55 protein-coding genes and 3 tRNA genes (2 of these 58 running past the window's edge) are annotated in these 57,028 nt (G+C 56.7%); 23 read left to right on the top strand and 35 right to left on the bottom strand.

Annotation, left to right across the window (positions count from 1 at the left end):
- The 7 genes from GH722_02465 to GH722_02435 form a co-directional block, all read right to left on the bottom strand.
- Positions 1–496 carry the 5' portion of a LysR family transcriptional regulator gene (locus GH722_02465; protein MRG70618.1) on the bottom strand. Its footprint begins 389 nt before the window's first position, so the window shows 496 of its 885 coding nt (coding positions 1–496); it begins with the start codon at positions 494–496; the stop codon falls past the left edge of the window.
- A 28-nt stretch (positions 497–524) separates the two neighbouring features.
- The gene (gene trxB, locus GH722_02460) at positions 525–1,490 is read right to left on the bottom strand and encodes a thioredoxin-disulfide reductase (GenBank protein ID MRG70617.1); all 966 of its coding nucleotides are present in this window, start codon (positions 1,488–1,490) and stop codon (positions 525–527) included.
- A gap of 79 nt (positions 1,491–1,569) precedes the next feature.
- Positions 1,570–2,199, bottom strand: coding sequence for a redoxin domain-containing protein (locus GH722_02455; GenBank protein MRG70616.1), 630 nt, complete (start codon positions 2,197–2,199; stop codon positions 1,570–1,572).
- Positions 2,200–2,331: 132 nt separating this feature from the next.
- Positions 2,332–2,697: an MmcQ/YjbR family DNA-binding protein gene (locus GH722_02450; GenBank protein MRG70615.1), complete on the bottom strand. Its 366-nt coding sequence runs from the start codon at positions 2,695–2,697 to the stop codon at positions 2,332–2,334.
- A 32-nt stretch (positions 2,698–2,729) separates the two neighbouring features.
- A complete protein-coding gene (folD, locus tag GH722_02445) occupies positions 2,730–3,620 on the bottom strand; it encodes a bifunctional methylenetetrahydrofolate dehydrogenase/methenyltetrahydrofolate cyclohydrolase FolD (GenBank protein ID MRG70614.1) in 891 nt (296 codons plus the stop codon).
- Entirely contained in the window at positions 3,617–3,955 is a 339-nt protein-coding gene (locus tag GH722_02440) for a DUF167 domain-containing protein (protein ID MRG70613.1), read from the bottom strand. The genes folD and GH722_02440 overlap by 4 nt, the downstream gene beginning before the upstream one ends.
- A gap of 6 nt (positions 3,956–3,961) precedes the next feature.
- Positions 3,962–4,264 carry a YggT family protein gene (locus tag GH722_02435; protein MRG70612.1) on the bottom strand — a complete coding sequence of 101 codons (303 nt, stop codon included), beginning with the start codon at positions 4,262–4,264 and terminating at the stop codon, positions 3,962–3,964.
- Positions 4,265–4,405: 141 nt separating this feature from the next.
- Here GH722_02435 and GH722_02430 point away from each other — a divergent pair.
- Positions 4,406–4,481: transfer RNA gene (locus tag GH722_02430), tRNA-Ala, on the top strand.
- Positions 4,482–4,568: 87 nt separating this feature from the next.
- Here the strand turns inward: GH722_02430 and GH722_02425 are convergent.
- Genes GH722_02425 through GH722_02415 form a run of 3 tightly spaced genes read right to left on the bottom strand, consistent with a single transcriptional unit; the run spans position 4,569 to position 6,810 of the window.
- The gene (locus GH722_02425; GenBank protein MRG70611.1) at positions 4,569–5,729 is read right to left on the bottom strand and encodes an AI-2E family transporter; all 1,161 of its coding nucleotides are present in this window, start codon (positions 5,727–5,729) and stop codon (positions 4,569–4,571) included.
- A gap of 43 nt (positions 5,730–5,772) precedes the next feature.
- Positions 5,773–6,204 (bottom strand): hypothetical protein, encoded by a 432-nt coding sequence (locus GH722_02420; GenBank protein MRG70610.1) that lies wholly within the window; start codon positions 6,202–6,204, stop codon positions 5,773–5,775.
- Positions 6,205–6,222: 18 nt separating this feature from the next.
- Positions 6,223–6,810 (bottom strand): DUF883 family protein, encoded by a 588-nt coding sequence (locus tag GH722_02415; GenBank protein ID MRG70609.1) that lies wholly within the window; start codon positions 6,808–6,810, stop codon positions 6,223–6,225.
- Here GH722_02415 and GH722_02410 point away from each other — a divergent pair.
- A complete protein-coding gene (locus GH722_02410) occupies positions 6,809–7,342 on the top strand; it encodes a hypothetical protein (GenBank protein ID MRG70608.1) in 534 nt (177 codons plus the stop codon). The two genes, GH722_02415 and GH722_02410, sit on opposite strands and share 2 nt — an antisense overlap.
- 36 nt (positions 7,343–7,378) lie before the next feature.
- On the opposite strand, the gene GH722_02405 is transcribed toward GH722_02410, so the two are convergent.
- From GH722_02405 to GH722_02385, 5 genes are all read right to left on the bottom strand, one after another.
- The gene (locus GH722_02405; protein MRG70607.1) at positions 7,379–10,192 is read right to left on the bottom strand and encodes an EAL domain-containing protein; all 2,814 of its coding nucleotides are present in this window, start codon (positions 10,190–10,192) and stop codon (positions 7,379–7,381) included.
- Between the two features lie 76 nt (positions 10,193–10,268).
- Positions 10,269–11,027: an ABC transporter permease subunit gene (locus GH722_02400; GenBank protein ID MRG70606.1), complete on the bottom strand. Its 759-nt coding sequence runs from the start codon at positions 11,025–11,027 to the stop codon at positions 10,269–10,271.
- Between the two features lies 1 nt (position 11,028).
- Positions 11,029–11,736: an ABC transporter permease subunit gene (locus GH722_02395; GenBank protein ID MRG70605.1), complete on the bottom strand. Its 708-nt coding sequence runs from the start codon at positions 11,734–11,736 to the stop codon at positions 11,029–11,031.
- Between the two features lie 61 nt (positions 11,737–11,797).
- Positions 11,798–12,637, bottom strand: coding sequence for a transporter substrate-binding domain-containing protein (locus GH722_02390; GenBank protein MRG70604.1), 840 nt, complete (start codon positions 12,635–12,637; stop codon positions 11,798–11,800).
- Positions 12,638–12,729: 92 nt separating this feature from the next.
- Positions 12,730–13,503, bottom strand: coding sequence for an ATP-binding cassette domain-containing protein (locus GH722_02385; protein MRG70603.1), 774 nt, complete (start codon positions 13,501–13,503; stop codon positions 12,730–12,732).
- Positions 13,504–13,808: 305 nt separating this feature from the next.
- Here GH722_02385 and rpsD point away from each other — a divergent pair, with 305 nt between their 5' ends.
- The 3 genes from rpsD to GH722_02370 all read left to right on the top strand — a co-directional run bounded on the left by rpsD (position 13,809) and on the right by GH722_02370 (position 15,871).
- Positions 13,809–14,423, top strand: coding sequence for a 30S ribosomal protein S4 (gene rpsD, locus GH722_02380; GenBank protein ID MRG70602.1), 615 nt, complete (start codon positions 13,809–13,811; stop codon positions 14,421–14,423).
- A gap of 159 nt (positions 14,424–14,582) precedes the next feature.
- Positions 14,583–15,278, top strand: coding sequence for a tetratricopeptide repeat protein (locus tag GH722_02375; GenBank protein MRG70601.1), 696 nt, complete (start codon positions 14,583–14,585; stop codon positions 15,276–15,278).
- Complete coding sequence (locus GH722_02370; protein ID MRG70600.1) at positions 15,275–15,871, top strand: 2-hydroxychromene-2-carboxylate isomerase; 597 nt, start codon at positions 15,275–15,277, stop codon at positions 15,869–15,871. Before GH722_02375 ends, GH722_02370 begins: the two co-directional genes overlap by 4 nt.
- Before the next feature lie 51 nt (positions 15,872–15,922).
- Here GH722_02370 and grxD read toward each other — a convergent pair whose 3' ends face one another.
- From grxD to GH722_02330, 8 genes are all read right to left on the bottom strand, one after another.
- A complete protein-coding gene (grxD, locus tag GH722_02365) occupies positions 15,923–16,258 on the bottom strand; it encodes a Grx4 family monothiol glutaredoxin (protein ID MRG70599.1) in 336 nt (111 codons plus the stop codon).
- Between the two features lie 22 nt (positions 16,259–16,280).
- On the bottom strand, positions 16,281–16,514 hold the full coding sequence (locus GH722_02360; GenBank protein ID MRG70598.1) for a BolA/IbaG family iron-sulfur metabolism protein: 234 nt from the start codon (positions 16,512–16,514) through the stop codon (positions 16,281–16,283).
- Positions 16,515–16,590: 76 nt separating this feature from the next.
- Positions 16,591–18,591, bottom strand: coding sequence for a PAS domain S-box protein (locus GH722_02355; protein MRG70597.1), 2,001 nt, complete (start codon positions 18,589–18,591; stop codon positions 16,591–16,593).
- Between the two features lie 114 nt (positions 18,592–18,705).
- Positions 18,706–20,898 (bottom strand): phosphoribosylformylglycinamidine synthase subunit PurL, encoded by a 2,193-nt coding sequence (purL, locus tag GH722_02350; protein ID MRG70596.1) that lies wholly within the window; start codon positions 20,896–20,898, stop codon positions 18,706–18,708.
- Positions 20,899–20,936: 38 nt separating this feature from the next.
- Complete coding sequence (purQ, locus tag GH722_02345) at positions 20,937–21,623, bottom strand: phosphoribosylformylglycinamidine synthase subunit PurQ (GenBank protein ID MRG70595.1); 687 nt, start codon at positions 21,621–21,623, stop codon at positions 20,937–20,939.
- 62 nt (positions 21,624–21,685) lie between these two features.
- Positions 21,686–21,928: a phosphoribosylformylglycinamidine synthase subunit PurS gene (gene purS, locus GH722_02340; protein ID MRG70594.1), complete on the bottom strand. Its 243-nt coding sequence runs from the start codon at positions 21,926–21,928 to the stop codon at positions 21,686–21,688.
- Between the two features lie 27 nt (positions 21,929–21,955).
- Positions 21,956–22,720: a phosphoribosylaminoimidazolesuccinocarboxamide synthase gene (locus GH722_02335; protein MRG70593.1), complete on the bottom strand. Its 765-nt coding sequence runs from the start codon at positions 22,718–22,720 to the stop codon at positions 21,956–21,958.
- 117 nt (positions 22,721–22,837) lie between these two features.
- Complete coding sequence (locus GH722_02330) at positions 22,838–23,593, bottom strand: hypothetical protein (protein ID MRG70592.1); 756 nt, start codon at positions 23,591–23,593, stop codon at positions 22,838–22,840.
- A gap of 144 nt (positions 23,594–23,737) precedes the next feature.
- Here GH722_02330 and GH722_02325 point away from each other — a divergent pair, with 144 nt between their 5' ends.
- Together GH722_02325 and GH722_02320 are read left to right on the top strand one after the other, a co-directional pair.
- On the top strand, positions 23,738–24,052 hold the full coding sequence (locus tag GH722_02325) for a DUF1476 family protein (protein ID MRG70591.1): 315 nt from the start codon (positions 23,738–23,740) through the stop codon (positions 24,050–24,052).
- Positions 24,053–24,139: 87 nt separating this feature from the next.
- Positions 24,140–26,302: a hypothetical protein gene (locus GH722_02320; protein ID MRG70590.1), complete on the top strand. Its 2,163-nt coding sequence runs from the start codon at positions 24,140–24,142 to the stop codon at positions 26,300–26,302.
- 17 nt (positions 26,303–26,319) lie between these two features.
- Here the strand turns inward: GH722_02320 and GH722_02315 are convergent, their stop codons facing one another.
- On the bottom strand, positions 26,320–27,615 hold the full coding sequence (locus GH722_02315; protein ID MRG70589.1) for an adenylosuccinate lyase: 1,296 nt from the start codon (positions 27,613–27,615) through the stop codon (positions 26,320–26,322).
- A gap of 180 nt (positions 27,616–27,795) precedes the next feature.
- On the opposite strand from GH722_02315, the gene GH722_02310 reads away from it, so the two are divergent.
- The gene (locus tag GH722_02310; protein MRG70588.1) at positions 27,796–28,779 is read left to right on the top strand and encodes a hypothetical protein; all 984 of its coding nucleotides are present in this window, start codon (positions 27,796–27,798) and stop codon (positions 28,777–28,779) included.
- 80 nt (positions 28,780–28,859) lie between these two features.
- On the opposite strand, the gene GH722_02305 is transcribed toward GH722_02310, so the two are convergent.
- Entirely contained in the window at positions 28,860–29,378 is a 519-nt protein-coding gene (locus GH722_02305; protein ID MRG70587.1) for a winged helix DNA-binding protein, read from the bottom strand.
- 461 nt (positions 29,379–29,839) lie between these two features.
- Here GH722_02305 and GH722_02300 point away from each other — a divergent pair, with 461 nt between their 5' ends.
- The 6 genes from GH722_02300 to GH722_02275 all read left to right on the top strand — a co-directional run bounded on the left by GH722_02300 (position 29,840) and on the right by GH722_02275 (position 39,128).
- On the top strand, positions 29,840–31,882 hold the full coding sequence (locus tag GH722_02300) for a molybdopterin-dependent oxidoreductase (GenBank protein MRG70586.1): 2,043 nt from the start codon (positions 29,840–29,842) through the stop codon (positions 31,880–31,882).
- A gap of 132 nt (positions 31,883–32,014) precedes the next feature.
- On the top strand, positions 32,015–32,302 hold the full coding sequence (gene gatC, locus GH722_02295; GenBank protein ID MRG70585.1) for an Asp-tRNA(Asn)/Glu-tRNA(Gln) amidotransferase subunit GatC: 288 nt from the start codon (positions 32,015–32,017) through the stop codon (positions 32,300–32,302).
- Positions 32,302–33,771, top strand: a complete 1,470-nt coding sequence (gene gatA, locus GH722_02290; GenBank protein ID MRG70584.1) for an Asp-tRNA(Asn)/Glu-tRNA(Gln) amidotransferase subunit GatA — start codon at positions 32,302–32,304, stop codon at positions 33,769–33,771. The genes gatC and gatA overlap by 1 nt, the downstream gene beginning before the upstream one ends.
- Positions 33,772–33,775: 4 nt before the next feature.
- A complete protein-coding gene (gene gatB / locus GH722_02285; protein ID MRG70583.1) occupies positions 33,776–35,239 on the top strand; it encodes an Asp-tRNA(Asn)/Glu-tRNA(Gln) amidotransferase subunit GatB in 1,464 nt (487 codons plus the stop codon).
- Between the two features lie 369 nt (positions 35,240–35,608).
- Positions 35,609–38,014 carry a PAS domain S-box protein gene (locus tag GH722_02280; protein ID MRG70582.1) on the top strand — a complete coding sequence of 802 codons (2,406 nt, stop codon included), beginning with the start codon at positions 35,609–35,611 and terminating at the stop codon, positions 38,012–38,014.
- Positions 38,015–38,162: 148 nt separating this feature from the next.
- Positions 38,163–39,128 carry an MBL fold metallo-hydrolase gene (locus tag GH722_02275; protein MRG70581.1) on the top strand — a complete coding sequence of 322 codons (966 nt, stop codon included), beginning with the start codon at positions 38,163–38,165 and terminating at the stop codon, positions 39,126–39,128.
- A gap of 212 nt (positions 39,129–39,340) precedes the next feature.
- Here the strand turns inward: GH722_02275 and GH722_02270 are convergent, their stop codons facing one another.
- The gene (locus GH722_02270; protein ID MRG70580.1) at positions 39,341–40,060 is read right to left on the bottom strand and encodes a DUF533 domain-containing protein; all 720 of its coding nucleotides are present in this window, start codon (positions 40,058–40,060) and stop codon (positions 39,341–39,343) included.
- 182 nt (positions 40,061–40,242) lie between these two features.
- Here GH722_02270 and GH722_02265 point away from each other — a divergent pair.
- Positions 40,243–40,335, top strand: a tRNA-Ser gene (locus GH722_02265).
- Between the two features lie 341 nt (positions 40,336–40,676).
- Here the strand turns inward: GH722_02265 and dgt are convergent.
- The 3 genes from dgt to GH722_02250 are packed head-to-tail and all read right to left on the bottom strand — an operon-like array spanning position 40,677 to position 43,466.
- Positions 40,677–42,011, bottom strand: coding sequence for a dNTP triphosphohydrolase (gene dgt, locus GH722_02260; protein ID MRG70579.1), 1,335 nt, complete (start codon positions 42,009–42,011; stop codon positions 40,677–40,679).
- Entirely contained in the window at positions 42,008–43,084 is a 1,077-nt protein-coding gene (locus GH722_02255; GenBank protein MRG70578.1) for a DUF4917 family protein, read from the bottom strand. Before GH722_02255 ends, dgt begins: the two co-directional genes overlap by 4 nt.
- A complete protein-coding gene (locus GH722_02250; protein ID MRG70577.1) occupies positions 43,077–43,466 on the bottom strand; it encodes a hypothetical protein in 390 nt (129 codons plus the stop codon). Before GH722_02250 ends, GH722_02255 begins: the two co-directional genes overlap by 8 nt.
- 205 nt (positions 43,467–43,671) lie before the next feature.
- On the opposite strand from GH722_02250, the gene GH722_02245 reads away from it, so the two are divergent.
- Positions 43,672–44,106 carry a PACE efflux transporter gene (locus tag GH722_02245; protein MRG70576.1) on the top strand — a complete coding sequence of 145 codons (435 nt, stop codon included), beginning with the start codon at positions 43,672–43,674 and terminating at the stop codon, positions 44,104–44,106.
- 31 nt (positions 44,107–44,137) lie between these two features.
- On the opposite strand, the gene GH722_02240 is transcribed toward GH722_02245, so the two are convergent.
- Entirely contained in the window at positions 44,138–44,731 is a 594-nt protein-coding gene (locus tag GH722_02240) for a GNAT family N-acetyltransferase (protein ID MRG70575.1), read from the bottom strand.
- Between the two features lie 120 nt (positions 44,732–44,851).
- Here GH722_02240 and GH722_02235 point away from each other — a divergent pair, with 120 nt between their 5' ends.
- Positions 44,852–45,550 carry a methyltransferase domain-containing protein gene (locus tag GH722_02235; protein MRG70574.1) on the top strand — a complete coding sequence of 233 codons (699 nt, stop codon included), beginning with the start codon at positions 44,852–44,854 and terminating at the stop codon, positions 45,548–45,550.
- A complete protein-coding gene (locus GH722_02230) occupies positions 45,547–46,401 on the top strand; it encodes a ChbG/HpnK family deacetylase (GenBank protein MRG70573.1) in 855 nt (284 codons plus the stop codon). The genes GH722_02235 and GH722_02230 overlap by 4 nt, the downstream gene beginning before the upstream one ends.
- Here the strand turns inward: GH722_02230 and GH722_02225 are convergent.
- The 4 genes from GH722_02225 to GH722_02210 all read right to left on the bottom strand — a co-directional run bounded on the left by GH722_02225 (position 46,373) and on the right by GH722_02210 (position 50,654).
- Complete coding sequence (locus GH722_02225; protein MRG70572.1) at positions 46,373–46,795, bottom strand: hypothetical protein; 423 nt, start codon at positions 46,793–46,795, stop codon at positions 46,373–46,375. The two genes, GH722_02230 and GH722_02225, sit on opposite strands and share 29 nt — an antisense overlap.
- Positions 46,796–46,797: 2 nt before the next feature.
- Positions 46,798–47,955 (bottom strand): hypothetical protein, encoded by a 1,158-nt coding sequence (locus tag GH722_02220; GenBank protein MRG70571.1) that lies wholly within the window; start codon positions 47,953–47,955, stop codon positions 46,798–46,800.
- Positions 47,886–48,521, bottom strand: a complete 636-nt coding sequence (locus GH722_02215; GenBank protein MRG70570.1) for a methyltransferase domain-containing protein — start codon at positions 48,519–48,521, stop codon at positions 47,886–47,888. Before GH722_02215 ends, GH722_02220 begins: the two co-directional genes overlap by 70 nt.
- 66 nt (positions 48,522–48,587) lie before the next feature.
- Positions 48,588–50,654 (bottom strand): hypothetical protein, encoded by a 2,067-nt coding sequence (locus tag GH722_02210; GenBank protein ID MRG70569.1) that lies wholly within the window; start codon positions 50,652–50,654, stop codon positions 48,588–48,590.
- A gap of 240 nt (positions 50,655–50,894) precedes the next feature.
- Between GH722_02210 and GH722_02205 the strand changes: the two genes are divergently transcribed.
- The gene (locus GH722_02205) at positions 50,895–52,985 is read left to right on the top strand and encodes a hypothetical protein (protein MRG70568.1); all 2,091 of its coding nucleotides are present in this window, start codon (positions 50,895–50,897) and stop codon (positions 52,983–52,985) included.
- A 61-nt stretch (positions 52,986–53,046) separates the two neighbouring features.
- On the opposite strand, the gene GH722_02200 is transcribed toward GH722_02205, so the two are convergent.
- A tRNA-Gln gene (locus GH722_02200) sits at positions 53,047–53,120 on the bottom strand.
- Between the two features lie 365 nt (positions 53,121–53,485).
- Here GH722_02200 and GH722_02195 point away from each other — a divergent pair.
- From GH722_02195 to GH722_02180, 4 genes are all read left to right on the top strand, one after another.
- Positions 53,486–54,409 carry a Ppx/GppA family phosphatase gene (locus tag GH722_02195; protein MRG70567.1) on the top strand — a complete coding sequence of 308 codons (924 nt, stop codon included), beginning with the start codon at positions 53,486–53,488 and terminating at the stop codon, positions 54,407–54,409.
- Positions 54,396–55,103: a methyltransferase domain-containing protein gene (locus GH722_02190; GenBank protein MRG70566.1), complete on the top strand. Its 708-nt coding sequence runs from the start codon at positions 54,396–54,398 to the stop codon at positions 55,101–55,103. The genes GH722_02195 and GH722_02190 overlap by 14 nt, the downstream gene beginning before the upstream one ends.
- Before the next feature lie 71 nt (positions 55,104–55,174).
- Entirely contained in the window at positions 55,175–56,638 is a 1,464-nt protein-coding gene (gene guaB / locus GH722_02185; protein ID MRG70565.1) for an IMP dehydrogenase, read from the top strand.
- Between the two features lie 21 nt (positions 56,639–56,659).
- Positions 56,660–57,028, top strand: partial view of an rRNA cytosine-C5-methylase gene (locus tag GH722_02180; protein MRG70564.1) — the 5' end (the start) only. The gene runs 930 nt beyond the window's last position; only the first 369 of its 1,299 coding nucleotides appear in the window; the start codon lies at positions 56,660–56,662; the stop codon falls past the right edge of the window.

The following is a 57,028-nucleotide window of genomic DNA, read 5'->3' as shown; positions in this document are numbered from 1 at the left end:
CATAGACATGATACCGCGTCGTCATGATGTGACGCTGAATCAGGTCGGGCTGGCGCGGCGGCGACATGCGGATGGCCGCATCCGCCAGACGCATGCCGAGATCCAGTTCGCTGTCATCCAGAATGATGGTGACGTCGATATCCGGATAGATCGAGATGAATTCCTTGATCCGCGGGGTCAGCCAGACCGAGCCGAAGGCAACCGTAGTGGTTATCTTCAACGGGCCTTCCGGCACATCGCGGCTTTCACGAATCTGCTTCTCGGCGATGGAGAGTTTTTCAAATATGTCGTGCGCCGTCTTGTAGAGGCGTTCGCCCTGTTCCGTCAGGATCAGTCCACGGGCATGCCGGTGGAACAGCGGCACATGGAGGCTTTCCTCCAGGCCGGAAATCTGCCGGCTGACAGCGGACTGACTGAGGTTCAGGGTTTCTCCGGCATGGGTAAAGCTGCCCGCATCCGCGACTGCGTGAAAGACGCGCAGCTTGTCCCAGTCCAGCGACCCCAGTTGGCGCAACGGCATGGCGTTATTCGGCTGCCTGTGCAGCACTCTCCAATGTTGCAATGTATTTCTCGGCTTCGAGGGCCGCCATGCATCCCATGCCGGCTGCCGTGATCGCCTGACGGAAAATCTTGTCCTTCACGTCACCGGCGGCAAAGACACCTTCAATTTCCGTCGATGTGGAATCCGGTTTGGTGATCAGATAGCCCTCGTCATCCATCGGTAGCTTGCCTTTGAAGATGCCAGTCGTCGGCGTGTGGCCGATCGCCACGAAGACACCGTCGACGGCCAGTTCGCTTTTCTCACCGGTTTTGGTGTTTTTCAGGCGGACTGAGGTGACACCCGGCGGGTTGCTGTCGCCCAGAACTTCATCCAGTTCGGTATCCCAGATAACATCAACTTTCGGATGACGGAACAGGCGCTCCTGCATGATCTTCTCGGCCCGCAATTCGTCACGGCGATGGATCAGGGTGACCTTTTCAGCGTGATTGGTCAGGTACAGGGCTTCTTCGACAGCTGTATTGCCGCCGCCGATGACAAGAACCTTCTTGCCGCGATAAAAGAATCCATCGCAGGTGGCGCAGGCCGAGACACCAAAGCCCATGAACTTCTGTTCGCTTTCAAGGCCAAGCCAGCGTGCCTGTGCGCCGGTTGCGACGATAACTGAGTCGCCAATATAGGTATCACCGCCATCACCCTTCGCAACAAACGGCCGCTTCGAGAAGTCGATCTCCGTAATCAGGTCAGAAATGATCTTCGCACCGACATGTTCAGCCTGTGCCTGCATCTGTTCCATCAGCCAGGGGCCCTGGATAACGTCAGCAAAACCGGGGAAATTTTCAACATCGGTGGTGATGGTCATCTGTCCGCCCGGCTGCATGCCAGCGACAACGATCGGCTCCAGACTGGCGCGCGCTGCATAAATCGCAGCGGTATAGCCGGCGGCACCGGATCCGATGATGAGTACTTTTGTGTGGTGAGTCTGGGGCATGTAGAAATCCTTATCTGAACGCCTGCAACATAAGGCGGTATGGGGGCGCGGACAACTCTCCTCGCCCCCATATTATCAATCAGAGCTTGCTGGCATGTTCGCTCAGGTAGCTGGCGACGCCGTTGCTGTCGGCTGTCATGCCTTTGTCGCCCTTGTTCCAGCCAGCGGGGCAAACCTCGCCATGTTCTTCATGGAACTGCAGGGCATCAATCATCCGCAGGGCTTCATCAACATTACGGCCAAGCGGCAGATCATTGATGACCTGATGGCGAACTACACCGGCCTGATCGATCAGGAAGGTGCCGCGCAGGGCAACGCCGGCATCGGTAAGGACGCCATAATCGCGGGCAATATTCTTGGTCAGATCAGCGACCAGCGGGAATCCGACTTCGCCCAGACCACCGTCATTTACCGGTGTACGGCGCCAGGCGGCGTGGGTATGAACGCTGTCCACGGAAACACCGATCAGCTTGGTGCCGACTTCGGCGAAACGGCTGACCCGGTTATTGTGGGCGAGAATTTCCGACGGACATACAAATGTAAAATCCAGCGGATAGAAGAACAGGAGACCATAGCTGCCATCAAGCCAGCTGGTCAGGTTGAAAGCTTCGTCAATCTCGCCATTTGCCAGCACGGCAGCGGCCGTGAAATCAGGCGCTTTTGAGCCGACAAGGGCGTGGGGCTGGCGGTCGTTGGATGGGGTCGTCATAAACATCTCCTTTTTGGTATTAAGAATTATTCTTATTCTAAATAGATAAAATTACCGGTGATGCAAGACCCGATCTGTGTCTTTCCCTGATTATAAATTTTGCGGTGAGAACATTGGCCGGAAACGGCTTTTTCAGGCGGGGTCGAAACCGATTTCCTGCCGCTTCTTGCGGGTGAGGCCGAGGGCGACAAGGCGGTGCGATTCGGTCAGATATGCCTTCAGGTCCTCATCGGACAGGCCCGGCTCGTCATAATTCTGGACCCAGCTCATCCCCCGTGAGGCAAGATAGGGTGCCGGTCGCACCCCTGGCTGCCCGGTCAGGATTTCATAGGTGAGACGGGATACCTTGAAGGTAATGCCGGGATAAGACTTGTCGCTCCAGCCGGCGATGGCGAACACCTTGCCGCCAACTTTCCAGACATCGGACCCGCCCCACTGCACGACATGGGTTGTGGCAGGCAGGTTCTCACAGAAAGCGTTATATTCGTCCCGGGTCATCATGCTCGAAGACTCTCGAAATAGCCGGCGGATCAGATTTCCGGCGGGGTAATGTCATGCTGCCGGCAGGCGGCGGTCAGGGTATTGGCCAGCAGGCAGGCGATGGTCATGGGGCCGACACCGCCGGGCACCGGGGTAATCGCACCCGCCCGGGTTGCCGCGCTGGCATAATCGACATCACCGACCAGTCGCGTCTTCCCCGGCTCACTGCCGGGTACCCGGTTGATGCCGACATCAATCACGGTCGCACCGGGCTTCACCCAGTCACCGTCGATCATTTCGGCCCGGCCGACAGCGGCAACCAGAATATCTGCCGTGCGGCAGAGTGCCGGCAGGTCACGGGTCCGGGAATGAGCAACAGTTACCGTGCAGCTTTCGCGCAGCAACAAAGCCGCCATCGGCTTCCCGACAATATTGGAACGACCGACGACCACGGCGTTCAGGCCGGACAGATCACCCAGCCTGTCTTTCAAAAGCATGATGCAGCCGAGCGGGGTGCAGGGCACCATGCCATCCCCGCCGGTTGCCAGCAGCCCGACATTGATGACGTGAAAGCCGTCGACATCTTTTTCCGGCCGAATTGCCGCGAGAACCTTTTCCTCGGAAATCTGCTCTGGCAAAGGCAGCTGAACCAGAATGCCATGCACCTCAGGATCGTTATTCAGCCGGTCGATCAGGGTGAGCAGTTCAGCCTCTGGCGTTGATGCATCGAGCCTGTGCTCAAACGAGGCCATTCCGGCTTCCACGGTCTGTTTACCCTTGGACCGCACATAGACCTGACTGGCCGGGTCTTCACCGACCAGAACGACAGCCAGCCCCGGTGTCAGTCCGTGATCGGCTTTCAGTCTGCTGACATGCCGGGCAATACGGGTGCGGAGGTCGGCCGCGAAGGCTTTACCGTCAATCCGGTTTTCATCGGTCATTCGGTCTGTGTTCCCCATTCGGTTATCCGTTCCAGTTCAGCCGGATCCGTCACGTCCAGCATCAGCATCTTGTTCCGGGAGGTTTCTCCTGATGTGATGCTGATCCGGGATTTCGCCAGCTTCAGGGACCGGGACAATAATTTTATCAGTGCCGCATTCGCCTTGCCACCTTCCGGCGGCGCCGTGACGGCAACACGCAGGCAGGGTAATCCACCGGCATCAGCAATCACGCCCAGAATTCTGTTCGATCCGCCCCGCGGCGTTAGCCGGACTGCGACACGTAGTCCGCCCGGAACGACAGTGACTGGAGAGACTGTTGCTGACGCTTCCGGAATGGCGGATCAGCCGACGAGAATCTGGAAGATGGTCGGCAGAAGGCCGTCGCGGACCAGAATGATCGCGATAATGGCAAATACCGGGGTGATGTCGATCCCGCCGAGATCCGGCAGTATCCGCCGGATTGGCTGTAACAGGGGCTCTGTGATCCGGTGCAGAAAGTCACCGACCATATAAACGAATTTGTTCTGGGTATTGATGATGTTGAAAGCCACCAGCCAGGACAGGATCGCCATGATGATGAAGGCGAACATATACAGTGTCAGCAGCGACTGTATGATGCCGAAAAGAGTTGTAATCAGCGGCATGGCAGGCAGATCCGTTCAGTTCTCATTCAGGAAAGAAACCTAGTTGCGGGACCGCAGTTTCGCAAGCGTGCAACCGAGAATAACCGGCCTATCACGCGCTTGACAGGATCACCAGCCGTCACCATTATCCCGCGCATCGGCGGGGCCGTAGCTCAGATGGGAGAGCGTCGCGTTCGCAATGCGAAGGTCAGGAGTTCGATCCTCCTCGGCTCCACCACCACAGTTTCATACGATGAAGCGATGAAATTACATCCATAATTTGTTAGATGCCCGTTGTTGGCAGAACGATGAATGCGTTTCTCGTTCAGGACTCCTGAGCGGCTGCGCTGGTGCTTTCGTCTTCTTTGCGGAGGACGGGCTGGTCTCTGGCGATCAGGATCAGGTGTCGCAGGGCGGTCAGGAGGACGACCAGAATGGGAACCGAGAGCAGGGCGCCGGGGATGCCCCATACCCATGTCCAGACCAGCATCGACAGGAAGATGGCAATCGGGCTGATCGTCAGTTGCCTGCCAAGGATTGCCGGCGTGATGAAAGAACCCTCGATGATGGTCAGCAGACCATAGGCCAGTGGCGGTGCGCCGATCTGCCACCAGCTGTCGAAAGTCACGAGTGACACAACTGAAATGCAGCAGAAGACAATCATCGGCCCGACATAGGGAATGAAGCCCAGCAGGGCAGCCAGTGCGCCCCACAATACCGGGTTCGGCATATTCAGCAGATAGAGCAGGATTGCGGTAACGACGCCGAGGCTCAGATAGATCAGGGCGCTGATCTGAAGATAACGTGTCACGGTCTGCTGCACGGCATCGATCAGGTCTTCAACCGAGCGCTGATGGGCCCGCCAGGGGATGCGGCTGATGGCCCGGCGCGTCTGGGTGCCGTCCTGTGACAGGAAGAAGAAGGTCAGGGGAATGACAATGAGGATCTGGACAAAGGTCAGCCAGGTTGAGGCAAAGGCCTTGTCCAGCAGGCTTGGTCCTTTCACGACCACTTCCGACTTCGGCGGCTTGCCGTCTTCGACCTCGGCGATTTTCTGAATTTTCTCTGTCGCCTGTTTTGCCTGTTCGATTGATTCTGCAACCTGCCAGAGCTTGCTTCTGATTTCCCGTTCGAGACTGGGCAGGCGGTTGACCCATTCGGTCGCCGGTTGTGACAGATTGACCGTCGCACTGACAGAAGTGCCGATGACGGCGGTCAGAACCAGTGCCGCCGCAAGCGACGCCGGAAGCCCGGTCCTGCAGAGTTGACGGACAAGTGGCCGCAGGATGGTGCTCAGAAAAAGCGCGATGAAGATCGGCAGAAACAGGTCTGTCGCAAAATATAATGTATAGAGGATGGCCAGCAGGGCGAGGCTGATGACTGCGTAGGGCATGGCGCCGCTGATCAGTTCGGTCAGTTCGGTTTGCGTGATCGGGCGCAGACGGCTCCGGGAAGCCGGCGGAGCCTGCCGGTGATCATCAGTCATCCTGCAGTTCTTTCAGTGGAGGCGACGGGCGCGGGTGCGTCCGTCAGTCTTTTGGCTTCAGCAGCCCGATAATAGCACCGGCGGCCAGTGCGGTCATGAGTGTCGATGCCGGGTTGCGACGAACAACATCTGACGCGGCCCGGGTGCAATCATCAATGGCGGATTGCGCAGCCAGAGCGGATGGCGGCGTCTGTGCGACATATTCCCCTGCCGGGGCGGAACTCCGGCGGAGCGTGAAGAACAGTATCAGGAACCCGATACCGAACAAACCGGCGGCAATGTATCCCGCAGCCTCATGGGCCGGCAGGAATGTGACGAGGTGAAGATAGAGGGCGGCAAGACCAAAGCCTGCGGCAATGGTCAAGATGACGGCGGATAACAGAACCAGAGCGGCGCATCTGGCCGTCTGACGCGCGGTCGCCCGTATCTGGCTCATTGAGCCGGAAATAATGTCCCCAATTGCAGCGATGGTCATGCCATGTCCCCCTGGTGATCAGCGCTTGCGAAGAATCTGGGACAGGATAAGTCCGGCACCGAAGGCAACCATGAGGCTTTGAAACGGACGTTCCCGGACAGTGCCTTCAATCGCAGCGGCAGATTCACGGCCCTTTTCAACGGCGGCCTGTGAGCCTGCCTGTACACCGGCCTTCAGTTCAGCGGCTTTCTTTTCGCCCTGTGACTTCAGGTTTGTTGCCGTGGCCTTGCTCAGGTCAGAGACATCGCTGGTCAGCTGGTTGAGAACGGCCCGAAGCTCGTCGATGTCTTTCTTGATCGCATCATTACTGGTCGACATGGGTAACTTCCCCGTATGTAGTGAACAGAATGCCCTCTGCCGGCCCGGTGGGCAGCAGCTGGCTTGCACAACATCAACGGGCGGCAGGCAAAACTGTTCCCTGCCAATTTCCGCCACCCCATAGCCATTGCTGAGGAATGGCGGATTTCTCTGACCGGTTGCGCGGTGCCCTTGTTTCCCGTAAGAGGCTGAAAACAGGGGCGAAGTTTCGTCTGCGAATTTTCCTTCCATCGACCAGTTAAAATCGGCACAATTCAAGGCGATTCGATTCGCTGGGAAAAAAATCATGCAACTGCGTCAATACGGCACGTTAGCCAGGTTTTCTGGAGCATTGGCGCTGCTGGCCGTGGCCGGGTGCACGATCCTGCCTGACAGTACCCGCCGGCTTTCCGAGCTTGAAGCGGGTGAGGTTCATGATCTTGATGATCTGAAAACCGCCTACAAGCTTTGTGTTGTCTATGGTGCAATCAGTATTGACCGGGAACAGTCTCCGGGCAGTACATCGCCGTCTGATGCCGAAGCGACAAGTGCGGCGCTGGAAGCGACGTCGCGTTGCCAGCGTAATTACGAGATGATCGGGGATTATGCTTTTGAGCACCGGCTGGATTATCATGCCCGCAAGCAGGTGACTGAGGGTCTGACCAGCGAAGCAATTACCCTGGCTGAAACCTCGGTCAATGAAGCACGTGTCGGAGACAAGCCGTCTTATGTGGTTCAGGTCTATGATGATGTTGCTGCATCGCCGTCAATTCTGAAATTGCCGGGTCGTCTCTGGGACAAGTTTGAAGCCAACTGGAAAACCCTGACGCCACCACAGTAGACATTTCGCCGAACCGGCGGGGCTGTCGATTGACACTCAGTCGGTGATGTTGACGACTGACGGGCGTGACTGCTTTCTTGCATAGTCAGCAAAATCATCGGCACTCATCGGGCGGTTGAACAGATAGCCCTGCCCGTAATCGCAATGCATTTTTCGCAACTCGTCGCATTGCATCTGATCTTCGATACCTTCAGCGACGACCCGGAAGTCGAGACCGTGCGCCAGCGACAAGATTGAACTGACCACGGCCAGATCACGTTCATCGTTCAGCATGTTGGAGACGAACTCGCGATCGATCTTGATGGTGTCCGCGGGCAGGCGTTTCAGATAGGCGAGTGAGGAATAGCCGGTGCCGAAATCATCGATGGCGACGCGGATTCCACGGGACCGCAGATCACTGAGCCAGTTGATGGCGGCATCCATGTCATCGACCAGAATTGATTCCGTTACTTCCAGAATCAGGGCAGAGGGCGGCAGACCGGCGGTTTTGACGGAATCGACAATGGCGTCAACGGTCAGGCCACGTTCAAGCTGGCGCCCGGACAGGTTGACGGAAATGGATATCTTGCCACAACCGGCTTCACGCCAGCGCCGGGCGTCGGTTGCCGCGGTTTCCAGTACCCAGCGTCCGATCAGCCCGATCAGACCGATATCCTCGATGATCGGTATGATGCTCTGGGTCGAGACCAGTCCCCGGTCGGGATGACGCCACTGGATCAATGCCTCGGCAGCAATAATGGCATTGCTTTGCAGATCAATGATCGGCTGATACACGACGGAAAATTCCCGCCGTTCCCAACTGCGACGCAGGTCATTCTCAAGACCGGTGCGGACCCGGGAATCTTCCCGCATCTTGTCGGTGAAGAAGCGAAGCGCATTGCGGCCATCACGTTTGGCGCGATGCATGGCGGTTTCGGCATTTTGCAGAAGGTCGGCGGGAGTGTTGGCATCTGTCGGATAGAGGGCGACCCCGATACTGGCCCCGATGAAGCTTTCCTTGCCCTCCAGACGATAGGGGCGGGACAGGCTGTCCATGATCTGATGGGTCAGGGTTTCGAGTTCTTCGACGCTCTCAGTATCCTTTACCAGAACGGTGAATTCATCAGAGCCGAGGCGGGCAACATCTTCAAACCGGCGAATTTCCAGCAGACGTCGCCCGGCTTCTTTCAGCAGGGCATCCCCGGCCACTGCACCGCGCAGGTCGTTGACCGTCTTGAAGCCGTCGAGATCAATGAAGATCAGAGCGAAGGAGGAATTGTCCGCTGCGGCCAGTTCCACGGAATCCCGCAGGCGCTTGTGGAACAGATTGCGGTTTGCCAGATTTGTGACCGCATCGAAATTGGCCTGTTTGAACAGAACCTCTTCGTTCTGCTTCCGGTCGGTGATGTCGTAAAGTGTGCCGATCATCTTGGCATCGCCGGTCTCATCGTCAAAACGTACATCGCCGGATTGTTCGACATAGCGGATGGAACCGTCTTTGGCGATAATCCGGTGATCGAGCGAAAACCGTCCCCCCTCATCCACCGCATTGGCGACGGCCCTGGCTACACGCTGCCGGTCTTCCGGATGGACAAAGCGACCCAGGGTTTCTGCGGTTGGCGGTCCCTGCTTCGGATCAATACCAAGAATTCCGTAAATGGCCTTCGACCACCACATCTCACGGGTTGCAAGATTCCAGCGCCAGTTGCCAATGCCCGCCAGTTGCTGTGCTTCATCCAGTCGCTCACCGGCTTCTATCGCCTGGCTTTCACGATTGATGATCATCTCGACCATGCCGTTATAGGCGGTGATCATCTCTCCGACCTCACGGGGGCCGGTGTTCCTGTTGGTCTCTACCGGTTCAACCTGGCCATGTTCGGCAGCATTCTGGGCTGCACTGCGCAATCGCAGAATGGGGCGTGCAATGATGCCGGAGAGTATCCAGCTCAGTACTGCCGCAATTGTCATGCCCAGCAGGCTGACGCCAAGCGCTGCCATACGGTCATCCATAGAGGCTTCTTTAAGTTCTGAAACCGGCTGCGGTATCATAACTCCCCAGCCGCTGCGGGGCTCCGTGGTATAGCCCGCGATCATGTCGGCTTTTATCGCGGGCGAATAAAACTGTGCGACTCCGGTTTCGCCGCGCATCATTGCGGCAACGGGCTTTATTTTTGATATGTCCTTATGGGTGCGTTCCCATTCCTTGTCCGGATGGGCAATGACCTGCCCGGTGGCATCAACAATGGCTGCATGGCCAAGCTGGCCGAAGGATATTCGCTTCTGTAACGCCCGGTGATAATCAAGGCGCAGCGCACCGATGGAAAAGGTTGTCTCGGTAAGGGCACGGATAATGTAGATCCGGGCCTGCCCGGCTTTGTTCGAGGTAACAGGTGTATAAAGTATCCGTTCCCGGTTGGCGGCAGCCTGTCGCCAGTATGGGGCCAGGCGTTTCCAGGTACCGTCGGACAGGGGGACGGCTTTTTCATCGACGATCACGGCATTGATGACTTTGCCGTCCTGATCCAGTACGCAGAAATGGTCGAAGCCGAGTTCCCGCAGCAGGCCGGTGAAAGAGGGATCAAAAGTACCTGAATTCACCCGGTATGAGGTCAGTCCAAATGCCGCATCGACATCCTTTGAATAGCGGGCGAGGGCATCTGTCAGGTTTTTGGCCAGCAGCAGATGTTTTTCTTCAACCGCTTCGATTTCCCGGTCAAAGGTCGATCGCTGGATCCAGACGGTCAGCGTGATGACCGGAATGACCGCAATCAGCGTAAAGCAGCAAAAGAGCAGCTGCCGCAAACTGAATCGCGATAGCACGCCGCGCCGCTGTCTGTCGTCAGCCACAGGAACCTGCCCGGTTGCCGGCATTATGATGATCTGTAAATACCATGGTGATTGTCTATCATATCAACGGGGGGACGACGATGCAGATATCACCTGTCCTTCAGGGCCTTTCTGGTGGTTGTACGGGAGATCCGAAGAAGCTCCGGAGGCGACTGTACAGGCTGCGGCGGTTTCGATGTAGTTGCGGCGACAGCCGGATCTCCAGCGTCTGAACGGCGATGACAACAATGAAGTTGATGGTGAGATAAATGATCCCGGCGATCAGGAAGACGGACATCGGCTCGAAGGTGGCCGAAATGATTTTCTTGGCGACACCGGTGATTTCAAGAATCGTGATCGTACTGGCCAGCGATGATGATTTGACCATCAGGATGATTTCGTTGCCATAGGCAGGCAGCGCCTGCCGGGCGGCCTGCGGCAGGATAATCCTCCGGAACAGCAGGAAGGTCGACATCCCGCAGGCGCGTCCTGCTTCGATCTGGCCATAGCCCACAGACTGGATGCCGCCACGGATGATTTCGGATGTATAGGCTGCCGTGTTCAGCATCAATGTGAAGACGGCACAGAACCAGGGTTCCCTGAAGAAGGTCCAGAGACCGTACTCCTGCAATTCCGGCCGGAACTGACCCGAGCCATAATAGATCAGGAAGAATTGTACGAGCAGGGGGGTTGAACGAAAAATATCCACGAAAACCAGAGAGGGCAGTCGTAGTACAGCATGAGATGACAGGCGCATCAGCGCGATGATCAGGGCAAGCACCAGCCCGAGCAGCAGGGCGGAGCCTGTCAGTTGCAGGGTGACGGGGATTGCCGCGAGCAATTGCGGCCAGGCCTCGGACATGACTTTCAGATTGAACATGTCAGGCGCGCCTCACGCCCTTGTTTGCCCGTCTTTCGGCAAAGATGAAGCCGCGTCCCGATATCTTTGTGATCACATAAAAGATTATGAGGGCGGTGAAATAGAAGGTGAACGGCTCCTTGGTGGAACCGGAGGCTTCTGATGCCTTGCGCATGACATCAGCCAGACCGATAACCGAGATCAGGGCCGTTTCTTTCAGCGTGACCTGCCAGATATTACCCAGTCCGGGCAGGGCAAAACGGGCTGCCTGGGGTACCAGTATGCGCCAGAACATCAGCCATTTATCCATCCCAATTGCCTTGCCTGCTTCCAGCTGTCCTCTGGGGATGGCCAGAACGGCGCCGCGGATGACTTCTGTCGAATAAGCGCCGGAACTGGCGCCGATGCAGATCATCCCGGTGACGAAAATAGGGAGGTCGAAATATTCCGTATAGCCGAACAGGGTGGCGACGCTGCGCATCAGTTGCCCGGCCCCAAAGAAGACAAGATAAATGATCAGCAATTCGGGTATGCCCCGGATTACGGTCGTGTAGATCGCGGCCAGTCCTCTGAAGAGAATGCTCTGTGATAATTTTGCAGCAGCTGCGGCGACGGCAAAGACAATGCCAAGCAGAAACGAACAGGTTGCGATGGCAATGGTCATCAGCCCGCCAACCAGCATTTCGTCGCCCCAGCCGGTATCACCGTAGACGAGGAGGCTGAAATCCATCTGTGCTTATCCGCTGAACCGGTGGTGACCTGCTAGCAGGTCACCACCTGATCCTGTCTGCTTATTTCGCAGCGGCGTCGAAACCAAACCACTTTTCGGCCAGCGGCTTCAGTGTGCCGTCAGCGATTGCTGAATTGATTGCTGCCGTGAACATGTCTGCTAGTTTCTGGTCTTCCTTGCGGATGCCGGCACCGACACCGGCACCAAACGGGCCGCGGGTCATGCCCGGACCAATCAGCTTCATGTCACTGCCCTTGTCTGAAGCGAGCAGAGGCACCCAGTAGCTCATCGAGGCAAGAGCTGCATCAACCCGGCCCGCCTGAAGATCAAGGTCGAGATTTTCCTGAGTGTCGTAGGTGCGGATGTCGACATTGTCGCCCATGATCTCACGCAGGAAGTTTTCATGTGTTGTGGACGTCTGGACGCCAATCGTCTTGCCCTTGAAGGTGGCAATCATCTTGTCCAGATCTGCCCGTTCTTCAGCCGAGACATCATCCAGGGTCAGGGCTGACAGGCTGGTGCTGAAATCGGCGAAGGGGCTGTCTTTGGTCACGACGAAGCTGCCGGGTGTCGCGGCATAATCCCGTGAGAAGGTAATGGTTTCCATCCGTTTTGCCGTGATCGACATGCCGGCCATGATGACATCGTATTTCTTGGCCTGCAGGGAGGGGATAATGCCGTCCCAGGCCTGCTCGACGATGGTGCATTCGATCTTCATGCGGGCGCAGAGATCTTTCGCCAGGTCGAGCTCAAAACCGACGAGGTTGCCGGCAGAGTCCTTGAAGTTCCACGGCGCATAGGCTCCTTCGGTCGCGATGGTGATCTTCTTGTAATCCTGTGCCAGGGCCTGGGCGCTGAAAGTAAGCGCAGCGGCGGCGGCAATAAGTGCAATTCTTTTCATAGTCAGTCTCCCAGTTGCCTTTTTGGCGGTTTGAACCAGCCCGGAGGCCGGCAGGTAAAGTCCGGACCCTGTTCTGTCCGGGGTGTATGACGCTACAGGCTGCTCGCGAGGAACTGCCTGCACCGTTCCGACCGGGGGTTATCGAAAACCTCCGCCGGTGTTCCTTCTTCTTCTATGCGCCCTTCATGCAGGAAGACTACCCGTTTTGAGACTTCCCGGGCAAAGCCCATCTCGTGGGTGACAACCAGCATGGTGCGGCCTTCAGCGGCAAGATCCTTCATGACCCGCAGCACCTCACCGACCAGTTCCGGGTCCAGTGCGGATGTCGGCTCATCAAACAGCAGAACGCGGGGCTGCATGCAAAGCGCACGGGCAATGGCGACCCGTTGCTGCTGACCGCCGGACAGTTCTGACGGATAGGCACCATGCTTCTCGGCGATGCCGACTTTCTGGAGCATGGCCATCGCCTCGTCCCGGACCTCGCCTTTCGGGCGCTTCAGCACATGCAGGGGGCCTTCCATGACATTCTGCAGAACGGTCATGTGTGACCAGAGGTTAAAGCTCTGAAAGACCATCCCCAGACGGGTCCGCAGCGCATCGATCTGCTTGCTGTCGACGCCGGTCGGGTTGCCGTGACGATCTGTCTGAATGACGACTTCCTCGCCGCCGACAACGACCCGGCCCTTGTCCGGCGTTTCCAGAAAATTGATGCAGCGCAGGAAGGTGCTTTTGCCCGACCCGGATGATCCGATGATCGAGATCACGTCGCCATCCTCGGCGGACACGGTTATTCCCTTCAGGACCTCAAGTGTCCCGAAGCTTTTATGTATATCCTCGGCAAGTAAGGCCGCGGCGCGGTTTGTCATGCGCCCGGTCTCCCCCAGTTTCCCTGTCTGTCATGAAGGTTAGGACAGTTGAGCGGATGCGCAAACCGTTTTCATGACCGGAATACCGGCCTGTGCTGGGGGGCTGTGACGGGTGGTTGTCTCCGGAAGTCAGCATTTCTGCGGTGTTTGGGGGATCAGTCTTTGACAGCAGGAGCAGAATGCATATAGTGCGCGCTCTTTCCGATAACGCGGGCTGTAGTGCCACGCTCGATATGAGCTGTTCGGAACATAAACCGGCGGAAAAATCCGCCAGATAACAACCGGTTAACGAGTGAGTGTGACCTATGGGCAAACGCCTTCAATCCAAGTACAAGATCAACCGCCGCCTCGGCGTCAATCTCTGGGGCCGTCCGAAAAGCCCGATCAACAAGCGCGAATATGCGCCGGGCCAGCACGGGCAGCGCCGCCGCAAGCCGTCAGATTTCGGTCTGCAGCTCATGGCGAAGCAGAAGCTGAAGGGCTATTACGGCAATATCGGTGAGAAGCAGTTCCGCCGTTACTATGCCGAAGCCGTTCGTCGTCGCGGTGATACGTCTGAAAATCTGGTGGGCATTCTGGAGCGTCGTCTTGATGCCGTTGTCTACCGTATGAAATTCGTACCGACTGTGTTCGCGTCACGTCAGGTGATCAGCCATGGCCACATCAAGGTCAACGGCCACCGGGTGAATGTCGCTTCCTACATGATCAAGGATGGTGACATCGTTGAACTCAGCCCGAAAATCCGCGACATCCCGATGGTGCTTGATGCTGTCGACAGCAGTGAGCGGGACGTGCCCGATTACATCGAAGTCGATCACAGCAAGATGCGTGGTGCTTTCATCCGCCAGCCGGAACTGGCCGATATTCCTTATCCGGTGCAGATGGAACCAAACCTCGTCATCGAATTCTATTCTCGCTGACAGTTACTTCTGTCGCGACGACATCAGGCCGGCTCTTCAGGAGCCGGCCTTTTTCGTTTCGTCTTGTCGTTGCTGACGGTCCGGATAACCTCTGTGCTGTCGGGCGCGGGCAGCGGCAGAAAAGAATGAAGACAGAACGTCAAAGGGGATGGCGACGTGATGGAAGACAAGGTGCAGTCCGGGTCCCTGGCTGAGGCCCGAGACAGGCTGAAAGAACGTGATTATGCAGGGGCCAGGCAGATCGCAGAAGCGCTTCTGAAAACGGGTGCTGACGATGTGACGAAAGCCGGAGCATATCATGTGATCGCTGTGGTCATGGCTCAGGAAAATCAGCAGGACGACGCCCTGTCGATGCTGCGTGAAGCGGTCTTGCTGGATGGCGCGGTTGCAGCCTATCGGGTACTGCTCGGTGATTTGCTGATGAAGAAGGGCGATATCACAGCAGCCCTGGGCGAATTTGCGGCTGCCTGTGACGCAGAACCGGATTTCGCGCCCGCGCATCTTCAGATGGGAAATGCCCTTGCGCGTCTTGGCCAGTTCGATAAGTCGGAGAATGCCTATATGACCTACAGCGAACTGCGCCCGACAGACCCGCAGGGCAAAAGCAATCTGGGCAATATTGCCGCCATGACCGGTCGTCCGGAAGCGGCGGTGGTTCTGTATGAAGCAGCTCTGGCACTGGAGCCGGAAATGGCGGGTGTGCTCAGTAATCTCGGGAATGTGCTGATGCAGCTGGAGCGCCCGGCTGATGCGGTTTCCCGCTATGTCGAAGCCCTGCGTCTGCAGCCCCGAAACCCGGCCATCCGGCGTAACCTCAAGATTGCAGAAAAGATGCTGCAGGAAGACAAGTCATGAAGGATATCCTTTATTTCTACTCCGTCCGATCCTCTTTTGCTTATCTCGGATCCCTCGAAATTGCCGAACTGGCACGTCAGTCCGGACGCCGGCTTGTCCATAAGCCGGTTCATCTTGGCCGTCTGGCTGAAGGGTCCGGTGGTGTACGTTTTCCGGATCTCCACCCGATGCGGCAGGCGCATGCAGAGCGGGATCTGGTTCGCTGGGCAAAACGGCGGGGAATGCCGGTGAACCCGCATCCGGTACATCATTATGGCGGGCGTGAACTGGCCAGCGGCTGTGTGATTGGTGCACAGCGGTCCGGTGGTGATGTGGATGCCCTGTCTGCTGCAATTCTGGCGGCGCTCTGGCGGGACGACCGTGATCTGGACAGTCCGGAGGTACTGACGGATTTGTGTAATTCAGTGGGGCTGGACGGGGGAGCACTGGTTGGCAATGCCCATGATCCGGAACTTCAGCAGGAGTTCACGGCCAACAGCGAGGAAGCACTGTCACTAGGCGTCTTCGGCTCGCCTACTTATGTGGTGGATGGTGAACCGTTCTATGGTCAGGACCGGCTGGATTTTGTCCGCGAGGCACTGGCCAGCCGGTAACAAGACGGAAATGCCGGGTCCGCGATCATGCGCAGACCCGGTCAGTCCGGATCAGGCGGCGCGCTGGACGCCTTTGTCCGCGAGCAGTTGTTCCAGCTCTCCGCTGTCGAACATTTCACGGATGATGTCGCAACCGCCGACAAACTCGCCCTTGACGTAAAGCTGCGGGATGGTCGGCCAGCTTGAGAACTGCTTGATACCTTCGCGGATTTCCATGTCCTCAAGGACATTGATACCTTTGAATTTTACACCGAGATGGCTGAGAATCTGAACGACAGTCGCCGAGAAACCGCACTGCGGGAACATCGGGTTGCCCTTCATGAACAGCAGAACCTCGTTCTCGTCGACAGCCTTCTGGATATCGGCAAATACCGGATTGTCGCTCATCTTTTATCCTTTCTGAATGCGCTTATTCTGGCGCAGATGTCTGAAGGGCGAGGGCGTGGAGTTCGTTACCCATGCGACCCTTCAATGTGGAATAAACCATTTGGTGCTGTTGTACACGCGACTTGCCTGCAAAGGCGGCAGAAACGACATGCGCGGCATAATGGTCGCCGTCGCCGCGAAGGTCGTCGATACGGACTTCCGCATCCGGCAGGCCTTCTTTGATCAAAGCTTCAATTTCGCCAGCAGACATTGCCATCAGATTATCCCCTTAAGTTGCCCGGCATATAGGCGGCCCGGATTGTACTGTCAACGGTAAGGCAAGGAGAACGATTTCAATCGGCGGCATCAGCAACGCCTGACGGCTGATCAATTCCCGGAAATTCCATGGTGATGGTGGTGCCGATATTCAGGGTGCTTTTGATATCAAGGCGACCGCCATGTGCATTGACGAAGGCATCCACCAGGGCAAGTCCCAGACCTGTACCTTCATTGTCACGGATCATGATGTCTTCGGCCTGAACGAAGGGGCGTAAGACATTGTCGACATCTTTCTCGCTCATGCCCCGGCCGGTATCCGTCATCGTGATCCTGATGGTATTCTTTTTGGTGTGCTCTGCTTCGATGGCAATGCCACCCTCAACCGTGAATTTGACCGCATTACTGAGCAAATTCAGAAAGACCTGTTTCATTTTCAGTTCATCACCAAGGATCATGAGCCGGTCCTGATGTATCGTCATTTGCAGGGCCAGTGACTTTTCACGCAGCCGCGGCCGGCACATCCGGATAGCGGCGTCGAGAACAGGCACCAGATCAATCGGCTCGAAATCGAGCCGCATTTCACCGGCTTCAATCTTCGAGATGTCGAGAATGTCACTGATGATCTTCAGCAGATGTTCGCCCGATCGCTGAATGTCTTCGGCATATTCCTTGTACTGGGGTATCGAATGCTGCCCGAGGATTTCTTCATTCAGGATTGTGGAAAATCCGATGATGGCATTCAGCGGGGTTCGCAACTCATGGCTCATATTCGCAAGAAACTGGGACTTTGCATGGTTTGCCAGCTCTGCTTCGCGTTTTGCGTTCATCAGTTCCCGTTCGTGGCGTCGCTGGGCACTGCGGTCACGTACGATCGTCTGCATGACGCTTTCAGCGCCATTGCTGATCACTCTGGCGCTGATTTCAACCGGTATCGTATATCCCTGTTTATGGATCAGCTCCCAGTCATAGACCATTTTCCGGCCATCAAGCAGCTCCCCGGGGCGTCTTCTGATTTCGTCGCGATGGCTTGCGCTGCTCAGATCTCCGTAATCGAGTGTTTTAAGTTCCTCCAGGGAATAGCCGAGCAGCTTCTGTGCCGGCTCATTAGCGCCGATATAACGGAGCTTGTGCGGATCTATCAGGAACATGGCGTCGGAGGCATGCTCAAAAAGATACTCGAAGGTTTTCTGGGATTGCTCGATTGCATGACGGGCCTGTGAAGCTTCCCGGGCGCGCAGATAACCAAGAACGACAATCAGTATCCAGGCGGTTTCCGCCAGAAGGGCGGCAATCCAGATAACCCAGTTCGGTTTTACAGCGGCTTTCCAGCCGGCCTTCGGCATGCCGGCGATGATCCAGGAACCGCCGGGAACCTTGACTGTCGCCCTGACGGTGTCGGCATTAAACAGTGCGGGGTTGCCATAGAAGACAGCACCGTTTTCACCCTGACCGTCACGGCCCCGGAGGGCGATGTCAAAAACTTCAGTCAGCTGGAGAATACCGCTGTTCCGCATCAGTTTTCGGAAATCAATCGGAGCGGCTGCCACGCCCCACAGATGCGAGCCGGTCTCGTCATTGATATAAACCGGCATCCGGCCAATGATCGCTTCGCCGCCCTGAATCAGGGGGAGCGGACCGGCAAGCTGCATGTCACCTGTATTCACCGCCCGGAAAATGACATCAGCCTGATCCGGTATTTCCCGATAATCGACGCCAAGAATCGATTTGTTCGGCTCCATCGGATAGACGTGGCTGATGATGAGGTTTCTCGCAGCGGCAAGATTGATCAGTGCCGGTCCGTAGCGAAGTAATTCTGATGCATGATCGGCAAAGTCATCCTGGCTAATCTCAGGATTCAGAGAGAGTTCCGTTGCCAGCCCGATCAGCAGCAACATGTTGCTGTTGATCTCGCTTTCCAGTCTGGATGACAGGGTTGCCAGCCTGAACTGAAGGTCTGACCGGTTGGCTTCTACCCTTGTTTCGGTGTTCAGACGGGACGTGAATAATGCCGCCGCAAGGATGAGGACGATCCCACAGATTAATACGCATCCGTATTTGACCTGATCGCGCGTCACATTCGGTTTCCGATCGATGAGATCAGTCCGCCGGGGGACAGACTGACAGGAAAAGTATTGTCGACCCTGAAACTAGTTCGATCAATAAGGGATATTGCGTATTCCCGTTTTCTTTCAGGCCATATAGGCAGGCATCCAGTTTTCATGTGCCTGACGCAGACTGTCGAGTCCAGTCTCACCGATTCCGGCCAATGTGAGGCTGCTACCGCCACTGCATCCGATAATCCGGGCACTGACATTCTGCCCGGTCGCTTTTTCCACCAGCGCGGGCCCGTCGGTGGTGGCAACGAGATAACGGGCCTGATCCTCGCCAAACAGCCAGCCATGTGGCGTCTGGTCATCCGGGAGGGCAGAAAGTGCCGCACCTGTGTTACCGGCCAGGCACATTTCGGTCAGGGCGACCAGCAGACCGCCATCTGAAAGGTCGTGGCAGGCCCGAATATCACCGGAGAGGATGCCTGTGCGGACGAAGTCGCCATTACGACGTTCCAGGGCCAGATCCACTGGCGGCGGTGCGCCTTCTTCGCGACCGGCAATTTCACGGAGATAAAGGGAGGCCCCCATCCAGCTCGTGGTCTCGCCGATCAGCACGATGTCGCAGCCTTCCGGCAGGGCAATGCGCGCCATGTCCTGCACATCGTCGATCTTGCCGACCGCGCCGATGGTCGGGGTCGGCAGGATGGCCTGACCGTTGGTTTCGTTGTAGAGCGAGACATTGCCGGAGACGACGGGAAAATCGAGCGCAAGGCAGGCTTCGCGCATACCCTCGATACAGCCGACAAACTGACCCATGATTTCCGGGCGTTCCGGATTGCCGAAGTTCATGTTGTCGGTAATCGCAAGCGGCGTGGCACCGACGGCGGTGATGTTGCGCCAGGCTTCGGCTACAACCTGCCTGCCGCCCATCACGGGGTCGGCGACACAGTAACGCGGTGTACAGTCGGAGGTCATGGCAAGGCCCTTGCGGGTGCCGTGTACGCGGACAACAGCAGCGTCCCCGCCGGGGCGCTGGACACTGTCGGCCATGACCATGTGGTCATACTGTTCCCATATCCATTTCTTCGAAGCGACATCCGGGCAGCCCATGATCTGCGTCAGTGTACCCATCAGGTCGTCAGGAACGGGCAGATCGGCTGCGGCAATGACCGGCTGTGCCGGGGTCGGTTTCCACGGGCGGTCATATTCAGGGGAGGCCAGTGCCAGCGGGTCAATCGGCAGGTCAGCCTGAATTTCGCCATGCATTCGCAGGACCATGCGGCCGGTATCGGTCAGTTCACCGCAGACCGAGAAATCCAGATCCCATTTCTCAATGATTGCCCGTGCGGCATCTTCAGAGCCGGGCCGCAGCACCATCAGCATGCGTTCCTGGCTTTCGGAGAGCATGATTTCGTAGGCAGTCATGCCGGTTTCCCGGGTTGGTACCCGGTCCAGATCAAGATCGACGCCGAGACCACCTTTCGATGCCATTTCGAATGACGATGAGGTCAGGCCGGCTGCGCCCATATCCTGAATGGCAACGATGGCATCGGTTGCCATCAGTTCAAGGCAGGCTTCAATCAGCAGTTTCTCCGTAAACGGATCGCCAACCTGCACCGTCGGCCGCTTGGCGTCGGAGGCATCGTCAAATTCAGCCGAAGCCATGGTGGCCCCGTGAATACCGTCACGTCCGGTCTTCGATCCGACATAGACAATGGGGTTTCCGACGCCGGATGCTGCGGAATAGAAGATATTGTCAGCCTCGGCGAGGCCGACGGTCATGGCATTGACCAGAATATTGCCGTTGTAGCTGGCGTGGAAATTACATTCCCCGCCTACAGTCGGCACGCCGACGCAGTTACCATAGCCGCCGACACCGGCAACAACACCTGACACAAGATGACGGGTCTTTTCGTGCGAGACATCGCCAAACCGGAGTGCGTTCAGGTTGGCGATTGGCCGGGCCCCCATCGTGAAGACATCGCGCAGGATGCCGCCAACTCCGGTCGCAGCTCCCTGATAGGGCTCGATAAAGGAGGGGTGGTTGTGGCTTTCCATCTTGAAAATCGCCGCCTGTCCGTCGCCGATATCAATGACGCCGGCATTTTCACCGGGGCCGCAGATCACCCAGGGAGCCGTCGTCGGCAGGGTTTTCAGCCATTTTTTCGATGACTTGTAGGAACAATGTTCCGACCACATGACCGAAAAGATTCCCAGTTCGGTCAGGTTCGGTTCCCGCCCCAGAATATCACAGGCGGTTTTATATTCATCAGGGGTCAGGCCATGGCTGGCGATGACGTCAGGGGTGATGTCGCTGGTCTGGTTTGTCACTGTTTTCCGACTGATCGTTCAGGGTGAGCAGAAAAGGGTTAAAGCCGTCCGGCGAGGGCGGCAAACATGGCTGCGCCGTCCATACCGCCGAGTTCCGGGTCGGCCAGCCGTTCCGGATGGGGCATCATGCCAAGCACATTGCCCCGGTCATTGAAGATACCGGCAATGTTGTTCGCGGCCCCGTTCGGGTTGGCATCGTCATTTGCGGCACCGTCGGGCGCGCAGTAACGGAAAGCGACCTGGCCTTCATCTTCCAGCCGCTTCAGTACGTCCGGATCAGCCTGATAATTGCCTTCCATATGAGCGATCGGCACCGTGATGACCTGACCTTCCGTGTAACCCTTGGTGAAGATACGGTCATTACGCTCAACCCGCAGGGCAACATCGCGGCAGATATATTTCAGGCCACGATTGCGCATCAGCACGCCGGGCAGCAGGCCGCTTTCGGTCAGGACCTGAAAGCCGTTGCAGATACCAAGCACCGGTGTGCCGGCATTTGCAGCCTTGCGCACTTCCGTCATGATCGGGGATTTCGCAGCGATGGCCCCGCAGCGCAGGTAATCACCGTAGGAAAAACCGCCGGGGACAATCAGCAGGTCAACGGCTGGCAGGCTGGTATCCTTGTGCCACAGCATCAGCGGTTTCTGACCTGTCGCCTGTTCCAGTGCCACCGCGGCGTCCCGGTCACAGTTCGAACCGGGGAATACGATCACAGCTGCTTTCATCAGTTACTTTCCGATATGTTCAGGGCAAGTGTCCGGCAAAATCCGGGATCCGGAGCCAGTGCTCAGGTTACGATATCAATTTCGTAGTTTTCGATGACCGTATTGGCCAGCAGCTTGGCGCACATTTCTGCGACCTGCTTTTCGGCCGCAGCCCGGTCGTTGCCGTCGAGTTCGATTTCAATGAACTTGCCCTGGCGCAGGTCTTTGACACCGTCAAATCCGAGCGCGCCGAGTGCGCCCATGACAGCCTTGCCCTGTGGATCGAGAACCCCGTCTTTCAGGGTGATATGCACGCGTGCTTTCATCTTGGTCTGGTTTCCGTCTCTGGAGTTTTACTGCATCAGGGCCGGGCCCTTCATATCGCCCGGTCCGCTTTCTGGAAGGATGCCAAGGCGTCGGGCGACCTCCTGATAGGCCTCCTCCACCCGGCCCAGATCCTGACGGAACCGGTCCTTGTCCATTCGTTCATTGGTCTTGATATCCCATAACCGGCAACTGTCAGGGCTGATTTCATCTGCCAGTACGATGCGCAGGTCATCACCGGTCCACAGCCGTCCGAATTCCAGTTTGAAATCGACCAGCCGGATGCCGACACCAAGAAACAACCCCATCAGGAAGTCGTTGATGCGCAGGCTCATGGCAAGAATATCGTCGAGTTCCTGGGGGACTGCCCAGCCGAATGCCGTGATATGTTCTTCGGAGACAATCGGGTAGCCGAGTTCTTCCGACATGTAGCGGAATTCGACAATCGAACGCGGCAGGGGCGCGCCCTCCGCCATGCCGAACCGTTCCGCAAAGGAGCCGGCGGCGATGTTGCGCACGGCGACCTTTACCTGGACGATCTCGACTTCGCGAACCAGTTGCTCGCGCATGTTCAGCCGGCGCACGAAATGTGTCGGCACGCCGATTTCAGACAGCCGTGTCATAAGATATTCGGAGATGCGGTTGTTGAGAACGCCCTTGCCGGTGATGACGCCCTTTTCAGCACCATGCGCACTGTAGGCATCGTCCTTGAAATATTGCACCAGCGTACCCGGCTCCGGGCCTTCAAAGAGCACTTTTGCCCTGCCCTCATAAATCTGCCTGCGTCGGGCCATGTCTGGAATCCGTTCTGTGGGCCTGTTGACTGCCCCGGTTGAGGCCGCCCGGTGTCGGGCAACCCTGAACTCTGCTATATCAACAAAAAGGGGTCATAACAACGGCGGTCGGCAGAATCAATCCAGCGGAATTGCGGCGAATTTTGCCTTGTCCCTCGGGGCACTGTTGAACAGCCATTGCGGCTTTATTCCAGCCCGTCCGATTGCCGGCAGCGCCATCAGGCTGCTGGAAACTGTACCGAAGCCGGTCTCGCTGCCAACCAGCATGGCACTGCCCGGCCCTGCATCCGGATCGCTGTCCCGGGATGCCAGCAAGGCTGTCCAGGCAAACCAGCTGTCTGTCTGATCCGGTTCAGGAGCCGGGGCTGCACGGAACCGGGGTAAATGCCGCGCGGTCCGCGGAGCGGCAACATCGTTCAGGTCATGGGCGGTCAGCATTGATACGCCATCCGGTATCGGTGCCACGTCGACAATACCTTCACCTGTTGAGCGGACCCAGAAGGCATCGCGGTTATCGGCGATGAAAAGGTTGAATCCGCGGTAACTTGACCCGTCAAGATCAGCAATGGCAGCAGCGGCTTCGGAGGCATCGGCATGGTCGAGCATCTCAAGCACGAGCTCGCCACGGGTACGTTTGCCAGCCTGCGGGCCGAGTGAATGCGGTCGGTTGAGGACACCGGCAATGACGCCATTGTCGTTGATGCCGAGCCAGGAACCACCGGAAAGTTCATCCATGCCGGCGACAACATCGGGCCGGTCACCCCAGTGCCGGTCAGGCACCCGCCAGGGGCGGTCAGCCATTTCGTCACGGTTTGCGGCAATGATGACGGGCCAGTCATGGTCTGGCCGTCGGAGGATGATGACGGAGCACATTTCCGGACCAAGATAAGGCTGTTCCGGTAAACCGCAATCGGCAGCTTGATGATTTTATCTGCGGTTTGCGCAATAATGTCATTGAAACACCGTCTGGCCGACTTATCTTGCGGCCAACGTAACCAGTGGCAGGAGAACCAAGGCATGTCGTCGTTCAAGGATCGGGAAAAGGGCTTCGAAGCCAAATACAAAAATGACGAAGAAACCCGTTTCAAGGTAGAATCCCGCCGGAACCGGATGCTTGGTGCCTGGGCTGCGGAACTTCTCGGCAAGGCTGATGCAGATGCCTACATCAAGGAAGTGATGGCCTCGGACTTTGATGAGCCGGGTGATGACGATGTTCTGCGCAAGGTGCTGGGTGACTTTGAAACTGCCAAGGTTGCGATGACACGGGAAGCCCTGCGTCGCAAAATGGATGACCTTTATGCCGAAGCGCATCTGCAGGTAACGCAGGGCTGACGCGCCGGACTCATCGTCAAGCAAATATTTTCGCCTGATATTCGCTTGGGGTGAAGGACATGCTCCTCTAGATTGTATTCCAAGGGAATGCTGTCTGATTGGGTGAGTATGCTTGGAAAATACAAGGCACCATTGCGCATTACGATCCTGACGACAGTTCTTGCGGTCGTGGTCGGGTGCAGTGCGGTACTTGTCGGTGCGAATTATTTCGAGGACCGGCGCATCATTATAGACTCCGCTGACAAGTGGATGTCGTCTATTTCCGGTGAAACGGCCCAGCGGCTGGAACGCTTTTTTGACGAGGCCCGTCTGATAGCAGACATCACGGCGGGCCTGCCGGCAGAAGCCATATCGCTCGACAGGCCTGAACTGACCCTGCGATATCTGACCGGCACGCTGCAACGCCACGAAACGGCGTACAGTGCCTATATCGCCGACAAGACCGGTGCCTTCATTCAGGTCATCAATGTCGGAGCACAGCCACTGGAAGCGCGCACGACTCTGGGATTTCCGGAGGGAGTGCGTTACGCGCGACGGATTATTTCCCGGGGGACATTCGGCTCCTATCAGCAGTGGAGCTATGTTTTCGAGGATGGCTCGACGCAGCAGGGCGAGCTTGAGACGACCGTGACCTATGATCCACGTGTGAGGCCATGGTATTCTACCGCCCTGGCCGCAAACTTCACCGTGAATACCGAACCCTATGTTTTCCAGAGTTTGCAGCGTCCGGGGATTACCTTTTCCCGGGCCATGACGTTTTTCCCGGGCGGCGTTTTTGGCCTGGATATCAGCGTTGCCCAACTCAGCGAATTTCTGCAGACGCAGCGGTTTGGGGAATCAACCCGCCTGGCGATCACCGACAACAGCGGTGTGCTGATCGCTCAGGACAAGGTGAATGATTATCTGGATATTCTTGACCAGGCTTTCCGGAAAAAGCGGATGCCGACGATCGTGGACCTGAAGGATCCGATTCTGAAGTCCGGGCTGTCACTTGACCGGGCACGGGACGGGGACAGCACCGTTGTTTTTGAATCTTCTGAAGGCGACCAGATCCTGTCCTGGCGGGAAGTCAGCGGACCTGCAGCGACCAACTGGATTATTTCAGTTGTTGCACCGGTGGATCAGTTTACCGGTCCAATGGTCGAAAGTATGTACCGCAGCATGCTTTTTGCGGCAGCCCTGATTCTGTTTGTTGCCGTTCCGGGGGTGACAGTGCTGGCGGGCTGGATCACCCGGCCGATGATCCGGGTGGCAGAGGATGCGGACAAGATCCGGAAATTTGATTTCAGCGGCTACAAACCCCGGCCAACGATTTTCAGGGAAATTGCGCAATTGTCGAAATCGATGGCAGATATGCGCCAGACGATCGACGCATTCTCCCGCTATGTGCCGAAAGACGTCGTCATGAAGCTGCTGGCGAGCGGACAGATCGCGAAGATTGGCGGCAGCCGGCAGCGTGTGACGCTGATGTTTACCGATATTGCAGGCTTTACCGATCTGTCTGAAGGGGCAGAGCCGGAATTCCTGCTGGAGCATACATCGGTTTATTTCGAGGCACTGACCAACGCCATTTCCAGACACAATGGGACCATCGATAAATTCATCGGCGATGCCATCATGGCTGTCTGGAACGCGCCGCTGGAAGACCCGGCACATATCGTTAATGCCTGTCGCGGAATACTGGCCACCCGTCAGGCATCTGAAGAGCTGAACCGGTTATATGAGGAAAAAGGGCGGCCGATTCTGGTGACCCGTCTCGGGCTGCATTCCGGTGATGCGGTTGTCGGGAATATGGGGGCAACCAACCGGATGGGCTATACCGCGCTGGGGGATACGGTCAATCTTGCAGCACGCCTTGAAGGACTCAACAAATATTACGGCACCCACATACTGGTGAGCGATACCATCGTTAATGGCGCCGAAGATCGTTTCATCTTCCGGATTGTTGACCGGGTGACACCAAAGGGGACAACTCAGCCTCTCACCATCTATGAACTGATGGGTGCCCGGGCTCCGGAGGATGGGCCGGTTGTTGATCCTGATACTGTTGCCTTTGTTGAGCGGTTCTCCGGGGCATTTGATGTGTATCAGGATGGTATGTTCAGGGATGCCTGCGAATTGTTCGAAACGCTGGGCAGGGAGCGCCCTGACGACGGGCCGACACAGGTCATGATTGAGCGTTGTCGACGGTATGTCGACAACGCGCCGGAAGGGGACTGGGACGGTGTGGAAGGCTTCGACAAGAAGTAAGCCGTCAGGGCCGGCCGTTATTCCCCGAAGACACGGCGGAAGATAACGCCGACATTTTTCGTGTGGTATGTCAGATCGAAAATCGCATCGAGTTCGGAATCTGAAAGATGGGCAGCGACCGCCTCGTCAGCTTTCAGCAGATCGAGGAAACTGCCCTCGTTCGCCCAGACCTTCATGGCATTGCGCTGAACGGCCTTGTAGGCGTCTTCCCGGCTCATGCCGGACTGGGTGAGTGCCAGCAGCACACGCTGTGAGAAAATCAGGCCACCGAGCTGATCCATGGCCTTTTGCAGGTTCTCCGGATAGATCACCAGCTTGTCGACGACATTTGCCAGCCGGTTCAGGGCGAAATCCAGCGTGACCGTCGCATCCGGCCCGATCATTCGCTCGACGGAGGAATGCGAGATATCGCGTTCATGCCAGAGAGCAACGTTCTCAAGGGCGGGTGTTACGGCGCTGCGGACAATCCGGGCAAGACCGGTGAGGTTTTCCGTCAGCACCGGGTTGCGCTTGTGCGGCATTGCCGACGAGCCTTTCTGGCCGGGGGCAAAATATTCCTCGGCTTCACGCAGTTCGGTGCGTTGCAGATGCCGTATCTCTGTTGCCAGATTTTCGACGGAGGAGGCGATGACGCCGAGGGTTGCAAAATACATGGCATGGCGATCACGCGGAATGACCTGCGTCGATACAGGCTCGACCTCAAGGCCAAGCTTCTTCGCGACATGTTCTTCGACGGCGGGGTCGATATTGGCAAAGGTGCCAACCGCGCCGGAAATTGCACAGGTTGCGATTTCCTTGCGGGCGGCGATCAGCCGGTCCCGGTTGCGGGCAAACTCGGCGTGGAAACGGGCGAACTTCAGCCCCATGGTCACCGGCTCGGCGTGAATGCCGTGGCTGCGGCCCATGCAAACCATGTCCCGGGTTTCATAGGCACGCTTTTTCAGCGCTTCCAGTACCCGGTCGATATCTTTCAGAAGAATATCCGTTGCCTGAGTGAGCTGGACCGAAAGGCAGGTATCCAGCACATCGCTGGAGGTCATGCCCTGATGCACGAAGCGGGCTTCATCACCGACATGCTCAGCCAGGTTGGTCAGAAACGCGATGACATCGTGCTTGGTTTCGCGTTCGATCTCGTCGATCCGGTCAACTTCAAAGGCACCCCGCTCCCAGACCGCTTTCGCTGCCTCTTTCGGGATCACGCCAAGCTCGGCCTGTGCGTCGCAGGCATGGGCTTCAATTTCAAACCAGATCCGGAACTTGTTCTCGGGTTCCCAGATGGCAGTCATTTCGGGGCGTGAATAACGGGGGATCATGCTCGTCTCCTGAATGAGTCGGCGGGAACATACCAGAGCAACCGGAATTTCAAAGCCTTCGGACGCACGAACTGCAGAGAAGTCCCTTCGCGGGCTGATTTATGCATTGCCTGTCTTCGGCTGTTCGGATCGAATGACCGGGCAAAGACAACCTGTTGCACGGAGGATGGAGAGAAAGAGTTGAGCGAAACGCTGCCCGATATTCCCCTGATCGATCTGCGAAGCCGCTCTACTCCGCATATGGTTGAAGTCTGCCCGGCGCTGATTGACGATATTCTGTATTCAGCCACCAGACATTATTCCCGACCGGGAATTCAGATTGCCGATATGATCTCCCGTCGCTGGCTGGCCCGCTGCGATACCCCCTACAAATATGAAATTGCGGAAATCGCCCGCCGGGTCGCCCGTCCGGGGGTGACCATGCTCAATCTCAGTTTTGAATGGGCCTGTACCACCTCAGTGAATGAAGACCCGCTTGCCGGGGGAATAAGGTTGTTGCGGACGCTGGACTGGCCGCTGGATTCGCTGGGTCGAACGCTTGTCGCGCTTATCATGACCGGCCGGATGGGGGATTATGTCAGTATCACATGGCCCGGATTTGCCGGGGTTCTGACGGCGGTGGCAAAAGGCCGTTTCGCCGTTGCCATCAATCAACCGCCATTGCTGCGAACAGGATTTGGCCGCCCGGCAGACTGGATGGCAACCAGGGCGCGTGTCTGGATGCGGAATGCCCTACCACCGGCTCATCTGCTTCGCAAAGTGATGGAAGAATGCGCCAGCTTTGATGAGGCAAAAGAGATGCTCACCCGGACACCGGTTGCCCTGCCGGTATTCTATACCCTTGCAGGTCTTCAGCCGGGGCAGGGATGTGTCATCGAACGCAAGGCTGACAGTGCCCGGATACGGGAAGGTATGGTCACAGCGGCCAATCACTGGGTTGACTTCGATCATCCGGGTGACCGGGGTCGCAACAGCGAGGACCGGCTGTCGGCTATGACGGAGCTGAATACTGCGACAGAGCCGATGGGCTGGCTGGTCGCTCCCGTTCTTAACCCGGATACCCGTGTTGCGTTCGAGGCCAATGCGGCAACCGGAGCCTTTCGGGTTCAGGGATGGGAGAGCAGCGGCCCGGCAACGAATATTCTTGAAGGGACGGCTTCCTGACGCCCGGTTATCCCGGGCGGAAGTTGTTTTCCGTCAGCCGTGCAGTCCGGAATCGGTTACAGCCCGTCGCGGTGCGATGTTCAGAGATCGCCGAAATCGATGTAATCAGTATAGCTGCGTTCCAGACGCCGGAGCAGTTTGGTGCCGGCCTTGACCTCGTCCACATCGACAATCTCGCCGACAAACCGTTCAGCCAGCTGGCCTTGCAGGGTACCGATCAGTTCGCTGACCTGTTTTCCCTTGTCGGTGAGACAGATGGTGAAGGAACGCTTGTCATGCGGGGCGCGTGTCTGGGTCAGAAAGCCCAGATCAACCAGCTTCTTGATATTGTAGGAAACGTTCGAGCCGAGGTAATAGCCGCGGCTGGTGAGATCGCGGATGACGATTTCCTCCTCACCAATATTGGCCAGCAGCATGGCCTGCACGGCGTTGACCTGATTGATCCCGTTATTAATGAGTTCATTCCGGACAACATCCAGCAGCCGCCGGTGCAGCCGTTCAATCAAGCGCGTCAGATCAAAATATTCTTTTGTCACGGTATGAAGCGTACCCGTAACCGGGTTGTCCGACAAGGCTTCGCCGTCTGATGTTGTTGTCATTGATGCTTCAACTCCGGTGAAATCAGGTCCGGGAAAGTTCGAGCGGAAGCGACTCTCATCGCTTCCGCTCGCCGACGAAAGATGCGTGTGGGGTAGGCGTGGCTCGGAGGGTCATGAGCCGCTCGCACTCTCGTCAGACTTTCGTGACCCGTTGAGCAGGTTCCCTCTCGCCTTTGCCGCAGGCGGGGAGGGAGGATCGGCTCTACCGGCGAGTCGTAAGTATTTATACGGTATTGTTGTTTGTCGGTAAACAGTATTCTAATTTAAATATTATATGTTTATTTAATAACAATAATAATAAAATATATATAAAATTTTATGCAACTGCTCTTGAAGAGCCTGATTGGTCCCGGGTTTCGGGTTCAAATGGTGCTGTCTGGCAAGTCCAATTCCGGGCTATATCAGTGCGAATGACGGATAGCCCCCTGTTTTCCGCGCGCGACAATTCTATGGAGACTCCGATGCCTGACGGTGCGTCAAAACTGACTGAAAAACCGAGTGTCTGTACGCTGGATTGTCCGGATACCTGCAGCCTGACCGTCTCGGTGGCAGATGACCGGATCGTCAAGGTGCGGGGATCGCGGGCGAATCCGATGACGGACGGCGCAATCTGTTCGAAAGTTTCCAATCTGACGCCGGAATTTGTCCATGGGCCGGATCGTATCCGGACGCCGCTGCGCCGTACCGGACCGCGTGGCACCGGTCAGTTCGAGCCGGTCAGCTGGGATCTGGCGCTGGACCTGATCCATGAGGGGCTGTCGCAGGTGATCAGCCGGTATGGTCCGCAGGCAGTTATCCCGTTCAATTATGCCGGACCACACGGCATTCTGGCACAGGATTCCATGTCCCTGCGGTTTTTCAATCGTCTCGGTGCGTCCCACCTGATCCGGGATTCGCTTTGTGGCGGTGTTCGCGGACGGGCTGTCGCCTCTGTGCTGGGGCGGGTTCCCGGTGCGACAATGGAGCAGGCGGCGAAATCTGACCTGATCATTGTCTGGGGCAACAATGCGACCTGCTCGAACCTGCATCTGGTACGCCATATCAATGCTGCCCGGCGACAGGGGGCAAAGCTGATCGTCGTCGATCCCCGCCGGGTGAAGATTGCTGCGAAGGCGGATATGCATCTGCCTGTCCGGCCGGGGGCGGACGTGGTTCTGGCCTGGGCGATTGCAGCGGAAATTGAACGAACTGGCGGTGTGAAGACTGCATTTATAGAACAGCATGTTCTGGGTGCGGAACGGTTCCTTGGTGCTGCAAGAGACTGGACGCCGGAGCGGGCAGAAGACGCAAGTGGGGTGCCGGCAGAAGATATTCGTGAAGCGGCCCGTCTGTATGTTGCGGCAGAACGCCCGGTCATTGCCATTGGCAACGGGCTGGAGCGGAACCGGAATGGCGGTTCCGGTATCCGGGCAATCTGTGCGCTGCCTGCACTGGCGGGAAAGTTCGGTGTGGAAGGGGCGGGACTGATCTATTCCGCCAGCGCGATCTTTCCCCGCACGCCGGACCGGCTGCACCGCAGCGATTTGTCTCCGGCGGGAACGCGCATCCTCGATATCGTCGATCTGCCAGGACATATTCTGGATGACAGTCTGGACCCGCCGGTGCGGGGGGCTGTGATCTATTCCCATAATCCGGTCATCGCCCTGCCGGATCAGGCGCAGGTCATTCGTGCGCTGATGCACCCGGATCTGTTCACGGTCGGGATTGAGGCCGCGATGACAGACAGCATGCTGTATTGCGATGTTGTGCTGCCGGCCTGTACCAGCTTTGAACATGCCGATCTGTATGCGGCTTATGGCCAGAATTATCTGCAACGGGCAGAGGCAGTGGTCCCGCCGGTAGGGGAAAGCCGCCCGCTGACGGATATCTTCCGCAGCCTTGCCGCCCGGTTCGGGTTCGACGATCCGGCCTTTACTGCCAGTGACGAAGAACTGATGGATGATGCGCTTGATGCTACTGACCCCCGAATGGCTGGGCGCAAACCCAGCAGCATACGTGCAGGTGAAGCCGTGCCGATGCTCTGTGACGGAGAGGTGCCGGTGCTTTTCAGATCGACCTTTCCGGCAACGCCCAGTGGTAAAATTGAACTCTGGTCAGACCGGCTCGCGGCTGAGAGCGGTCAGGGACTGCCGGGGTTTGTGCCGGTAACGGATGCCTATCCGCTGGTTCTTATCAGTCCGGCCTCTGACCAGCGTGTAACCTCGACCTTTGGTGGCTGTGCGGTCAATGCCGGGATGCCGCTGCTGGAAATGCATCCTGCGGATGTGGCTGCCCGGGGGCTGACGGATGGTACGAAAGTCCGGGTCTGGAATGATCTGGGGGAGGTGCATCTGATGCTGAAAGTGACGACGGGGGTACGGCCCGGTGTTGTCTCTTCTGACAAGGGTGCCTGGATGAAAACCAGCGATAACGGCCAGACGGTCTCGGCACTGGCTCCGACCGGTCTGGGTGATCTCGGCGGTGCCTGCTTCAACGATGCCCGTGTCGATGTTGGTGCGGTATAGCTGCCGTCCGGCGTCAGACCTTTCCCGGGCATAAACCGGCTTCCCATTCTTGCGCCCTGCAGGGGCGGGTGATAGTTTCCCCAGCTTCCGGTTAATTTACCGGTTTACCTGCAATTTCTGAAGTGTGAAGCCATGTCGCTGGATCGCGAAGCCGTGAGCAAAATTGCCTATCTTGCCCGTATCGAGGTGCCGGAAAGCCGCCTTGATGGACTGGCAGGGGAACTGGACAATATCATCAACTGGGTCGAGCAGCTGGCTGAGGTCAATACCGATAATGTCGAGCCGATGACCCGTGTCGGCGACCGCAAGATGCCCATGCGCGACGACGTGGTGACAGATGGCGAAAAGCAGGCAGATGTCACCGCCAACGCGCCGGTGTCTCAGGATGGCTTTTATCTGGTGCCGAAGGTGGTCGAATAATGAGTGATATTCTGGATCTTTCACTGGCCGGTGCCCGTGATGCGATGGCCAATGGTCAGCTGACATCACTCGAACTGACAGATGCCTATATCGTTGCGGCCGAGCGCGCCCGCGACCTGAACGTTTATATTACGGAGACTTTTGACCGGGCCCGCGACGGGGCCAAAGCCTCTGATGCACGCCGGGCGAAAGGCGAGGTCGGGCTGGTTGAAGGTCAGCCGCTGGCGATCAAGGATCTGTTCTGCACGGAAGGCGTTCTGACCACGGCGGCCTCGCATATTCTCGACGGCTTCACGCCGACCTATGAATCGACCGTCACCGCCAATCTGTGGCGCAACGGCGCGGTAATGCTTGGCAAGACGAACCTGGATGAATTCGCCATGGGGTCATCCAACATGACCAGCTATTACGGTGGTGTCCGTAACCCCTGGAAGACCGGCAACCGGGACCTGGTGCCGGGCGGATCATCCGGCGGATCAGCCTCTGCCGTTTCCGGTTATGCGGCAATTGCGGCAACAGGTACGGATACCGGCGGCTCGATACGTCAGCCCGCCTCCTTCTGCGGTATTGTCGGCATCAAGCCGACCTATGGCCGCTGCTCGCGCTGGGGGACGGTTGCCTTTGCCTCGTCACTGGATCAGGCAGGGCCGATGACGCGGACGGTGCGGGATGCGGCGATCATGTTGCAGGCCATGGCCGGGCACGACCCGAAGGATGCGACATCGGATGAGCGTGCGATTCCGAATTTCGAGGCCGCGCTGACCGGTGATATCCGTGGCATGAAGATCGGTATCCCCCGTGAGTATCAGCTTGATGATATGCCGGAAGAGATCAGCAAACTGTGGGCGCAGGGGCGTCAGTGGCTGACCGATGCCGGTGCCGAATGCGTCGATGTATCGCTGCCGCATACAAAATATGCGCTGCCGACCTATTATATCGTTGCCCCGGCAGAAGCCTCCTCGAACCTGGCCCGTTATGACGGCGTGCGGTTTGGCCTGCGGGTTGAGGGCGACAGCCTGGACGAGATGTACGCCAAAACCCGGGCTGCCGGATTTGGCGATGAGGTACAGCGCCGGGTGCTGATTGGCACCTATGTGCTGTCTGCCGGCTATTACGATGCCTATTACATCAAGGCGCAGAAGGTACGGGCCCTGATTGCCCGCGATTTTGACGAGGTCTTCGGCAAGGTGGATGCCATTCTGACCCCGACCGCACCCAATGCGGCCTTCGGTATGGGCGAGCAGATGGATGACCCGATCAAGATGTTCCTGAACGATGTCTTTACCGTGCCGGCCAATCTGGCCGGTATTCCCGGCATGTCGGTACCGGCCGGCCTGTCTGCGGAGGGGCTGCCGCTCGGGTTGCAGATTCTCGGTAAAAGCTTTGACGAGGAAACAGTCTTCCGCGTTGGCGATGTGCTGGAACAGGCGGCGGGCTTTACCGCCAAACCATCCTGGCTGGAGGGCTGATCAGATGGCGTCCTATATCATTCAGGGTGAAACCGGCGACTGGGAAGTCGTGATCGGTCTCGAAGTTCACGCGCAGGTCGTCTCCAACGCCAAGCTGTTTTCCGGCTCGTCCACATCCTTCGGTGCGGCACAGAACAGCCATGTCTCGCTGGTCGATGCGGCGATGCCCGGCATGCTGCCGGTGATTAACCGGAAATGCGTTGAACAGGCGGTCCGCACTGGCCTCGGCCTGAAAGCTGCGATCAACAATTACTCGATTTTTGACCGCAAGAATTACTTCTATGCAGATCTGCCCTTCGGCTACCAGATCAGCCAGTTCCAGCAGCCTGTCGTGGGTGAGGGAACGGTGGTGCTGGATTTCGAAGACGGCTCCACCCGCGAGGTTGGTATCGAGCGGTTGCATCTGGAGCAGGATGCCGGCAAGTCGATCCATGACCTGCATCCGACACAGTCGGCCATCGACCTGAACCGGGCCGGTGTTGCGCTGATGGAAATCGTCTCAAAACCGGACATGCGCTCACCGGAGGAAGCCGGGCTTTATCTGCGCAAGTTGCGCTCGATCCTGCGCTATCTCGGTACCTGCGACGGCAATATGGAAGAAGGTTCCATGCGGGCCGATGTGAACGTCTCCGTTCGCAAGGTCGGTGACACGGAACTGAACACGCGCTGCGAGATCAAGAACGTCAACTCCGTCCGGTTTGTGATGCAGGCCATCGAGATCGAGGCCGAGCGCCAGATTGAAGTCTGGGAGAGCGGTGAGGAAGTCCGGCAGGAAACCCGGCTGTTCGACCCGAACAAGGGTGAGACCCGGTCCATGCGGTCCAAGGAAATGGCCCATGATTACCGTTATTTCCCGGACCCGGACCTGTTGCCGCTGGAACTGGACCAGGACTGGGTGGATGAGATTGCGGCCAGTCTGCCGGAACTGCCGGACGAAAAGGCTGACCGCTTCACAACGCAATATGGCCTGTCGGCCTATGATGCCCGTGTACTGGTTGCCGAACGCGAGATCGCTGAATATTTCGAGGTCGTTGCCGAGGGGCGCGACGGCAAGCAGGCTGCCAACTGGGTGACCGGAAATCTGTTCGGGGCGCTGAACAAGGCGGGGCTGGATATTTCTGACAGTCCGGTATCTGCGGCCAGCCTCGGCAAACTGCTCGACCTGATCTCGGAAGATGTGATCTCCGGCAAGATCGCGAAGAACGTCTTTGAGATCATGTTTGCGGATGGCAATGATCCCGATCCGGCGAAGATCGTCGAGGAAAAGGGCCTGAAGCAGGTGACGGATACCGGGGCCATCGAGGCGCTGGTAGATGAGGCGATCGCTGCCAACCCGGACAAGGTCGCTGAAATCAGGGCTGGTAAGGACAAGCTGAAAGGCTGGTTCGTAGGGCAGGTGATGAAAGCCAGCCAGGGCAAGGCCAACCCGGCGATGGTCAACGAGCTGCTGGACAAGAAAATCGGCTGATGAGCCGACCTGAAACAGCAGGTTTCAGGTCGGGTAGGTGACCCGCTGATAGCGATTTCCCCGGATGAAAGGGGGGCTCGAACTGTCCGTTTTGCATGGAATGTTGCGCGATTGCGCCCGTGCAGATTTGGGATAGCCTGTCATCATGAGTGAACTGGATGATCCTACCGGAAAATACTTACAAGGTTTCAGTGGCGATACATTTGGTTAATCTTCTATATTGAAGGGGGAGGCTGGCAAATCTGAATGATGAAGAATGGTAAAAATGGCTTCTCAATATGGCAAGGTGAGCGGGTTTTTTCCCGTTAACGGACATTCGGCAGGCAGTTATTTTCTGATATCTGTGTGCCGGTTTGTTTGTGTTGTCCGATGAGTTTCCTGCCTGATCTTTCCGGTTTCTTTGCGTTTGCCTATGACGCGGAAAGCGTGCTTCCCGCGACTTACAGTCCGCTTCTCGTGGTTGTTTCCTTTCTGATCGCCGCACTGGCCGGTTTTGCTTTCATTCATTTGTCGCACTGGATTGCCGAACAGAAGACTTCTTTCGTCCGTTCCTGCTGGATTGCCGTTGGCGCCCTGATTATGGGGCTTGGCATCTGGGCGATGCATTTTGTCGGCATGATCGCATATCAGCTTCCGGTTCCGATCATTTATGATCCGCTTGCCACGGCGGCCTCGGCCCTGCCCGCTGTTATTGCCAGCGGGCTCAGTCTGCGGATGGTTGCGAGATCGCAGGTCAGTCATCTCCGGCTGGTTCTGGGGGGCGTTATCTTTGGGGGTGGTGTCGGGCTGATGCATTACACCGGCATGGCGGCGATGGATGTGGAAGCCTTCGTTCGTTATGATCCGATGCTGTTTACAGCCTCGATACTGGTTGCTGTCATTCTGGCAATTTGCGCGCTGTGGATGGCGCGCCGCAGAACCCGTGGCCCTTTCTCTGTTACCACGCTGATCCGGGAACTCTATTCAGCCGTCCTGATTGGCAGTGCCGTTGCAGGTATGCATTACACGGCGATGAGTTCGACCCTGTGTTTTTCATTGGGGACAGAACCCGGTGAGATATCCGGTATGGACGCTGATCTGCTGGCGATCCTGACCACGATTGTGGCGACAATGGTTCTGCTGGCCGGCATAGCCGCCGTCATTTTCGATCGCCGTCTGACCATTGCCATCCGGAAACAGGAACATGCCGCTGACTGGGCTGAAGAAGCTGATCGCCGTCTGACAGAAGCTGTTGAGGCGATGTCAGGAAGCCTTGCGCTGTTCGATGCTGACGAGGCTCTGGTTTTCAGTAATTCGCATTTCCGGGAGGCCTATGGCTTGCAGGATGCTGCGGATGGTCAGGTGCTGTCATATCAAAACGTCCTGAACTGGCATGTTGCTGAAAAGCAGGCATTTCAGGACACTGCCGGAGAAGCCTCGCAGGACGTCGTGCAACGGTTGAGGGACAGCCGGGAGCAGGGCGTTCCGGTTACGCTGGAAGGTCGCAACAATACCTGGTCGATGATCCGGCAGCGCCGGACGATAAATGGCGGCACGGTTTTCCTCTGTACGGATGTGACGGATATCCGGCAGACCGAGGCATTGCTGCTGCAGCAGCAGAATCGTCTGCGCCTGATCATGGACAATGTGGCAGATGCCGTTCTCACGATCAGTTCGGACGGTATTATTGAATCCTACAACCGGGCTGCAGAACGTATATTTGGTTTTTCAGCCGAGGAGATGATCGGCGCGTCGGCTTCCCGCCTGATGGCCCGTGGACAAAATACAATACAGGGCAACCGGTTCGGACAGTATCTGGAGAAACCGGACAGCCGTTCTCCGGACAGCGAAAGCTTTGAAATCGTCTGCCAGCACAAGACGGGCTATACGGTTTTCGTTGAAGCGGTGCTGTCGGAAGTCACAGAACATGGCCGCACGGTTATCGTCGGTGCCTTCCGGGATATGACGGAACGACGCCTGAATGCGATCGCGCTGGAAAAGGCCCGGACGCAGGCCGAGAAGGCAAGCATGGCAAAGACCGAGTTCATCGCTCATATGAGCCATGAACTGCGCACACCGCTGAATGCGGTGATTGGCATGTCGGAAGCCCTCCTGATGCTTGAAAGCCTCCGGACCGACCCGGTGCAGTTGCAGGAATACCTGACCGATATTCTTGCCAGCGGACGCCACCAGCTGACGCTTGTGAACGATATGCTTGATCTCTCCACCATTGAAAGCGGTGGTCGCTCAAAGACAATTGAACGGCTCGATATCTGTGCAGAGACAGAGAGTGTCATCCGGCCATTTGGCAAGTCGATTGAAAACAAGTCCGTGAAGATCATTCCGTTCCAGGCGGAACGCCCGGTTTTCATCATGGCGGACCGGCAGTCTTTCAATCAGGTTCTGATGAACCTGCTGAGCAATGCGGTGGAGCATGCCGGTGATAATATTGAGATAAGGATCAGCCTCGACGACCGCTCGTCAGAACAGACCGTCGGGCTCACAGTCACCGACAACGGGAAGGGCATGTCCGGGGAATTGCTGAAGCAGCTTGGTCAGCCGTTCCCGCTGATTCGCTCCGCCTATGTCCGCAGAGATGACGAGGCGTCGACGGCGAGTACAGGACTTGGCATGTCGATTGTCCACCGTCTGATGGAAATGAATGGCGGCAGGATCACGGTTAACAGTGCTATCGGTGGCGGCACAAGCGTAACGACATACTGGCCGCGCAGAGAGGTTGATGAACAGACGACCGTCGATACCGGGGTTGCTCCTGTCCCGTCGGCAGGTTGCTGACTGTCTGTGGTCGCAGTATTGCGAATGAAAATACCTACATAAATTCCCAAAATTATATTTTATCGATTATTGTTGATCTGATGCTGAAGCATACCAACCTCAGACATGAAGTCTGAAGATTCAAATTTGGTAAATCAGGGAGATAACGATGAGAAAACTAGTCTTGGCACTGGGTGCCACAGCCGCATTGATGACCATCTCGGCGACGGCAATGGCGCAGTCTGTAAAAGTCACGCCACTGGGCAGTCATGATGGCGAATTCTGCATTTTTGACAGGGCAATGCTGTTCGAGGATCCGGACGGGACACGCATTCTGTATGATGCCGGCCGCACCGTTGCCGGTGCCGAAGACCCCCGTCTCGGCAAGGTCGATGCGGTCCTGGTGTCGCATATGCATGGCGACCATGTCGGTGACCGGCATATTGCCGGGGTGAATTCCGGTGAATGCGGCAAGCCTGACCTGTCGGTTGTCGATGCGCCGAACACGAATGTAGTGAATATCGCCCTGGCGACGAATGCGGCCATCGTGACCGGCAGCGAGATGCCTGCTTTCTTTGGCAACAAGCTGAAGATGCTGGGGGGTGATCCGAAGAAATCGCAGCTTGTTCGCTTCGGTGCGTCCCGCAAGGTCGGTGGTGTGACGGTGACAACCGTGCCTGCGAATCATTCCAACGGCGTGCATCCGGCCTTTGTTGACGGGGAACTTGGCGAGATGCTGAAAGGCGCGGGTCTCAACGCCTATGTCGGCCCGCCGACCGGCTATGTGCTGACCTTCTCGAATGGTCTGGTCACCTATCTTTCCGGAGATACGGGCGTCGTGTCAGAGCAGAAGACGGTTGTCGCCGATCAGTATGGAGCCAAGCTGGTTGTCATGAATATCGGCGATGTCTTCACAACCGGCCCGAAAGAAGCAGCCTATGTGATCAATGACCTGATCAAGCCGGTCTCCGTCATCCCTTCCCACGCCAATGAAGTGGCGACAAAGGGCGGCAAGGTCGTCGCGGGCAGCAAGACTGAAACCTTCATGCAGGCGGTTACAGCCAAAACCTATCTGCCGATTTCCGGCCAGACGCTGTCGTTCGACGGTGCGGGAGCCTGCACGGACGGATGCTGACCGCAGACTGACAACTGGTGAATGATACAGCACGGCCCGGGCGTTTTTCCCCGGGCCGTTTTGTTGCCGCTGGAGCTGGATCAGGCATGGGTGGACGAAATCGCAGAATATTTCGAGGTTGCGGCAGAGGGTCGCGTTGGTCAACCAGTTGCCGGACAGAAAGATCGGCTGATCAGCGGGCTTGAGATGGCGCCAGCAGGCGACCGGTCTGGTCAGGCCTCTCCGGCACCCGCCTTCGCGGCGGACGCATGGTCGGTCAGCTGGCGCTGCAACTCTGCGGGCAGACGAAGCGCATCGCCGAGGCGTTCCATATAGCGTTGCTCCTCCGGGGTATCGACGTCGATTGTCAGGGCCGAGGCGAGGTAGAGTTCCGCTGCCTGTGGCTCGTCAGCGGCCAGACGGGCGACCGCAACCGGGTCGCTGTCACCGTCCAGCAGGTCAAACAAAAAGGCCTTCTCGTCTGCGGCAAGCTGCGCGGCATTGATCTGCTCACGGATGCGGCTGTTTTCTGTGGCATCAATATGGCCGTCGCTTTTTGCGGCACTGATCATTGCCTGAATCAGAGCGAGGCGCATGTCCTGACCGCGTTGATCCTGAATTTGAGCCGGGTCGAACCCGCTGTCAGCCGGTGCCGGCTCAATGGAGCGGATCGGCTGCGATGGTGCCTGCTGGCTGGATTTGTAGTTTTTGTAAGCCTGATAGGCGAGCCCGCCGACTACGGCCATGCCGCCATAGGTCAGCGCCTTGCCGCCCATCTTCCGGGCTTTCTTGCTACCAAGCATCAGCGCGACCAGACCACCCGCAGCTGCCCCACCGGCAAGCCCGCCGGGAAGCTTGTTACCAAGCTGGGAAGCCATGCCTGAAACAGAACCAGCGCTGCCCGCACCGGAGCTGTTTCCAAGAAAGCTGCCGATCAGTCTGTTGATATCCATGTCTGCTCATCCATCTGTTTTTCCGGGGGCCGGTTTGCGCCAACGGACAACAGATAGGGTAAGGACGGACAAAATCAATTACACGGATTTCCCCGCTTTGCGGGCTCAGTCGTTGACAGTATCCGGAACGGCCCATAAAAGACTTCCTCTCCGGTAGTGACTGATGTCGCTGCCGCGATTGCGGGCAGGTGGCTGAGTGGCCGAAAGCGCTCCCCTGCTAAGGGAGTATGGGGTTTGTAGCTCCATCGAGGGTTCGAATCCCTCCCTGCCCGCCACCAGCTTTCCGCGCCGCGAAAAGCTGAACAGAAACTCCGGCCTATCAAAAGCGGCAGCCGTTTCGCAGAAACGGCGAGAGCGGTGATAGCATGAACTCTTCCGACGCATGAGAAATTTACAGAGATTTATCTCCGTTCATACCTCAGTCCAAAACCATTTCAACCAGAGGCGCCGTCTCCACAATCGAACAGATCTAAGTTGAATCGCACTGCTGGGCTGGCAAAATGGCGTCGGCTTTGAGCAGCATAAGTTCCTGTGTTTGGCGGCTAACTGGGACTGGTTCAAATTCGTCTAAAAGCACCCTCTGCGGTGTTTGGGGTTCTGTTCATCTGCCCAACCTTTAAAGTTTGTCAAAAACAGAACCCATGCGAGGGCTAAAAAGCCGCTCATAGGTCTTAAGTAGATAGAGATCAGTCATTCCCGCGACATAGTCGCAAATGATACGCTCCTTAATGTCACTTTTCTCGTGGAGTGCTAGAGCGTCCTTGGGAAGAAGTCGCGTGGGATCAGATGCCATTGCCTCAAAAACAGAGACGACCATATTTTGCCCTTTGAATTCTAGGTGCTGGATGCTCGGATTGAATATGACCTGCTCCCGCACGACGGATTGCAGGGAATCTAGGAAATTTCTTCGTTCCTGTTTAATTTGTACGCGATAGCGAAGCAAAGGCTCGGAAAAGTTGCGATCTTCTACAATCTCTATTGCAGTCATGAAATGGTGAACGAGACGGCTTATACATCGCTTGCGCTTTGCACTGTCGCCGAACAACGTCCCCACGAAATGCGCATAAACATCGTTCCCACATTCGTCGGGGTATTTTTCCTTCAAAGCATCCAGGAATGAAGTGCATTTTTTGGGCAAAATAGTGCTTTCAAATGCTTCTCGGCTAAGAAGCCGCATGGCGATTGAGTCTTCGAGATCGTGCACTCCGTATGAAATATCGTCCGCAACGTCCATTATGCTGCAGTCGAGCGACTTATATTTCGTCTTATGATGTTTTTTCTCTTGCGTCGTTACGCTTTGAAACTCCGCTTTGTCGTCATCCAAAAGAGGCTTCAAAATCCAATCAACAACTTCGTTCTCTGAATCGAGATAGCATTTTGGCGGCTTGCAACTCTTTACATCAATCAACTCAATGGTGCTCGTCGAGGAATCTAGGGTCGGCTTCTGATTATTTGTTGCGTTGAACGAGGCGGGGTATTTCAAAACGCCTAGAAGAGTCCGCCGACTAAGATTTGCTCCCGCACTTTGTGAGAAATTTTCCAGTTTCGACAGAATGCGTAAAGTTTGCCCGTTACCCTCAAAGCCACCATTGTCGCGCATGCAATAATTCAAGGCGACCTCACCGCCATGGCCAAAAGGTGGATGGCCGAGATCGTGCGTACATCCAATCGCTTGTATTAGCGTTCTGTCAGGCAGGTGTGGGCATATTGGATGCCCCGAGTAGTCCTTGGTGATTTGATTTGTCAGGCCGCTGGCAATTTGCGCCACTTCGAGAGAATGAGTTAGGCGTGTACGGTAGAAGTCGCTGTCTCCCAAGTTGAGAATTTGGGTCTTTCCTTGCAAGCGCCGAAATGACGCGGAATGAATGACGCGTGCGTAGTCAATATCACCCGCTTCACGTGCATCTTCACCCTGTTGTTGCCAGCTTTCGCGTCGATCGTACCAACTCATGCTTGCCCCCATACGTTGGCGGTCGCAGAGTCAAAGAAAGCCAACTCTAGGGGGTTCCGATCTCCTCTTTGCGTGGCGATTGCTTTGGCTCGAGCAATGATTTTTATATTTGTCTCGTTGTTTGGATCACCAAAAAGACCCACATACAGTTTCTTGAAACGACCACGACCCAGACGTCTAAGAATGTGATCGTCATTTCTGGCAAGTGAATGCCCAAAGATAAAGAAGCAATGATTTTTCTGATCGGCATTAGACGTCATGACCTTGAAGCACTGGTAAAGGTAAGCGTTATGGCGGATTTTCTTCTTCTTTTTGGCACTTGTTCCTTCTGCAACAAAGAGAGGAAATTTGTCTGCGGCAATAGCTTCTCGGGCCTGATCGACAAGCGGTTCGCCTTTGCGCACCCAAGTGTACTTCTGAAGCTCGGCGCCTGCATCAAACAGGTGCAATGCTCCGTGTAAGAAATGAACGTTTGCTGAGTGTGCCGAAGTCTCTCCCTGCCACACAACATAGTCAGCATCGGGGTCGTCTTCGTCGTTCCCGAAACTATCGTTTTTCCTTAACGGAACTGCGTTTGCATCAAATGGATTGTCCTCGTGCATAAGCGTCCAATAAAGAAGCAGGTCGTAGTTCAGTGTGAAAACATGCCCCCCTTTTTCCGAGGCTAGGAAGTGACTTAAGAATTTTCGGCATGACCAGAATTCGGGATCATTTATCGAATTGGGATTTGGCGGATGATTTCCTGCAATAGTTGTAATTAGAATCTCTTTCAGCGCCTCTGCGTGCTCCAGCATTTTCGCCGACCCGGCTGCAGTTTGCGGCGCATAAATTGGGAACAGCTTTGAGGCGTTTTCTAGTGCACGAATTGCAATTTCAAAGTCTTGCGTCTCAAGCGTTTCAAAGACTGCGGTAACTTCAGGTATCGCCGAAAAATCGGCTTCTCCGTAGAGAGAAGCATAGTGGAAAATTTCCGCACGGCATCCAATGCTGAAACCATTGCCAAGCAACAGGTGGCGCTTTGAGCAGCCATTACTTTCTAAAATCGCTGCGTCGAATGTGATGATATCAGGCATCGGCGGCATCCTCCTCTTTGATTTTGACGCGGCGCTTGCCGGTGAGAAACTGCTGTATCAGTGCGGATTTTTCGCTTCTTAGTTTTTCCAGCGGCAATGTTAGAGGAAAGCTACTTGAGATGGGCAGGGATGTCTCGTAGTGTTTGAAAATTACAACATAACCTACTTTTAGTAGTTTCGGGCATCTCCCGAGATCATCCGCCTGGCCGTGATGATGTATGTGCGTTTCCCGCTGTGCTGCGGAAACGCCGGGTCCATCATCATTCGCGCCCGAACTGACAGTGACATCTGGACGCGAATTTCGTGCGGACAATAAGCTGGCCGCGGGCCCAATAACTGGGGTGAGAATACATAGCAGCCCTTCGTAATGCGAAAGTATCACCGGACCCAGAGCCTGGCATAGTGTCAGCCGTTTCGCAGAAGTGGCGAGGGCGGTGACGGTCTGAACTTCTCCCCCGGATGCCCGACGGTATCCCGCAGCCCCCTTGCCTTACGGAGTGCAGGTTATATATCTCCGGCAAGCGAGGACGACCTCCCCATTTCGGACAATATTTCGGGACGACCCGAAGAAAAAATGAGGAGTCGATATGCGTACCACCGGGGACCGCATTCGCCATGCCATCTGCTTCGAGATTTTCGGCCTGATCATCGTAACGCCGCTTGGCGCCTGGGCGTTCGACCGGACGATGCAGGATATCGGCCTCGTCGCCTTCGTCAGCGCCGGCATCGCTGCCCTCTGGAACTATGCCTACAACCTGTTGTTCGATCATATGATGCTGCGCGTCACTGGCTCCGTCGTGAAGACGATCCGGGTGCGCATGCTTCATGCGGTTCTGTTCGAGGGCGGGCTGCTGATTGTCCTGATGCCTTTCATCGCCTGGTATCTGGAGGTCACGCTGCTGCATGCCTTCGTTCTCGACCTCTCCTTCGCCGTCTTTTTCCTGATCTACGCCTTCATTTACAACTGGCTCTACGACATCATCTTCCCCATCCCCCAGCCATCCCCCGCTTCCGGAGATTAGCGGCGGGGCAGGGTATGGCCCTGCACCGGTTTCACAGACCCTCGCGGGTCCAGAATTGCATTGGTTTCGGAGTTTCGGTGGCCTCGGCGATGTCTTTCCAGCTGAAGCATGTGATGAGGTCGGGCCGGGGCTGGTAGCCGCGTTTCTTCCAGAATGCGTCGAGGGGGCCATAGTCGGTCGGGCGCATGGGATGGGTATCGGGGCGCTGGACGGCGCAGAAGGCTGACCGGCTGAAACCCAGCTTGCGGGCGTGCGCTTCGCGTTCGTCAAAGAACCGGTGTCCGGCACCCTGTCCGCGCCATTCCGGCAGCAATACGGATTCCGCGCAATAGAACCAGTCAGCCGGATCATGGCCGGCATCCTCAAACGGTTTACGGAACTCCGGATGCTGGCTGGCAAGGGGGGCGCCTGTCGCGGCTCCGACGATCTGATCGCCGGCATAGCAGACCACAACAACATGCCCGTCTGCCTGCATCAGTGTCCGCAGATACCGGTCCTCGTACTCGATGCTGCCGTCATAGAGATACGGCCAGTCCCGGAAAACCGAGATCCGCAGCCGGGCGATGTCGGGGATTACGGAGTCCAGTGCACTGCCTGCAAGCCGTCTGAAAATCAGACCAATCATATCCGATAGGTTCCGTTGCTGTCTTTCATGAACGTGAAGTTCGGTCTTGTTGTAGCATTTGCTATGATGCATTCATCAGATGATATTAGCGGAAACCCCTGATGGCTGGACAATCTGACGATGAGTATTGATAAGAAAAAGTTCTGGGACGAGAAGATTATCGGCTGGGAAGTTGGCCGGTATGATCAGAAAGACGAGGGCGGCAAGTTGCTTGAGACTTCGGCCAATCGTCTGAGTGAGTCCCTGCGGTTCCGGATCAGTCTGGCGCGGGAAGTGATTGCGCCGATATGCCGGGGCAAGCATGTCCTCGAACTGGGGTGCGGCTCTGCCCGCCTGATGCCTGATTTCATGGCGGCAGGTGCTGCGAGCTATCACGGCATTGATATCTCCACCGCAGCCATAGATCAGGCGCAGGAACGCGTTGTGTCCGGCGGATATGGTGACAATGTCAGGCTGACGGTTGGCGGGATCGACGCAGCAGCCGGTACAGATGCAGATATTGTACTGTCGCTCGGCCTGCTGGACTGGCTGACGGATGATGAACTCCGCAAGCTGTTCAGTCTGTCGAAATCCATGATGTTTTTCCATGCAATTGCCGAGAAACGTTGTTCTCTGGCCCAGTATCTTCACCGGGCCTATGTCCATCTTTCCTATGGTTACAGGTCGAACGGGTATGTCCCGCGATATTATTCGGTGTCGGACATAGAAGCCCTCAGCGGACTGAGCAGTTCAGAAGGGCAGGTCAGTTTCTATCGGGATCCACGGCTGAGCTTTGGGGCCATCGTTCATAACCTTCCAGAGGTCAGCAAACCGGCATGATGCGAGCAGACCCCGTCCCGGTCATTGTCTGTGCGGATGATTTTGGCCTGTCGCGGGGCGTAAATGCCGGCATTCTGGAACTGGCCGAGGCCGGTCGCATCTCTGCTGCCGGTTGCATGACGGGGCTGCCTGCATTCGGCGCGGATGCCGGCAGGCTGAAGACTTTTCAGGGCCGGCTTGATCTTGGTGTGCATCTGACCCTGACCGATCAGGAACCTCTGACATCCATGCCGGTTCTCGCACCGGCCGGGAAGCTGCCGTCACTCGGGACGCTGTTGAAGCTTGGGCTTGCCGGGCGTCTGCCCGAAGACGAAATAGAACGTGAAATCAGCGCACAGATTGACCGGTTTGCAGAACAAATCGGACGTCTACCGGACTTTGTGGATGGCCATCAACATGTTCAGCAGCTACCCGGAATTAACCGGATATGCGTTGATATTGTTGCCCGTCTGGATGCGCCGGAGAGACCCTATATCCGGGCCTGTAATGACCGTCTTTCTGCAGTTCTCAGGCGTGGCCGGTCCGTTGGTCGTGCGCTGGCTGTGGGGATGTTTGGACATGGCCTACGCCGTTGCGCAAAACGCCATGGTTTGCAGACCAATAGCGGGTTTTCAGGGTTCTATGACTATTCGGGAGCCGTCGATTTTGCGGATGCTTTCCCGGATTTTTTGACAGCGGCAGTGCCGGGCACTCTCGTTTTCTGCCATCCCGGCCGCAGCGACGCGGAACTGGCTGAGCGTGACAGCCTGACAGTGCAGAGAGACCGTGAACTGGCATTCATGGCCGGGCCTGCCTTTCCGGACCTGCTGGCAAAGGCAGGCGTCAGACTGGCGCGTTTTCGTCCGGATTGAGGGTTTTGTCTTTTGGTGTGCGGAAGACAAAATGCTTCATGGCGAAAAAATTGAACAGGAAGCAGAGGCTGTCAGAAATTATTTTTGCAGTCAGAGGTGAATACCCCACCTGTTCCGTAAGAAAGATAAACATCCCGATCGATAGAGAATAACTGACCGCATAAAGTGCCAGAAACCGGCCGCCATCCCAGAGAATCCGGTCTGGCGTTTCACGCCGGAAGCTCCATTTCCGGTTTATCATGAAGGACAGAAGCCCTCCGGAAATCCGGGCGATGGCCTGAGCGAGAACAGGGATGCCGGTCAGGCTGAGTACCAGCCAGAAGGTGAGATAATCTGTGGCGGCCGATCCGACGGCAGCGCCGGAATACTGGCTGAAAGACTGTAGAATTTTCATCGTCAGCTGGCGTTTTGTCTGGCCAGGGACAGGATGATGTCAGCCGCTGCGGAAGCGCCGTCTGGTGGTGCCTGCATCTGTCGGCAGGCTTCGTCGAATTTGTCATAACCGGATAAAAGTCGCGTCAGATCGTCGATATAGGTTTCTTCTGTTCCCATGATGCCGACGCCCAGTTCTTCAATCTCCCGTGCATTTGACCATTGCTCTGCATGCCGGGGGACAGGCAGGACGACGACGGGTTTTCGCAGACAAAAAACTTCACTGACGGCACTGAAGCCACCATTCACGACAATGGCCCGGGCGGATTCCAGCAGGGGCAGTGTGTTGGTGACCTTGCCGAGATAGCGGATCGAACTGTCGGGAGCCAGCCCGCTTGTCATATCGCGTCCGACAATGTCGACCGGCAGTCCGAAGGCATTGCGTTCGATCTCGACCGGCGTTCCGAAATGTGAGCCGCTGAGCATGATGACAGCGCGGTCGCCACTGGCACCACTGGCCTGTTCTGCAATGAAGCCTTTCCGGACGATCGGGCCGACATGGACGATATTACCGCTGTCCGTATGGCGGTCGGGCATCATGGTCGGGCTGATGACAAGGTCGGGAATCAGGCGGTGGTAAATCGAATCTGGTGTCTCGACACAATAATACTGGGCCCGGACCGAAGAAGGGGCATCACCAAACCGCCGGTAATTCGCGCGGACAACATCTGCATTGTTCAGGGCAACAAGCGGAATGCAGCGTTGCCGCATCGGCGCAAAAACATAATCGGAGTCGGTGACGACAACGTCTGGCCGGTAGTCTTCGAGGATATCGTCGAGCATGCTTGCGTTTGCCCGCAAGGTGGCGAGAGCTGTGCCGACAGATGCCAGGGTCCGGGAAATACTGATCGAACCGTTATCGGCACCGTAATGTAATGAGCCGGTCTGGTAGACTTTCTCGATATCCGGATTGTTGCCGAAGTACCAGAGGCCATTGCCAGACGTGACAATACGAATGCGTGCATTTCTGTCGCGCAGGCGCTGAATGACGCCGTGACAACGGGTTGAGTTCCCGAGACCAAGACCGTTTACAAGAAGCAGAACCTTCACTGTCAGCTTTTCCGGCGAAATGAGGCAACAATGCTGAAAGGCAAGACAATCTCCTGATTTACAGTTTCCCATCCGCAGCGGTTACCCAACCGGCGCACGTCTTCGGGAGAAAACAGGGAAACTGAGAACCCGTGCCGACGATGAAACAATCGGTACAACCTGCCACACAAATTGTCCATTGGAAGAAGACAGGTCAAACCTCCGCCGGGGGTGGCATGCCTGGCTGCATTTGAAAGAACGATGTCCGGATCGGGGACAAATTCCAGAACCCCGGCCAGGACAATGACAGGATAGGCTGAACCGGTGATTACAGTTCCTGCATCCCCGCAGATTGTTGTAATCCGCCTGTCATCGATCAGGTCGAGCATCGGCTGGGACAGATCGACAGCTGTGACCTGTGTCGCGCCAGCGTCGAGCAGCACCCGGGAATAAAACCCGGCACCGGCTCCGAGGTCGAGAGCGGACTGGCCGGTCAGATTACCAAGACTGCGCTGAACGGCACGTGCTTCACGCCGTCGCAATATCTGCCATGCGGGATTGACGCCGGCCAATCTGTACCGGCGGGTCGATCGGGAGAAATGCTTCTCGACCGAACTCTGGTCAGGGATGCCTGGCTGGTTCGCTGCCGGTTCAGTCATCAGTTGTTCCTGTCGTGATGCATGCCGTTATGTATCATACAGGCAGCCGGGGATTGTCGGACTGCTTTAATCACAGAACTGGACGGTATCAGTGAAGCTGTGGTCGGATCGTTCGGTCGTCTCAACATACCCGAACCCGAATATTTTCAGGGTGGCTGTCCATTTACCGCAATTTTGCGGAATTTCAGATGTGGTCAGTGGCAGCATAAAGCCTTCAAGCCCGATGATTCCGGGAAACCTGCGTTGTATCATCACGCCGCTCTGCTCATGTCTCATCTCCAGCACAAGCCGCTCGGCATAAGGCGTCATGAAGCCGCGATACCCGTTCAGATCACCAACGACTGTGGCAACTGTCTTGCGGTTCTGATCACTCGTCCGGAAGCTTATCCCGAGTTCCACCGGCAGCGGGCTGTCAATCCGGAACGGCCCGGCGGCATGGGGCTGTGACATCAGTTTCCGGAACAGATATCGGTCAGTGTAATAATTGGCGAGGGTACGCAGACAGGCGCCCTGATAGGGAGGATAGGTTATGAAAAGGCGGTTTCCGGATGACCGTATGTCAGTGGGCTCGCTTTCAGCCCCGTGCTTTGCCAGTTGCTGGCGAAGCTTTCCCGCTGCAATTTCCGGACTGATTGTCTTGTCGGAGACAAAAACGGCGAGACAACTGGCGGGCTCTGACAATGAAGACTGGTCATAACCGATCAGCACATCAATGGCGGATGTCTGATTGCTGTCAATGAACCGGAATGAGCCGCCAACATCCAGAAAAAGGCTGGCTCCCATTCTGATATCAGCAGCTTTCGTCAGCCCGTGTGCCCTGATTTCGTCAACCAGATGAACGGTGTTCTGGTAGGTTTGCAGGGTGGCGGTATGCTGTTGTTCCGTCCAGTGGTAGTGATCACTGATCAGCAGGTGATTGTAGATATTGGCAAGGGCGGACCAGAGCAGCAGCCCGTATCCGGCCAGGGTGAAGCCCTTTCGCGGGGACGTCCGGTGTAACCAGACGACAGCCCCCGCCGCGAATGCAACCGACAGGGTTACCCACAGATAGTAGATATATCGCGGTTTGGCGGTAAATGTCGTGCTGCTGATCAGCAGAATAACCAGCAAAGCCAGTGTGGCTGCGAGAAAGAGCGGGTGATTTCTGTCTGTCGGGAGGGCGTTCCGCCGCACGAACCGCCAGCTTCCGGCAATTGCGACACAGACGGCCAGAAGCAGAATGATGTAGTTTGGCGTATTCAGAAAGATGTACAGGGCGAAGTATTTTGCAGCGGACAGATAGTTCCCGCTGTCGATGTTGTCGGTAAAATTGATGTTCGCATGATCAGCCAGAAGCATGGCGATTGCGGTGAGGTTTTCGAAAAATGTGACGGCGTTTTCTCCACCTGATGGCTGGATGTTCGAAAAGTCCAGTGTGACCGACCAGAAGACACCAATGCCCATCACGACAGTCAGGGGGGACAGGGTGATCAGCCAGCCTGACCAGGATTTTCGCATCTCCGGATGACGGTACAGGGCGGCATCAATGATCAGTGCAAGGCTGATCAGGATCGCCGGAATGAAGAAGGTCAGATGTGTGGATATCCCGACGACGATCATTGAGGCGGCAAGCAATGCGCCGGCAAACATCTTTGCGACGGACTTTTGACGCCACATCAACAGGGCTGCGGTCAGCAGCCCGCAGGTGGCTATGATCAGCCAGGAAGGATTCCAGTATGTTCGCGTCAGGCTGCTCGTCATCATCAGGTTCCCGAGCAGCACAGATATTGTAACAAGGCCGGCAAGCAGGCTGAACCGGCGATAGACTGCAATGGCCAGCCCGACAATACTGCCGATGCTCAGAATATTGATGATCTGCCAGCCCCGGCCGATCTCCTGCCCTTCCGGGAAGAAGACTGATGTCAGCCAGAGATAGACCGGGCCAGGTATACGTTGCGGGAAAAATTGCCGGCCGATTTCGGCGCCGAACTGCTCCAGCGGTTCCAGCCGTGCCCGGAAAATTGCCCGGTCTGACCACATGATATATCTGAACAGTTCTGTATCTGTGAGCGTCTTGCAGGCGAGAAACAGGATAATCGCCGACAAGATGGCGTAGATATAAAGAAACGTCTTTTCGGTTCTGCTCGTGATCAATGGTTCGCCTTTCGGACAAACTTTGCAGTTCGGCAGCCTGTGTACTCTGTGAAGGCTGAATTCATCCTGTTTCAGTATCATGCGGCCGGAGACCGCAGTCTGCTGAAAAACCTGATGACCGGCGCCCGTATTGCCTGTGCGAAGAGGCCTCCGGGAGGTTTATCCAAACGGCCAAACTCTGTCTAGACTTCCTTCTGTCGGAGAGTACAAACCTACTTCAGAACAGTAGGGTGGTCAGGTTTGACCGAGGTACATTCAGTCGTAAACCGTTATATGCCGGTGGTGATTCTGGGGCTGCTGGTGTTGCTTGGCATCAGTTTGCTGGCCTCCGCCAATGGTGTTGTTCTGAACGTCTGGATGGACCGCGATTTAGCCCGTGCGGCCGATTATCATTTCTTCACGACAGTGCAGGGGCCTGAGTCAGGGGCGGGATTCCGCAGTCCCGGCGGCGGATTTTATGCCCTGCTGGCGGCAGCCTTTGCGGTTGTACCGGACATCATCAGTGCGGCCCTGCTGCAGGCTGCAATGCTTGGTATTGCCTGTCTGCTGCTTGCCGGTGCGGTGTACAGACTATCGGGTAGCTGGTTTCAGGCGATGGCAACCGCGACGATTTATGCCACGTCAGGTGCCTTCCGTGATTTTCAGACATTCTGGAATCCGGGCTTCATTCCGCTGTTTACTGTTCTTCTGACGGTATTGTTATATCAGGCCGCGATAACCAGAAAGGCCGGTTATATCTGCTGGTTCCTGCTGGTTTTGTCCTTTTCCATGCAGATTCATCAGCAGGTTCTGCTGTTTCTGCCTGTTGCTCTGCTGATCTGTGTGGTCTGGCGTCCGGTTTGGAACAGATGGTCTGTGATGCTGGCTGTTGCAGCCTTCATTCTGCCGATAACCCCTTACATTCTACAGGAGATCAGTTCTCCGGCTGTGATGGTATTCGGGGCTGACCGAAGCGTCTGGGATACGCCTTATGTGTCTTCGCCTGCGGTGTCGCTGGACTGGATGGCAGACCGTCTGGGGGTGCTGCTTGCCCTTGCAGGTGACAATGCAGCCTCTGTTGACGGATTGTTCGGCGGTCTTGCAGGTGCGCTGTTATATCAGGCGTTCAGGTTGCATGATTTTTTGCTGATCGTGTTTCTGATTGGCGGCGGGGCGCTTGTTGTCCGGCATCGCAGATTGTTCACGAAACAGGCGGCTGAACAGCATCCGGATCGAATTTTACTCGCTCTGACCCTGTCACTGATCATTGTGGCAATTCTGGTTCTGGCTGCCGGGACCGTGGTTACCGACCGGCATATTGTCTTTGCCGCGCCCGGGTTTGCGATTCTGGCCGGATGGGTAGCCGCCGGGCTGGTTAAAATGATTTCCAGAGATCGCCTGCGTGAAGGTGTCATCACGCTGCTGTATCTGGCGATGGCCCTGAAAATCCTGTTCTTTGCGCTACTCGGCTTTACGGGGTCGGGAATTGATCCGGCCCGGTATGCAGGGGCCCGGATGATACACGATTATATCACGGGTCGGCTGGGCTGGTCTTACGACATGACGTCTGACCGGCTTGCTGTTTTCAATGGTGGCACAGGGCAGCTGGTCTCAGAACGCCTGCCATTCGGTGCCTTCTTCCTGTTGCCGTCATCAAAAATAGCAGAAGGGGACGGCTATACAGGCTGTCTTGTCGCTGTTTCAAAAGGAAGTTCCGGAAAGCTGACGCGGGCCGGACTGACTGAACAGCTCACAGATCATCCCCACCTGAAGCTGCTTATGCCGGTTATAACCGGCATGGATGAGACGGATGCATTCTACTTTGTTCGCTACCGGGGGCGCGAAGGCAATTGCCTCAAGGCGGCAACCAACGCCTACCTTTATCAGGACCCGTTGCAGGTTTCAGGACAAAATGGAGATCTGCCGCAATACCTGACAGGACAGGGCGCATCATCGACTGTCTGGCGTGTCGTCGATGATGCAACACGTCCGCTCCCGCTCTGGTTTGGACTGGTCCCGGGTCCGGACGGGTTGCGTCCCGTACTGGACGGGCGCGAGCTTCGTGGTCATACGGGCTTTAAAACCCGCAAGCTGGAACGGCCCTATGTCGAGTTCAGGGACGGAAGCGGCAATGTAACGGGTCTGTCCGCCAGCCATATTCCGTTTGTCGGTGGCCGGTACAATGATATCGGCACCATGGCCCCGTGGTATTTGCCAACGATCACCCTGCCGGCAGGCAGTTACAGCCTGACACTTGGGTTTTCCGAGGAGGGGACCACAAGGCGGATCAGTCTTGGTGATCTGGAAATTACAGGGAAACCCGGCAGCCCCGGCATTCAATGGCGGAACTGAACCCGCATTCGCGCAATGCTCTGTCGCACAGCGGGCTGACGATATGACTATCAGGAGAAAATGGCTGGGGGACCTGGATTCGAACCAGGGATGCCCGGGTCAGAGCCGAGAGTTTTACCACTAAACTATCCCCCAGCAGGGAAGCACCCGTATCTAGGCTATCTGGTCGATGGATCAAGTGAAAAATCGACCGGGGGATCATGAAAGATCGTAATTTCCGGATTAAAGCGTTCCAAACGACCCTTGTCGTGCCTATCTGAAAGGCGACTTCTTGCAGCGGGTCTGTCTGTCAGGCAGACTCCTGTGAGGGAAAAAGGGAATAACAGGTGCAAAAGCATTCGCAGACGCGGAACAGTCCGGTCGTGGTGGCTGGCTCCGAAGTGAAAGACGAGGCTCGGGATGGTACAAGCCATGCCGCGAAACGTCATCCCTGCGCCTCGCAGCTTCGTGAATTTGACCGGGCATTTGCCGCGATTGATCTGGGCACCAACAATTGCCGGATGCTGATTGCCGGTCCCGGTGAAGATGGTCTCGATATCGTTGACAGTTTCTCGCGGGTTGTCCGGCTTGGTGAAGGGCTGCAGGCAACGGGCAGGCTGAGCGATGAGGCAATGGAGCGTACCGTCGGGGCACTGAAGATCTGCTCAGCCAAATTACGCAAACGCCGTGAAGATGTGGAATTGCGGGCTGTGGCGACACATGCCTGCCGCAAGGCGCAGAACTGCTGCGATTTCGTATTCGATGTGAAATCGGAAACCGGTATTTTTCTGGAAATCATCTCGCCGGAGGAAGAAGGCCGCCTGGCCATGCTGGGCTGCGCACCGCTGCTGGATGATTCCACACCCTATGCCCTGATCTTCGATATTGGCGGAGGCTCCAGTGAGGTGATCTGGGCCAGGCTCGACCCGGTTGAAGGGATGAGCCTGATTGACAGCATTTCAGTGCCGCATGGCGTGGTTACCCTGTCCGAAAAATATGGTGCGGGCGACCTGCCGGATAATCTTTATTGCGAAATCCGGCAGATGATCCGCGAGAAACTCGAGCCTTTCGACCTGCTGCATGATATCAGCGCCGTCGTGGCCCGGGGTGACGCCCAGATGATTGGCGTTTCCGGCACCATGACGACCATCGGCGGGGTGTTTCTGGACCTGCCACGCTATGACCGCCGTCGTGTTGACGGCATGTTGATCGGATTTGATGCAGTAATGAATGTCAGTAGCGAACTCGGGAAGATGGGATGGCGCCGTCGCGCCGAACATCCCTGCATCGGTGAAAGCCGGGCAGATCTGGTGATGCCGGGTTGTGCCATTCTGGAAGCAATCTGCAAGGCCTGGCCGATCGGGACCCTGCGGGTTGCCGACCGCGGTCTGCGGGAAGGCATTCTGCTGGAAATGATGCGGGAGCACGCAAATGGCAGCAGGTAAGCCCGGCGGCGGTGCCCGTCTGGCCTCGCGTGGCGGACGTGGTAAATCGACAAGGGTGAAGACCGCCCGTGGCCGCAAACCATCATCGACGCGCTGGCTGCAGCGCCAGTTGAACGATCCGTTCGTTGCTGAGGCAAAACGGCAGGGATATCGCTCCCGTGCGGCTTTCAAGCTCACCGGACTCGATGAAACCTTCAAACTGCTGCGCAAGGGCCTGCGGGTTGTTGATCTGGGTTGCGCCCCGGGTGGCTGGACACAGGTTGCAGCAGAAAAGGTCGGTCCGGAAGGGGCGGTCGTCGGCATTGATCTGAAAGAGGTCGAGCCGCTGGCTGGTGTTACCCTGATGGTCGGCGACATGGAAGCTGCGGATACACCTGATCGCCTGAAGCAGGCTCTGGGTGGCGAAGCCGATCTGGTCATGAGTGATATGGCAGCCTCGTCTTCCGGACATCAGATGACCGATCATTTGCGGATCATGGCTCTGGCTGAGGCGGCGCTGGATTTTGCCGAGGAAGTGCTGTCGCCGGGTGGTGCCTATGTGGCGAAAGTGCTTCAGGGTGGTTCCGAAAAGGATTTGCTCGACCGGCTGAAGCGGCAGTTCAAGACGGTGAAACACTCCAAACCGGGTGCCAGCCGGCAGGATTCGACGGAAATGTATGTGGTGGCACTGGGTTTTTACGGTAAAAAAGCCTGACATGAAGACTAGCGCTTGGCTTTAACGCGCGACGGCATATATTCAGCCGCCAATTCCGTTCTGGAGGCGGCATGCAAATCAAACAGGCTCTCACATTCGACGACGTTCTTCTGGTCCCCCAGGAATCGAGCGTTCTTCCCAATCAGGCAAAGACTGCAACGCAGTTCACAAAAGACATCGCGCTCAACATTCCGTTGATTTCGGCGGCGATGGATACGGTGACCGAATCGCGGCTGGCCATCGCCATGGCACAGCATGGTGGTATCGGTGTTATTCACAAGAACATGACACCGGAAGAACAGGCGACCGAGGTCCGGCGGGTCAAAAGATTTGAGGCCGGAATGGTCGTCAATCCCCTGACCATCGCGCCCGACGCCACCCTGCAGCAGGCACTTGACCTGATGTCGGCCAATCGTATTTCCGGCCTGCCGGTTGTTGAAAGTGGTTCCGGCAAGCTGGTCGGAGTGCTGACCAACCGGGATGTGCGGTTTGCATCCAATCCGGATGAGCCGGTCAGCCAACTGATGACGAAGGAAAACCTCGTCACGGTTCGCGAAGGTGTCAGCCGGGACGAGGCAAAGCGTCTGCTGCACAAGTTCCGTATCGAAAAGCTGCTGGTTGTTGACGATACCTATCGCTGTATCGGTATCGTGACGGTCAAGGATATCGAGAAGGCACATCAGTTCCCGAACGCCTGCAAGGATGATCAGGGACGACTTCGTGTTGCGGCAGCAACCGGTGTCGGTGAGGAAGGGTCTCGCCGGACGGAACTGTTGCTCGAATCCGGTGTCGATGTGGTGGTGATTGATACCGCGCATGGTCATTCCAGCGGCGTTATCACGGCGGTTGATGCGGTCAAGCGCCGGACCAACTTTACCCAGGTCGTCGCCGGTAATGTGGCAACGGCTGCGGCGGCGCGGGCTCTGATTGATGCCGGTGCGGACTGCATCAAGGTTGGCATTGGTCCGGGATCGATCTGCACCACCCGTATGGTTGCCGGTGTCGGAATGCCGCAGCTGACGGCGCTGATGGATGTGGTCGAAGTTGCCAGCAAATCCGGCATTCCGGTTATCGCTGACGGCGGCATCAAGTTCTCTGGCGACATCGCCAAGGCGATTGCGGCCGGCGCAAGCTGCGTCATGATCGGCTCGCTGTTCGCGGGAACGGACGAATCTCCGGGCGAGGTGTTCCTGTATCAGGGGCGGTCCTACAAATCCTATCGTGGTATGGGCTCTCTCGGTGCGATGGCCCGTGGTTCCGCTGACCGTTACTTCCAGGAAGAGGTCAACGATAACCTGAAGCTGGTGCCGGAAGGCGTCGAGGGTCAGGTGCCTTACAAGGGGCCGATTGGTGGCGTCATCCATCAGCTTGTCGGCGGTCTGAAAGCAGCCATGGGTTATACCGGCAGCGCGGATATTCCGTCATTCCATCAGCGGGCAGAATTCGTTCAGATCACCAATGCCGGTCTGGCCGAAAGCCATGTTCATGATGTCACCATCACCCGGGAAGCACCGAATTACGGGGGACGGAAGTAGAGCGGCCGGGGAGCGGCGGCGATGCGCCCGTCAGCCCGCGTTCAGATGGCAATCGACCTGCTGGACGGTATGTTCGAGGGTCTGCGCCCGGCAGATCAGGTTCTGGCAACCATTTTCCGGCGCTCGCGTTTTATCGGTTCGAAAGACCGGCGGGCGGTGCGTGATCTGGTTTATGGCGTCATCCGTCACCGGTCGCGGCTGGTCCATCGTTTGCGCCAGTACGGGGCTGACGAGACCCCGCGGGCACTGGTTCTGGCCTATCTGGTGATCTCCGGCACGGAATCGATTTCCGAGCTGTTTGACGGGTCGGCGCATTCGCCGATGCCGCTTGATGGCCGGGAACCGGACATGGTGGCGGAACTGGCTCACTTCCACGGAGATGCAGATCAG

This window comes from Alphaproteobacteria bacterium HT1-32 (assembly GCA_009649675.1).
GTDB lineage: Bacteria > Pseudomonadota > Alphaproteobacteria > Rhodospirillales > HT1-32 > HT1-32.
This window is presented reverse-complemented; position numbering and strand designations above follow the sequence as displayed.

Excerpts from the sequence above, each read along its gene's own strand:
- GH722_02320 (MRG70590.1), top strand. The coding sequence starts at position 24,140 with ATGCTGTCTGATTGGGTGAGTATGCTTGGAAAATACAAGGCACCATTG.
- GH722_02385 (MRG70603.1), bottom strand. The coding sequence starts at position 13,503 with ATGACAAACCGCGCCGCGGCCTTACTTGCCGAGGATATACATAAAAGC.
- GH722_02300 (MRG70586.1), top strand. The coding sequence starts at position 29,840 with ATGCCTGACGGTGCGTCAAAACTGACTGAAAAACCGAGTGTCTGTACG.
- GH722_02400 (MRG70606.1), bottom strand. The coding sequence starts at position 11,027 with ATGTTCAATCTGAAAGTCATGTCCGAGGCCTGGCCGCAATTGCTCGCG.
- GH722_02335 (MRG70593.1), bottom strand. The coding sequence starts at position 22,720 with ATGGCCCGACGCAGGCAGATTTATGAGGGCAGGGCAAAAGTGCTCTTT.
- GH722_02415 (MRG70609.1), bottom strand. The coding sequence starts at position 6,810 with ATGATTTTTTTCCCAGCGAATCGAATCGCCTTGAATTGTGCCGATTTT.
- GH722_02275 (MRG70581.1), top strand. The coding sequence starts at position 38,163 with ATGAGAAAACTAGTCTTGGCACTGGGTGCCACAGCCGCATTGATGACC.
- gatB (MRG70583.1), top strand. The coding sequence starts at position 33,776 with ATGGCGTCCTATATCATTCAGGGTGAAACCGGCGACTGGGAAGTCGTG.
- GH722_02395 (MRG70605.1), bottom strand. The coding sequence starts at position 11,736 with ATGGATTTCAGCCTCCTCGTCTACGGTGATACCGGCTGGGGCGACGAA.
- trxB (MRG70617.1), bottom strand. The coding sequence starts at position 1,490 with ATGCCCCAGACTCACCACACAAAAGTACTCATCATCGGATCCGGTGCC.
- GH722_02455 (MRG70616.1), bottom strand. The coding sequence starts at position 2,199 with ATGACGACCCCATCCAACGACCGCCAGCCCCACGCCCTTGTCGGCTCA.
- GH722_02235 (MRG70574.1), top strand. The coding sequence starts at position 44,852 with ATGAGTATTGATAAGAAAAAGTTCTGGGACGAGAAGATTATCGGCTGG.
- folD (MRG70614.1), bottom strand. The coding sequence starts at position 3,620 with ATGACCGATGAAAACCGGATTGACGGTAAAGCCTTCGCGGCCGACCTC.
- GH722_02330 (MRG70592.1), bottom strand. The coding sequence starts at position 23,593 with ATGTGCTCCGTCATCATCCTCCGACGGCCAGACCATGACTGGCCCGTC.
- grxD (MRG70599.1), bottom strand. The coding sequence starts at position 16,258 with ATGAGCGACAATCCGGTATTTGCCGATATCCAGAAGGCTGTCGACGAG.
- GH722_02245 (MRG70576.1), top strand. The coding sequence starts at position 43,672 with ATGCGTACCACCGGGGACCGCATTCGCCATGCCATCTGCTTCGAGATT.
- GH722_02405 (MRG70607.1), bottom strand. The coding sequence starts at position 10,192 with ATGCCGGCAACCGGGCAGGTTCCTGTGGCTGACGACAGACAGCGGCGC.
- GH722_02305 (MRG70587.1), bottom strand. The coding sequence starts at position 29,378 with ATGACAACAACATCAGACGGCGAAGCCTTGTCGGACAACCCGGTTACG.
- GH722_02375 (MRG70601.1), top strand. The coding sequence starts at position 14,583 with ATGGAAGACAAGGTGCAGTCCGGGTCCCTGGCTGAGGCCCGAGACAGG.
- guaB (MRG70565.1), top strand. The coding sequence starts at position 55,175 with ATGCAAATCAAACAGGCTCTCACATTCGACGACGTTCTTCTGGTCCCC.
- GH722_02270 (MRG70580.1), bottom strand. The coding sequence starts at position 40,060 with ATGGATATCAACAGACTGATCGGCAGCTTTCTTGGAAACAGCTCCGGT.
- GH722_02315 (MRG70589.1), bottom strand. The coding sequence starts at position 27,615 with ATGATCCCCCGTTATTCACGCCCCGAAATGACTGCCATCTGGGAACCC.
- GH722_02215 (MRG70570.1), bottom strand. The coding sequence starts at position 48,521 with ATGACTGAACCGGCAGCGAACCAGCCAGGCATCCCTGACCAGAGTTCG.
- GH722_02410 (MRG70608.1), top strand. The coding sequence starts at position 6,809 with ATGCAACTGCGTCAATACGGCACGTTAGCCAGGTTTTCTGGAGCATTG.
- rpsD (MRG70602.1), top strand. The coding sequence starts at position 13,809 with ATGGGCAAACGCCTTCAATCCAAGTACAAGATCAACCGCCGCCTCGGC.
- GH722_02325 (MRG70591.1), top strand. The coding sequence starts at position 23,738 with ATGTCGTCGTTCAAGGATCGGGAAAAGGGCTTCGAAGCCAAATACAAA.
- dgt (MRG70579.1), bottom strand. The coding sequence starts at position 42,011 with ATGAGTTGGTACGATCGACGCGAAAGCTGGCAACAACAGGGTGAAGAT.
- GH722_02420 (MRG70610.1), bottom strand. The coding sequence starts at position 6,204 with ATGACCATCGCTGCAATTGGGGACATTATTTCCGGCTCAATGAGCCAG.
- GH722_02220 (MRG70571.1), bottom strand. The coding sequence starts at position 47,955 with ATGGGAAACTGTAAATCAGGAGATTGTCTTGCCTTTCAGCATTGTTGC.
- GH722_02435 (MRG70612.1), bottom strand. The coding sequence starts at position 4,264 with ATGCCGCTGATTACAACTCTTTTCGGCATCATACAGTCGCTGCTGACA.
- GH722_02425 (MRG70611.1), bottom strand. The coding sequence starts at position 5,729 with ATGACTGATGATCACCGGCAGGCTCCGCCGGCTTCCCGGAGCCGTCTG.
- GH722_02390 (MRG70604.1), bottom strand. The coding sequence starts at position 12,637 with ATGAAAAGAATTGCACTTATTGCCGCCGCCGCTGCGCTTACTTTCAGC.
- GH722_02190 (MRG70566.1), top strand. The coding sequence starts at position 54,396 with ATGGCAGCAGGTAAGCCCGGCGGCGGTGCCCGTCTGGCCTCGCGTGGC.
- GH722_02280 (MRG70582.1), top strand. The coding sequence starts at position 35,609 with ATGAGTTTCCTGCCTGATCTTTCCGGTTTCTTTGCGTTTGCCTATGAC.
- purS (MRG70594.1), bottom strand. The coding sequence starts at position 21,928 with ATGAAAGCACGCGTGCATATCACCCTGAAAGACGGGGTTCTCGATCCA.
- GH722_02195 (MRG70567.1), top strand. The coding sequence starts at position 53,486 with ATGCTGATTGCCGGTCCCGGTGAAGATGGTCTCGATATCGTTGACAGT.
- GH722_02360 (MRG70598.1), bottom strand. The coding sequence starts at position 16,514 with ATGGCAATGTCTGCTGGCGAAATTGAAGCTTTGATCAAAGAAGGCCTG.
- purQ (MRG70595.1), bottom strand. The coding sequence starts at position 21,623 with ATGAAAGCAGCTGTGATCGTATTCCCCGGTTCGAACTGTGACCGGGAC.
- GH722_02225 (MRG70572.1), bottom strand. The coding sequence starts at position 46,795 with ATGAAAATTCTACAGTCTTTCAGCCAGTATTCCGGCGCTGCCGTCGGA.
- GH722_02255 (MRG70578.1), bottom strand. The coding sequence starts at position 43,084 with ATGCCTGATATCATCACATTCGACGCAGCGATTTTAGAAAGTAATGGC.
- gatC (MRG70585.1), top strand. The coding sequence starts at position 32,015 with ATGTCGCTGGATCGCGAAGCCGTGAGCAAAATTGCCTATCTTGCCCGT.
- gatA (MRG70584.1), top strand. The coding sequence starts at position 32,302 with ATGAGTGATATTCTGGATCTTTCACTGGCCGGTGCCCGTGATGCGATG.
- GH722_02450 (MRG70615.1), bottom strand. The coding sequence starts at position 2,697 with ATGACCCGGGACGAATATAACGCTTTCTGTGAGAACCTGCCTGCCACA.
- GH722_02370 (MRG70600.1), top strand. The coding sequence starts at position 15,275 with ATGAAGGATATCCTTTATTTCTACTCCGTCCGATCCTCTTTTGCTTAT.
- GH722_02240 (MRG70575.1), bottom strand. The coding sequence starts at position 44,731 with ATGATTGGTCTGATTTTCAGACGGCTTGCAGGCAGTGCACTGGACTCC.
- GH722_02230 (MRG70573.1), top strand. The coding sequence starts at position 45,547 with ATGATGCGAGCAGACCCCGTCCCGGTCATTGTCTGTGCGGATGATTTT.